At 34.7% G+C, this 57,671-nt stretch carries 54 protein-coding genes and 2 tRNA genes (1 of these 56 running past the window's edge); 22 read left to right on the top strand and 34 right to left on the bottom strand.

Going from position 1 to position 57,671, the window contains the following annotated elements; all coding sequences use genetic code 11:
* The 7 genes from BMZ76_RS02180 to BMZ76_RS02210 form a co-directional block, all read right to left on the bottom strand.
* Positions 1-504, bottom strand: a 504-nt coding sequence (locus BMZ76_RS02180) for a transposase (RefSeq protein ID WP_143071040.1), incomplete at its 3' end; no start/stop codon positions are given.
* Between the two features lie 231 nt (positions 505-735).
* Positions 736-1,143 carry a hypothetical protein gene (locus tag BMZ76_RS02185; RefSeq protein ID WP_091203097.1) on the bottom strand — a complete coding sequence of 136 codons (408 nt, stop codon included), beginning with the start codon at positions 1,141-1,143 and terminating at the stop codon, positions 736-738.
* 242 nt (positions 1,144-1,385) lie between these two features.
* Positions 1,386-2,651, bottom strand: coding sequence for a hypothetical protein (locus BMZ76_RS02190; protein ID WP_208857627.1), 1,266 nt, complete (start codon positions 2,649-2,651; stop codon positions 1,386-1,388).
* 451 nt (positions 2,652-3,102) lie between these two features.
* Positions 3,103-4,029, bottom strand: a complete 927-nt coding sequence (locus BMZ76_RS02195; RefSeq protein WP_091203098.1) for a hypothetical protein — start codon at positions 4,027-4,029, stop codon at positions 3,103-3,105.
* Complete coding sequence (locus BMZ76_RS02200) at positions 4,029-4,322, bottom strand: helix-turn-helix domain-containing protein (protein ID WP_091203099.1); 294 nt, start codon at positions 4,320-4,322, stop codon at positions 4,029-4,031. The genes BMZ76_RS02195 and BMZ76_RS02200 overlap by 1 nt, the downstream gene beginning before the upstream one ends.
* Positions 4,323-4,505: 183 nt before the next feature.
* A complete protein-coding gene (locus BMZ76_RS02205) occupies positions 4,506-5,273 on the bottom strand; it encodes a hypothetical protein (protein ID WP_143071041.1) in 768 nt (255 codons plus the stop codon).
* A 558-nt stretch (positions 5,274-5,831) separates the two neighbouring features.
* Positions 5,832-5,913: transfer RNA gene (locus BMZ76_RS02210), tRNA-Leu, on the bottom strand.
* 157 nt (positions 5,914-6,070) lie between these two features.
* On the opposite strand from BMZ76_RS02210, the gene BMZ76_RS02215 reads away from it, so the two are divergent.
* The 4 genes from BMZ76_RS02215 to BMZ76_RS02230 all read left to right on the top strand — a co-directional run bounded on the left by BMZ76_RS02215 (position 6,071) and on the right by BMZ76_RS02230 (position 9,968).
* Complete coding sequence (locus BMZ76_RS02215) at positions 6,071-7,459, top strand: dipeptidase (RefSeq protein WP_091203101.1); 1,389 nt, start codon at positions 6,071-6,073, stop codon at positions 7,457-7,459.
* 329 nt (positions 7,460-7,788) lie between these two features.
* Positions 7,789-8,127 carry a hypothetical protein gene (locus tag BMZ76_RS02220; protein ID WP_167547402.1) on the top strand — a complete coding sequence of 113 codons (339 nt, stop codon included), beginning with the start codon at positions 7,789-7,791 and terminating at the stop codon, positions 8,125-8,127.
* Positions 8,128-8,136: 9 nt separating this feature from the next.
* Positions 8,137-8,511 carry a BlaI/MecI/CopY family transcriptional regulator gene (locus BMZ76_RS02225; protein WP_091203103.1) on the top strand — a complete coding sequence of 125 codons (375 nt, stop codon included), beginning with the start codon at positions 8,137-8,139 and terminating at the stop codon, positions 8,509-8,511.
* The gene (locus tag BMZ76_RS02230) at positions 8,508-9,968 is read left to right on the top strand and encodes an energy transducer TonB (RefSeq protein ID WP_091203104.1); all 1,461 of its coding nucleotides are present in this window, start codon (positions 8,508-8,510) and stop codon (positions 9,966-9,968) included. Before BMZ76_RS02225 ends, BMZ76_RS02230 begins: the two co-directional genes overlap by 4 nt.
* Before the next feature lie 207 nt (positions 9,969-10,175).
* Here the strand turns inward: BMZ76_RS02230 and BMZ76_RS02235 are convergent, their stop codons facing one another.
* The 4 genes from BMZ76_RS02235 to BMZ76_RS02250 all read right to left on the bottom strand — a co-directional run bounded on the left by BMZ76_RS02235 (position 10,176) and on the right by BMZ76_RS02250 (position 15,548).
* Positions 10,176-11,360: a hypothetical protein gene (locus BMZ76_RS02235; RefSeq protein WP_091203105.1), complete on the bottom strand. Its 1,185-nt coding sequence runs from the start codon at positions 11,358-11,360 to the stop codon at positions 10,176-10,178.
* 156 nt (positions 11,361-11,516) lie between these two features.
* Entirely contained in the window at positions 11,517-12,191 is a 675-nt protein-coding gene (locus BMZ76_RS02240; protein ID WP_091203106.1) for a hypothetical protein, read from the bottom strand.
* 453 nt (positions 12,192-12,644) lie between these two features.
* Positions 12,645-13,766: a hypothetical protein gene (locus BMZ76_RS02245; protein WP_091203107.1), complete on the bottom strand. Its 1,122-nt coding sequence runs from the start codon at positions 13,764-13,766 to the stop codon at positions 12,645-12,647.
* 411 nt (positions 13,767-14,177) lie between these two features.
* Complete coding sequence (locus BMZ76_RS02250; protein ID WP_091203108.1) at positions 14,178-15,548, bottom strand: saccharopine dehydrogenase family protein; 1,371 nt, start codon at positions 15,546-15,548, stop codon at positions 14,178-14,180.
* 178 nt (positions 15,549-15,726) lie between these two features.
* On the opposite strand from BMZ76_RS02250, the gene BMZ76_RS02255 reads away from it, so the two are divergent.
* From BMZ76_RS02255 to BMZ76_RS02265, 3 genes are all read left to right on the top strand, one after another.
* Positions 15,727-16,119: a DUF423 domain-containing protein gene (locus tag BMZ76_RS02255; protein WP_091203109.1), complete on the top strand. Its 393-nt coding sequence runs from the start codon at positions 15,727-15,729 to the stop codon at positions 16,117-16,119.
* A gap of 73 nt (positions 16,120-16,192) precedes the next feature.
* Positions 16,193-17,794 (top strand): phosphoenolpyruvate carboxykinase (ATP), encoded by a 1,602-nt coding sequence (pckA, locus tag BMZ76_RS02260; RefSeq protein ID WP_091203110.1) that lies wholly within the window; start codon positions 16,193-16,195, stop codon positions 17,792-17,794.
* A gap of 184 nt (positions 17,795-17,978) precedes the next feature.
* Entirely contained in the window at positions 17,979-19,079 is a 1,101-nt protein-coding gene (locus tag BMZ76_RS02265; protein ID WP_091203111.1) for a DUF4407 domain-containing protein, read from the top strand.
* Positions 19,080-19,132: 53 nt separating this feature from the next.
* Here the strand turns inward: BMZ76_RS02265 and BMZ76_RS02270 are convergent, their stop codons facing one another.
* The 6 genes from BMZ76_RS02270 to ruvC form a co-directional block, all read right to left on the bottom strand.
* On the bottom strand, positions 19,133-19,843 hold the full coding sequence (locus BMZ76_RS02270) for a PH domain-containing protein (protein ID WP_091203112.1): 711 nt from the start codon (positions 19,841-19,843) through the stop codon (positions 19,133-19,135).
* A 68-nt stretch (positions 19,844-19,911) separates the two neighbouring features.
* On the bottom strand, positions 19,912-20,283 hold the full coding sequence (locus BMZ76_RS02275; RefSeq protein ID WP_091203113.1) for an MmcQ/YjbR family DNA-binding protein: 372 nt from the start codon (positions 20,281-20,283) through the stop codon (positions 19,912-19,914).
* Positions 20,284-20,308: 25 nt separating this feature from the next.
* Complete coding sequence (locus BMZ76_RS02280; protein ID WP_091203114.1) at positions 20,309-21,103, bottom strand: cyclase family protein; 795 nt, start codon at positions 21,101-21,103, stop codon at positions 20,309-20,311.
* A 39-nt stretch (positions 21,104-21,142) separates the two neighbouring features.
* A complete protein-coding gene (locus BMZ76_RS02285) occupies positions 21,143-21,427 on the bottom strand; it encodes a GIY-YIG nuclease family protein (RefSeq protein WP_091203115.1) in 285 nt (94 codons plus the stop codon).
* Between the two features lie 33 nt (positions 21,428-21,460).
* Positions 21,461-22,588 (bottom strand): radical SAM family heme chaperone HemW, encoded by a 1,128-nt coding sequence (hemW, locus tag BMZ76_RS02290; protein WP_091203116.1) that lies wholly within the window; start codon positions 22,586-22,588, stop codon positions 21,461-21,463.
* A gap of 60 nt (positions 22,589-22,648) precedes the next feature.
* Positions 22,649-23,203: a crossover junction endodeoxyribonuclease RuvC gene (gene ruvC, locus BMZ76_RS02295; RefSeq protein ID WP_091203117.1), complete on the bottom strand. Its 555-nt coding sequence runs from the start codon at positions 23,201-23,203 to the stop codon at positions 22,649-22,651.
* Positions 23,204-23,258: 55 nt separating this feature from the next.
* Here ruvC and BMZ76_RS02300 point away from each other — a divergent pair, with 55 nt between their 5' ends.
* Positions 23,259-24,233, top strand: coding sequence for a lysylphosphatidylglycerol synthase domain-containing protein (locus tag BMZ76_RS02300; protein ID WP_091203118.1), 975 nt, complete (start codon positions 23,259-23,261; stop codon positions 24,231-24,233).
* A gap of 7 nt (positions 24,234-24,240) precedes the next feature.
* Positions 24,241-25,341, top strand: a complete 1,101-nt coding sequence (locus tag BMZ76_RS02305) for a glycosyltransferase family 2 protein (protein WP_091203119.1) — start codon at positions 24,241-24,243, stop codon at positions 25,339-25,341.
* Positions 25,342-25,442: 101 nt separating this feature from the next.
* Here the strand turns inward: BMZ76_RS02305 and BMZ76_RS02310 are convergent, their stop codons facing one another.
* Together BMZ76_RS02310 and BMZ76_RS02315 are read right to left on the bottom strand one after the other, a co-directional pair.
* Entirely contained in the window at positions 25,443-25,919 is a 477-nt protein-coding gene (locus BMZ76_RS02310; protein ID WP_091203120.1) for a hypothetical protein, read from the bottom strand.
* Complete coding sequence (locus tag BMZ76_RS02315) at positions 25,916-26,242, bottom strand: hypothetical protein (protein ID WP_143071043.1); 327 nt, start codon at positions 26,240-26,242, stop codon at positions 25,916-25,918. The genes BMZ76_RS02310 and BMZ76_RS02315 overlap by 4 nt, the downstream gene beginning before the upstream one ends.
* 159 nt (positions 26,243-26,401) lie before the next feature.
* Here BMZ76_RS02315 and BMZ76_RS02320 point away from each other — a divergent pair, with 159 nt between their 5' ends.
* The gene (locus BMZ76_RS02320) at positions 26,402-26,902 is read left to right on the top strand and encodes a DUF456 domain-containing protein (protein WP_091203122.1); all 501 of its coding nucleotides are present in this window, start codon (positions 26,402-26,404) and stop codon (positions 26,900-26,902) included.
* A 72-nt stretch (positions 26,903-26,974) separates the two neighbouring features.
* On the opposite strand, the gene BMZ76_RS02325 is transcribed toward BMZ76_RS02320, so the two are convergent.
* From BMZ76_RS02325 to dnaE, 5 genes are all read right to left on the bottom strand, one after another.
* A tRNA-Asp gene (locus BMZ76_RS02325) sits at positions 26,975-27,048 on the bottom strand.
* 86 nt (positions 27,049-27,134) lie between these two features.
* Complete coding sequence (locus BMZ76_RS02330; RefSeq protein WP_091203123.1) at positions 27,135-28,085, bottom strand: DUF58 domain-containing protein; 951 nt, start codon at positions 28,083-28,085, stop codon at positions 27,135-27,137.
* 167 nt (positions 28,086-28,252) lie between these two features.
* Positions 28,253-28,570: a thioredoxin gene (trxA, locus tag BMZ76_RS02335; RefSeq protein ID WP_091203124.1), complete on the bottom strand. Its 318-nt coding sequence runs from the start codon at positions 28,568-28,570 to the stop codon at positions 28,253-28,255.
* 327 nt (positions 28,571-28,897) lie between these two features.
* Positions 28,898-29,809, bottom strand: coding sequence for an outer membrane beta-barrel protein (locus BMZ76_RS02340; RefSeq protein ID WP_091203125.1), 912 nt, complete (start codon positions 29,807-29,809; stop codon positions 28,898-28,900).
* Positions 29,810-30,000: 191 nt separating this feature from the next.
* A complete protein-coding gene (gene dnaE / locus BMZ76_RS02345) occupies positions 30,001-34,545 on the bottom strand; it encodes a DNA polymerase III subunit alpha (protein WP_091203126.1) in 4,545 nt (1,514 codons plus the stop codon).
* 641 nt (positions 34,546-35,186) lie between these two features.
* Here dnaE and leuC point away from each other — a divergent pair.
* The 4 genes from leuC (at position 35,187) to leuB (ending at position 40,052) form a co-directional block, all read left to right on the top strand.
* Positions 35,187-36,581 (top strand): 3-isopropylmalate dehydratase large subunit, encoded by a 1,395-nt coding sequence (leuC, locus tag BMZ76_RS02350; RefSeq protein ID WP_091203497.1) that lies wholly within the window; start codon positions 35,187-35,189, stop codon positions 36,579-36,581.
* A 122-nt stretch (positions 36,582-36,703) separates the two neighbouring features.
* A complete protein-coding gene (leuD, locus tag BMZ76_RS02355) occupies positions 36,704-37,300 on the top strand; it encodes a 3-isopropylmalate dehydratase small subunit (protein ID WP_091203498.1) in 597 nt (198 codons plus the stop codon).
* Positions 37,301-37,430: 130 nt separating this feature from the next.
* The gene (locus BMZ76_RS02360; protein ID WP_091203127.1) at positions 37,431-38,957 is read left to right on the top strand and encodes an alpha-isopropylmalate synthase regulatory domain-containing protein; all 1,527 of its coding nucleotides are present in this window, start codon (positions 37,431-37,433) and stop codon (positions 38,955-38,957) included.
* A gap of 33 nt (positions 38,958-38,990) precedes the next feature.
* A complete protein-coding gene (gene leuB / locus BMZ76_RS02365) occupies positions 38,991-40,052 on the top strand; it encodes a 3-isopropylmalate dehydrogenase (RefSeq protein ID WP_091203128.1) in 1,062 nt (353 codons plus the stop codon).
* Between the two features lie 104 nt (positions 40,053-40,156).
* Here leuB and BMZ76_RS02370 read toward each other — a convergent pair whose 3' ends face one another.
* Positions 40,157-40,519 (bottom strand): RNA recognition motif domain-containing protein, encoded by a 363-nt coding sequence (locus tag BMZ76_RS02370; RefSeq protein WP_066079550.1) that lies wholly within the window; start codon positions 40,517-40,519, stop codon positions 40,157-40,159.
* 153 nt (positions 40,520-40,672) lie between these two features.
* Positions 40,673-41,152, bottom strand: coding sequence for a DUF6252 domain-containing protein (locus tag BMZ76_RS02375; protein WP_091203129.1), 480 nt, complete (start codon positions 41,150-41,152; stop codon positions 40,673-40,675).
* Positions 41,153-41,352: 200 nt separating this feature from the next.
* Here BMZ76_RS02375 and BMZ76_RS02380 point away from each other — a divergent pair, with 200 nt between their 5' ends.
* The 6 genes from BMZ76_RS02380 to BMZ76_RS02405 all read left to right on the top strand — a co-directional run bounded on the left by BMZ76_RS02380 (position 41,353) and on the right by BMZ76_RS02405 (position 46,619).
* The gene (locus tag BMZ76_RS02380) at positions 41,353-41,913 is read left to right on the top strand and encodes a 30S ribosomal protein S16 (protein WP_091203130.1); all 561 of its coding nucleotides are present in this window, start codon (positions 41,353-41,355) and stop codon (positions 41,911-41,913) included.
* Positions 41,914-41,928: 15 nt separating this feature from the next.
* Complete coding sequence (gene rimM, locus BMZ76_RS02385; RefSeq protein WP_091203131.1) at positions 41,929-42,453, top strand: ribosome maturation factor RimM; 525 nt, start codon at positions 41,929-41,931, stop codon at positions 42,451-42,453.
* Between the two features lie 118 nt (positions 42,454-42,571).
* Complete coding sequence (locus BMZ76_RS02390; protein WP_091203132.1) at positions 42,572-43,285, top strand: tRNA1(Val) (adenine(37)-N6)-methyltransferase; 714 nt, start codon at positions 42,572-42,574, stop codon at positions 43,283-43,285.
* A 236-nt stretch (positions 43,286-43,521) separates the two neighbouring features.
* A complete protein-coding gene (locus tag BMZ76_RS02395) occupies positions 43,522-44,700 on the top strand; it encodes an acyl-CoA dehydrogenase family protein (protein WP_091203133.1) in 1,179 nt (392 codons plus the stop codon).
* A 92-nt stretch (positions 44,701-44,792) separates the two neighbouring features.
* Positions 44,793-45,575 carry a DUF3050 domain-containing protein gene (locus tag BMZ76_RS02400; protein ID WP_091203134.1) on the top strand — a complete coding sequence of 261 codons (783 nt, stop codon included), beginning with the start codon at positions 44,793-44,795 and terminating at the stop codon, positions 45,573-45,575.
* A 147-nt stretch (positions 45,576-45,722) separates the two neighbouring features.
* Positions 45,723-46,619 (top strand): serine/threonine protein phosphatase, encoded by an 897-nt coding sequence (locus BMZ76_RS02405; protein ID WP_091203135.1) that lies wholly within the window; start codon positions 45,723-45,725, stop codon positions 46,617-46,619.
* Between the two features lie 32 nt (positions 46,620-46,651).
* Here the strand turns inward: BMZ76_RS02405 and BMZ76_RS02410 are convergent, their stop codons facing one another.
* From BMZ76_RS02410 to trmB, 6 genes are all read right to left on the bottom strand, one after another.
* Positions 46,652-46,969 carry a 2Fe-2S iron-sulfur cluster-binding family protein gene (locus BMZ76_RS02410; RefSeq protein WP_073205174.1) on the bottom strand — a complete coding sequence of 106 codons (318 nt, stop codon included), beginning with the start codon at positions 46,967-46,969 and terminating at the stop codon, positions 46,652-46,654.
* A gap of 158 nt (positions 46,970-47,127) precedes the next feature.
* Positions 47,128-47,367: a NifU family protein gene (locus BMZ76_RS02415; protein ID WP_091203136.1), complete on the bottom strand. Its 240-nt coding sequence runs from the start codon at positions 47,365-47,367 to the stop codon at positions 47,128-47,130.
* A gap of 82 nt (positions 47,368-47,449) precedes the next feature.
* Positions 47,450-48,604 (bottom strand): Mrp/NBP35 family ATP-binding protein, encoded by a 1,155-nt coding sequence (locus tag BMZ76_RS02420; RefSeq protein WP_091203499.1) that lies wholly within the window; start codon positions 48,602-48,604, stop codon positions 47,450-47,452.
* 206 nt (positions 48,605-48,810) lie between these two features.
* On the bottom strand, positions 48,811-49,140 hold the full coding sequence (locus BMZ76_RS02425) for an MGMT family protein (RefSeq protein ID WP_091203137.1): 330 nt from the start codon (positions 49,138-49,140) through the stop codon (positions 48,811-48,813).
* A 51-nt stretch (positions 49,141-49,191) separates the two neighbouring features.
* Positions 49,192-49,827: a LysE family transporter gene (locus BMZ76_RS02430; RefSeq protein ID WP_091203138.1), complete on the bottom strand. Its 636-nt coding sequence runs from the start codon at positions 49,825-49,827 to the stop codon at positions 49,192-49,194.
* 30 nt (positions 49,828-49,857) lie between these two features.
* Positions 49,858-50,535: a tRNA (guanosine(46)-N7)-methyltransferase TrmB gene (gene trmB / locus BMZ76_RS02435; RefSeq protein WP_091203139.1), complete on the bottom strand. Its 678-nt coding sequence runs from the start codon at positions 50,533-50,535 to the stop codon at positions 49,858-49,860.
* A 232-nt stretch (positions 50,536-50,767) separates the two neighbouring features.
* On the opposite strand from trmB, the gene BMZ76_RS02440 reads away from it, so the two are divergent.
* Complete coding sequence (locus BMZ76_RS02440; RefSeq protein WP_091203140.1) at positions 50,768-52,372, top strand: L,D-transpeptidase family protein; 1,605 nt, start codon at positions 50,768-50,770, stop codon at positions 52,370-52,372.
* Positions 52,373-52,585: 213 nt separating this feature from the next.
* Positions 52,586-54,631: a M13 family metallopeptidase gene (locus tag BMZ76_RS02445; protein ID WP_167547403.1), complete on the top strand. Its 2,046-nt coding sequence runs from the start codon at positions 52,586-52,588 to the stop codon at positions 54,629-54,631.
* 94 nt (positions 54,632-54,725) lie between these two features.
* Here the strand turns inward: BMZ76_RS02445 and BMZ76_RS02450 are convergent, their stop codons facing one another.
* Positions 54,726-55,235, bottom strand: a complete 510-nt coding sequence (locus tag BMZ76_RS02450; RefSeq protein WP_091203501.1) for a nuclear transport factor 2 family protein — start codon at positions 55,233-55,235, stop codon at positions 54,726-54,728.
* Positions 55,236-55,248: 13 nt separating this feature from the next.
* Positions 55,249-57,671, bottom strand: partial view of an AsmA family protein gene (locus BMZ76_RS02455; protein WP_091203141.1) — the 3' portion only. The gene runs 34 nt beyond the window's last position; the window shows 2,423 of its 2,457 coding nt (coding positions 35-2,457); its start codon lies off the right edge, out of view; the stop codon is at positions 55,249-55,251.

The following is a 57,671-nucleotide window of genomic DNA, read 5'->3' on the forward strand; positions in this document are numbered from 1 at the left end:
ATCGATATAGGCAATGTGACGTTCTATTTTATTAGAATTAAAATTGTTTTTCTTAGAGTTTTGCGCCCGAAGTTTGGTACTGTCACCAGCGACAAGGCTTCCGCCAATGAGTTCAAAGTGAGCGGCGAGTTTTACCGTTGCACGAAAAACGCGAGCAATAGCTTTGGGATTGTTTTTGCGAAAATTAGCAATGGTATTATGATCAGGAACGAGTCCCTTCAAAAGCCACATGAGCTCAATGTTCCGACTGCATTCTTTCTCCAGAGTTCTGGAGGAACGCATGCGATTGAGATACCCGTAAATAAAGAGTTTGAGCAAATCCGAAGGATGATAAGCAGGTCTTCCGTTTTCGACAAAATCGAAAGTAAAGCCAAAATCAGGAAGTTTTAAACTCTCTACAAAAAGGTCAATAAGCCTGATTTGGTTGTCTTGCGCAATGGCATCATCTATCGATGAAGCAAAAAGCGGGAGTTGGTTTCTGTTAGTTCCGTTGATGAATTTCATCCTTAAATATAATAAAAACCAACGAGTTGCGCAAGTTATTTGAAAGATTTTTAATACAAATAAATTTATGGGGAAGAAGAGAGGTTATTAGACAGTTTGACGTCCCGCTATTACAGCGGGTTTGGGACTAAATTAAGTTTATTGTTCGAGTTTGCCAAATCTTCCAAATACAAAACCAATTTCAAATTAAGCCAAATACCCAAATTGCTTGTAGCGTGTGTTGGCGGTGGTTTATTTTATGCGTATTAATTTTCCTCTGTTCACCGTAACATCCAGCTTATTTTCGATTGTTGTTCTAAAATACAATGTGTCTGAATTGTCAATTTCGATTTCAATAATCCTTTTTTCAATATATTTTCTATTTAGTTTATCCGTAATTATTTTCGGTTTCACAAAAGACGAATCTGTTAAATAAATTTTAGAGGGATATGTTTCTTCCGATTTTTCTATTCTTCCAATTATTGTAACTCCATTTTTGTATGTTTTTTTGAACGAGTTTAGTTCAATTTTTAAAAGCGCAAATTTTTCAGAATCAATAAAATATTCTTTTTCAAAAATGGGTTTATAAGTTCCGCATATTTCAGAATTGTTTTGAAATCCTAAAGATAAAAATATGAGGAAAAATAATAGATTTTTCATTTCTTCGTTTATGTTTGTAAATCACCGCCAACGTCTTGCTAGTAGGCGATGGTCGGGCTAATTAAAGTAATTATTTTCGGATTATCACTAATTTGCCAAACACAAAACCATTTTTCCATTAAGCCTAATTCCCGACTATTGCATACTAGCTGTTACCTGCCGTTATTCTTTCTCATCTTGTTTCGGTATGAGGTTTTGTGTGAATGAATTGTAAGGAAAATACATTGGCATTTTACTATGTATTATTTTATCTCTAAAAAAGCATTGTGCAACTCGGTCATCAAAAAAACTGGGTTCAATGGAATTTTTGCGTTTGGATTATGGTAAACAATTACTCCTTCAGACCAAGTTTCTTCGCTATTCTTGTCAACTTTATAAGTCACTACATTTGGTTTATCAGCATTTGGGGCGTGATTGTAAAAAGTTGCTGTTCTTAATAAAGTCGGAATATCACTACCAAGTTCGGCTTGTTTTCCCATTCTGTTGAATTTAGATAAAGTTCCACAAGAAGAAAATATTATGGCACTCACATTTTCAGAATTTGGTTGAAAGAAGAATCCACTAGATATTTTAGTTCCATTAGGTTTTGTGTAGTGCTCAATTTTTATTGGCTTAATAACTAACTCACCTTTTTCATCAAATGAATGTTCGTGTCTGTAACCATATAAATAATCAGATAATGAATTAAATGTCCAAGTCATTGACATAGTGTCGTGAAAATCAGCTATTGCAATTACAAAGGGTTTGCCTTTTACGTGGTCTTTTTCCCAATATTTCTTTTTCATTTTGTCAAATAGAGCATTTCCGTAAAGCAGAGGAACTTCATTTGTTAATTTATCTTGGATTTCTTTATCAGTTTTCGTACCACTTTCTAATTCCGTTTTTCTGCTAATAATTACTGCTTCAACTGCAATTTCATCATTAAATTTTTCAACCATATAATCAGGTGCGTTGAAGTTTCTTTTAAATGAAAAAAATTGCTCTCTAAAAAAACAGAATAAATATAACTCCCAGACTCTCGAATCAAATCCGTTTATTGATTGAAATTGGTCTATGAAATTGCCATCTATGTCTTTATAATGATACGAAACTTCTTTTACAGTTTCTTTAGCCATAGATAGCGCAATATTTGACTCTAATAATTTATAGTTTGGATGTTGGTTTTCTTTATTGTTTAGATTTTGGAAAATATCAAAATATTCGTGCTTATTGTCGTGAAAAACAATTGAATTACTACTCATTTTATCATCAATCCATTTTCTGACTTCTTCTATCGTTTCTATGCTTGCAGTTACTAGTTCAGCTCTATACTGCTTTGATTTGTCTCTAGATAAAATACATCCGTAATAGTCATTATCTGTAATGTCTAAACTTATTAAACCTAATAAACCACCATTTCCATTAGAATAGAATTCTAATTCTTCTGAAAAGTATTGAACAAATGGTTCTCTAGTAAACAGAAGGTAAATGTCAAAAAGTTTTTTGTTAATTGGAATTGCTGTTTTCATATAATGGCAGGTAACTTGTATATAGGTCTGACCAAATCAAACTTATTACACCAAAATTAGGTGGCTTTGTCTTACAGACTTCAGACTTTATTTATTCTCAAATATAGGATTTTTTGGTTATTAATTATAAAAAGAACTTTTTATTTATTGAATACTTTTCTTACTTACGTCTGTATGTAAAAAGTGTTGGTTTTATCGCTATTGTACCCCAGCATTGTATGCATCCTAAATCAATTCCGCTTTCTAGTAAAACAACTAATTGTCCTTAACTCTATACTATATTAATGACCCAACAAAAATAAAACCCGCCTACAAATTGTATAGACGGGCTTATTTCGTAAGCTATGAGGGCTTAAAATTTAACTATAAATTAATTGAATTCCTCTAAACTTTTGGGTACAACCTATATAAGGATGGGTTTGTTAATTGTCTTATAGCTGACATTTTATCCCTATCCTACTTCTCTATATTCTGAATCACTACAATCAGAGTTTAGTAATTCTATAAATTTAGATTCTAGCTTCTCCCTCAATTCATTCTTGGTTTTTAGTAAATCGTACTTATTCAATAAGATATTAAAATCCTTTTTTAACCTATAAATTACTTTAGGAGACTTACCCTTAATACTAATCCAATAATTGGGATTGGTGTACTTAATAAGTTTATTATAGTCTTTTTCAGGGATTAAATCAGCATCAAACTCATCTACTATCATCAATCCTTCAAACTTGTCTATAAAGTCTTCAAACAGCTTGACATAAGTCCAGTTATACATTAAATCCTCCAGAGAATAAATGTCCAACTTCTGGAGAAATCTTTTTCTTGTAATTTTAAGTTCTATCCTTAAAACGTGTGTACCCAGTTTAAACTGTTTTGACTTGTTATAAAACTTAATATTGTAATCCGTTAGCTGAAATTCTTTATAATCTCCCCTCCCTAAGAATTTTAAGTTCTTGTTGGGGGATTTATAGTTATTCATCAAAAGATTACTATCAATTATTAATTTTGGGTCTTTTTCTACCACAAGATTAAAGCCAAATTCTAAATTAGTGATACTTGTATCTTTTTCATTTTTGATTTGGTATTTCTCCTCCAACTCTCGAATTACCTCCACAATCTGGCAAAAAGAAAAATCATTATAATTCTGATTTCCTCTGTCTTCCTTGATGTTATTATACTTATGAATACTCCCCAGAATCGTAGCTTGATTCTGAGTTATATTCACATTAAGATTCAGGTCATTTCCTCTTTTAGGGTATTCATTCACTTCGCCCGTATAGTGATTAACAGTACTACTTAGCTCCATCAAACCATTGTTAATAATATGATTTTCAAACCTGTGTTTGTCATTCACAAACAGCTTTACATTGTCTATCATTATGCTACATTGTTTAATTTGTTCATAATAATAGTCCTCTGATAGTAGACTCTTTTTCCGATTTTTTGAGCAGAAAGTTCACCACTGTTGTTCCAGTGAAAAAGGGTTGTGTAAGATACCTTTAAAATCTTAGCCACTTCTTCCCGAGTTAGGAGTTCTGGAATCTCTTTTTGTGGTTGTAATTGAATTACTTTAGTAATCTTTGTAATTTCTTCTTTAACAGCTTCGGAGATTAGCTGTTGTAAATCTCCAACACTTAGTTGAACTGATAAATTTTCTTTATTTTTCACCATTTTTAATTATTTTCCAAATGACTTAATTGTCATTTTTCTTCAGCAATATTAAATGGATTTATTGGGGTAAAATTAAAAGTGGACTTAGCTGGACATTTAGATTGACATCTAGATACCTACCATATCAGAGGTATTTAAAGGATTATTTTTTTAATATTTTTTTGGAGGTGGACTAAAAATGGACTAAAAATCAAGAAAATTATAGTCATGCTTTGTAGATTTGATTAACTGTTTTTTTCGTTTACTGGGAACATCAATTGCTTTACCCTCATGAAAATCATATAGACACCTAAAATATTGTACCCCTCTGGAATTCTTCTCATAAACCCCCTTCCTAAGTATATTCTTTTCACAGTACATGTAGAACCTAATAAATGCCGAAGCCCCATTTATCCATTTCGACTTATCAGGATTGAGATATTGGCGACTGACTAATTTATCTTCACATTTTATAAATTTGTCACAGGTATTTGTGTCGCTTTTAAATAATATTTTTAAAATCTCATTTCTACTTGACACTAGCTCCTTTGCAGTTGTCTCTTTTTTTGTTTCTAATTGCGTACCCAACAAATTGTTGTATCCAGAATATTTTTTTTGGAAATTATTTAAACTTCTTATGTCTTCAATCACAAATATTATAGGGTAAAATGTCTCGTAGGTTGATTCAATTTCCCCATAAAGAGCATTGTAAGAATTTAATAATGTTTTTTTTAAATAAAAATCCTTTACGTTAGAATCCACAAATTTTTTAGCAACTAATATTTTTCTTATTGCATCAAGCAATTTGTTTTCTTTAACTAAATCGTCTGTACTTCTATTCAAAATAGTTGTTAATCCATTTAAAAATATCCCTTTTAAACTTTCGAGTTGATTATACGGTAATTGATTGTTAAGTTCTACATCCTTTTCTAAATCCGATAAGCTCTTACTATTATCAATAAAATAATCCATACTGAGCAGTTTAAAATTTAAATTAACTTGTTGTTTCTGTTGTAGCAAACATAAATAATATATAGCAAAAGGACTTCATTAGCGAAAATTATTTTTTACCTCCACCCATTAAATGTCCATAAAGAATGTAGCTTATCAAAAAAAATAATTTTTGGTGTACCCCCTCTAATTTTAATCAATTTCGATTTCAAATCTAGAGACAAAATGGTTATTGAAATAATTGATAAGGATATTCTTGATATATAAAGCGAATAATGACAATTAAGAGTAAGAAACTACACCACACTAAAAGCATAGCAAAAAATAAGATTCAGTAATAAACATAATCTGGTAGAATGTCAAAAATGAAATAGAAACTAATATATAGTATAATGAAGATTTAATGATGCAATCCAGTAGGGTTGAGATTAATTTGATATGGTTATTATTGGAAAGTGTATTAGGCTAAAATAGGTTCATTTACATACACTGTTAAGAAACAGGGTTGTTTTTAGGGGAATACACAAAATAAAAAAGACTTAAAAAGCTAATTAACAGCAATTTAAGTCTTAATGTTTGTGCGGATAATAGGACTCGAACCTACACGCCTTGCGGCACCAGATCCTAAGTCTGGCATGTCTACCAATTTCACCATATCCGCTCAATTAATTCACTTTGCTCTTGTTTAAAAAGCGGTGTTCATTGAACTAGTGTTTGTGGGTGCAAAGATACACTTAACTTCCAATTTTCAAAGCAATTTTCACAAAAATTATTCATACTCTTTTTTGTACTTTTGAAATATAAACAAAATTCAAATAATGGAAAATATTAAAGCATACGTTCAAGAACACAAAGATCGCTTTATCAACGAGTTAATCGAATTATTAAAAATCCCATCCGTAAGTGCTGACACCGCTTATTCACATGATGTTTTTGAAACAGCTGATGCCGTAAAAGCCAGTTTAGAAAAAGCAGGCTGCGATTTTGTTGAAATTTGCGATACACCGGGATACCCTATAGTTTACGGTGAAAAAATCATAGATAAATCCCTGCCAACAATTTTGGTTTATGGTCATTATGACGTTCAACCACCAGATCCTATGGAGTTATGGACTTCGCCTCCATTTGAGCCCGTAATCAAGAAAACCGAAATCCATCCTGAAGGAGCCATTTTTGCCCGTGGCGCTTGCGATGACAAAGGCCAAATGTACATGCACGTGAAAGCGTTGGAATATATGGTTCAATCGAATACTTTGCCTTGTAATGTAAAATTCATGATTGAAGGCGAAGAGGAAATTGGCTCCAAAAGCTTGAGCTGGTTTGTAGAACGCAATCAGGAAAAACTAAAAAATGACGTGATTTTAATTTCGGACACCGGAATGATTTCTAATCAACAACCGTCAATTACAACAGGTTTACGTGGATTGAGTTATGTAGAAGTGGAAGTTACAGGACCAAACCGTGATTTACATTCCGGATTATACGGTGGTGCTGTTGCCAACCCAATCAATATTTTAGCCAAGATGATTGCTTCACTTCATGATGAAAATAATCATATTACCATTCCTGGTTTTTACGATAATGTAGCAGAATTATCGCTGGAAGAAAGAGCTGAAATGGCCAAAGCGCCTTTCAATTTAGAAAATTACAAAAAAGCATTAGACTTAAATGACGTTTACGGTGAAAGCGGCTATGTAACTAACGAAAGAAATTCCATTCGCCCTACATTGGACGTCAACGGAATCTGGGGCGGCTACACCGGAGAAGGTGCCAAAACAGTGATTGCAAGCAAAGCTTTTGCAAAAATCTCGATGCGTTTGGTTCCAAATCAGGATTGGGAACAAATCACGGAATTATTCACTAAACATTTCAGAAGTCTAGCCCCTGCCGGAGTTACCGTAAAAGTAAAACCACATCATGGCGGACAAGGTTATGTAACCCCAACAGACAGCATTGGTTACAAAGCCGCAAATATGGCGTATACGGAAACATTTGGCGTTCCTGCAATTCCCGTTCGTTCCGGGGGCAGTATTCCTATCGTGGCGTTGTTCGAAAAAGAACTCAAAAGCAAAACCATTCTGATGGGATTTGGTCTGGACAGTGATGCCATTCACTCTCCAAACGAACATTTCGGAGTCTTCAATTACCTGAAAGGGATTGAAACCATTCCGTTGTTTTACAAATATTTTGTCGAGTTATCTAAATAAATTTCCTTCATTAAACACTACATCCGCTCTAAACAGGGCGGATTTTTTTTGGGCGTTCCCCGCTGAAAATAGCGGGTCAGGCTGTCCGTTCTCAATCTTTTTATTTTTTGAAATAAAAAATAAAAAGGATTTCCACTTCCATCCTTAACGCAAACCGCTGACTACCAATATATTTTTCATGAAAATTTGTTTATTTGATTTTATATTCTACATTTGTAGAGCAATGTTTTAATCTGTAGAATATGAATATCCAAAATCCTTATAAAATTGTCCTTCTTCTTTTATGTATATGCCTCAGTAGCTGTAAAATCAATCAAACCAAAAACGGATTGAAAACAGGCAAATGGAATCAAAGTGAAAAATTCATGAACATCGAATCCAATGCAACAGGAAGATACAAAAAAGGAGATAAAACCGGAACTTGGAGAGAATTCATGAGTGATAAATTACTTTCAAATGAAAAGTATAAAAAAAACAGTTGCCACATCATCAAATACCACAACACTGGAAAAATCCAACAAATAGGTGTTTCAAATAAAGCCATTATAAATTCAAAAACCGAATGGCTACCCACAGGACAATGGAAATTTTACGACTCCGAAGGGGTTTTACTTGGAACGAAAATTTATGAAAAAGGGATACCAATTCAAGAAATTTACACAAAATAAAAAATAAACATGCAACAACTAACGAACGCCGAAGAACAACTAATGGAACATCTTTGGAAGCTAGAGAAAGCCTTTATGAAAGACTTGCTGGAAGCCTATCAAAAACCAAAACCGGCAACCACAACTGTGGCTACTTTATTGAAAAGAATGATTGACAAACAATTTGTAGCGTATAATGAATTTGGAAACTCTCGGGAATATTACCCTTTGGTCAACAAAACCGATTATTTCTCGAAACACGTCAACGGATTAATAAGTAATTTTTTCAACAATTCGGCTTCGCAATTCGCTTCTTTCTTTACCACCGAAACTAATTTATCGCAATCGGAACTTGAAGAACTTAAGAAAATAATAGACAGTGAAATTCAAAAAAAGAAAAAATGAGCGACTTTCTAATCAAATCAACAATTACTCTATTCGTATTACTGGCAGTGTATTATTTGTTTTTGGAAAAAGAAAAAATGCATGTATTCAATAGGTTTTACTTATTATTCAGCCTTGTTTTTTCGATGGTGATTCCATTTATAACCATCGAAGTTATTCAGGAAATAGCACAACCTGTAATCAATCCAGGAAACATCCAGATACTGCAAGGAAACGCTGTAGTACTTGAGAAAACAAACTATCTGGCAATAGGATTATGGAGCCTATATGCTATAATAACACTCGTTTTGGCACTACGTTTTATCAGCAATATCATTAAGATTTCATCTAAAATAAAGTTGAATTCGCCAATTGATTATAAGAATGCCAAATTAATTTTGCTACACGAAAAAACGTTACCGCATACCTTCCTGAATTCTATTTTTATCAACGAAACCGAATACAACAACCGTGAAATTGAAGCTGAGCTGTACACGCACGAACTTACGCATGTAACGCAAAAACACACTTTGGATATTTTATTCATCGAAATATTGAAAACCATTTTTTGGTTCAACCCAATTTTTATTTTTTACAAAAAAGCAATACAACTCAATCACGAATTTCTCGCCGACGAGAAGGTGGTGAAATCTTATAATAACGTTCCGTTTTATCAATCTTTATTACTATCGAAAGCAGACGAGAACCAAACTTTTTACTTGGCCAGTAATTTGAATTATTTAATAACTAAAAAACGATTACTCATGATGACAAAAACCACATCAAAAACGAAAGCTTTATTAAAAAAAGCAATGCTCATGCCGATAGTAGCTACATTATTATTTTTACTGTGTACGAAAGTCGTTGCACAAGAAACCAATGTAAAAAAAGAAACTACTCCTAAAAAACCCGGAAATTTATTTAAAACGTATTACGACAAAACTACCTTTAAAATTAAAGATGAAAAAGGAAAGATTGCCAGCGAAAAAAAATACGATGAGCTAACTCCTATCGAAAAGAAGGCGATACCTTCCATCTTATCCAAACAAAAAAAATTACCTACAAATGAGGAACTTATGGCGACTTTAAGCAAAGGAGCTGCTGAAGTAATTGAAATAGACACGTTTCGTCCTGAAAATCAGTTAGTCAAAAAAGGCGAAAATGACGTTTACAATACTGCTGGAATAACCGAAAAACCAGATTTTCCTGGAGGAATAGAAAAATTCTATCAATTTGTGGGTGAGAATTATAAAACACCATCACAACCTAACTTAAAAGGAAAAGTATACGTCACCTTTACAATAGAAAAAGACGGCAGTTTAAGTGACATAAAAAGCATACGAGATATTGGTTTTGGAACCGGTGAAGAAGCCATACGCGTTTTAAAAATATGCCCGAAATGGATTCCCGGAAAACTAAACGGTGTCCCTGTGAGAGTAATGTATAGCTTACCAATAACTTTACACTCAAAATCATAATAGTAAAAATAGATCCGCTTCAAAAGAAGCGGATTTATCAAACTAAGGTTTTATGGATTTTAGATTGTTTGTGTATAAATTAAGCCTTATTTTTGGATTTGCTACCCGAACGATAGCGAACAGGCGAAGCAAATTATCTCAAATACTAAACAAATTTCCCATTAAGCCAATTGCCCACATCCATTGTAGCAGCTGTTACCTGCGGTTTCATCCTTCTAATAATTTTCCTCCACTTTGAGATTTGAAACTTCCATTTTTTATAAGTTCAGTTATAGCTTTTGAAACAATCGCATTTGAAAGTCCTAACTCTTTTGCAGTTCGCTTATGTTGATTTTTTTGCCAAGGTTGCTCAGGAAGTTTTAGCCTTATCTTTTCAATTAAATGTTTATCTAAAGTAATTGACTTATGCGAATTTGCCTTAGATATTTTTGATACAATTGTTGCTTTAATTTTGCATCTTTTAACTTCAGCTTCAACTATTGCGTTATACGCCAAAATTTCAATTGCACTTCCTGAAAGATAAAACGTTGGTATTTGGGGACTATGAAAAACTTTTCTATCAAAAAGATTATTAAACATACATAATGAATCGCCTGCCCAAAATTCATAATTAGATTCAAATATAGGCGTTGTTTTTTTAGAAAACTCTACTTCAATTTGACATTTTGCCTCTGGTTTTTTATTAGCTTTTTGAATTGAAAAATTTTCTTTAGACCTATTTTTGACTTGTTCTAGAAGTTCTTCAGAAAACTTTTTAAAATCTTCAAAACAGCTTTCAAGATAAAAGTTTTCAACCGTTATGTTGTGTTCTTGATAATTATACTTGTTTCTATAAAATTGATCCGTTTTTCCTAGACGATGAACTAAAAGATGTCTTCGTTGATGATATTCCTCCATGACTTTGAATCCAGGATAAATTTTTGCAACATCTATTTTTAAACTCTTGTTATAATATTTTACAATTTCATTAAAACCTCCACTAGATAGCCTTCTTAGTTCTTTAGAAATAACGAGATTATAAATATCGGCTGTAGATTTAATTGAAAGCAAATCAGACTGTCTAAATTCTAAAATAATATTTTCCTTTTTGAATGGTTCTTTATGAGAAATAAATATTTCTCGTATTTGATCGATTAGAAAAACCTCTAAAGCAGAAACAAAACGCACAAATACTATTTCCGCAAGATTTTTTTGATTTTCGCTTAAAACGCCTTTAGATTTACTTTTGTAAAAACTAGGAGGATTTGCTTCAATATCAATTTCGAGTAAGCTGTCTTTCTTTTTTCTCCATTGATACAGAAAATAGTCAGTTTGATCGTAAGCATATAAACTCGACCTATAGAAATTAATAAGTTTCTTCAATTCGGTAATAAATTGTTGATGTGTTCTCATTTTTTTAAAAATGGTAGGTAAGGTTTGGCCGCTTCACGAAGTTACTGACGCAAGCGGACTGGATTTTCTCTGCCAAGATAAAACTTTATTCGTGAAAATGGAAGTTCAATCTACCGAAAACCAGTGTAATTCGCTTACCGGCTGGCGGCTGCAGTATTAATATTTAGCAACTACAACTTTTATTTTTGAAGCCCAATCATCTTCTAAAAATTGGTTCGCGCAAATTCGATTATTAATTTTATCAAAACTATCTCTCAATTTTGAATCATAAAATGATATTAGTTTCTGTTTAAAAAGATTTTTCATTTCTGGAGATAATGTCGACGAACTTATCCGTTCATCAATAAGATTGATTGTATCTATCAAATAAATGATTTGACCAGATGGATAAAATGCTTTAAAGGACGAAAACTTTTCTTTAAAATGATCCATATTCCAAGCTATGCCAAATCTCTTTGCAAATTCATCTAACGCTTCTAAGCCATTAAATTTCACATCAACACTATTGTTTTTAAACTTGAAGTATAAACTATTTAACTCCAAATCTAATTGATTAAATAGAGATAAAATTAGGTCAGATTCATTCTTTAATTTTTGATCAATATTTGATTCTGTTTGTTTTGTCAAAGCTAGATAAAGCAAAATTGAAGAAATGATTCCGATGACAGGAGCAGTTATTCCGCCAATAGAATCTCCAATGCTGCTTGAGTTTGACAAATCATAACTTTTAAAAATAACCGGAAGATTAAAAATAAAAACAGACAAAAAACATAGGCCAACCATTACGATTGAAATTATTATTGTCAATTGAATGCTTCTTGTTCTGTACATAATTTGTGATATTGCAGCCAATTAGTATCTAAGCGAAAAAACCTTTATGTGCACAGCTAAATCCGGAAAGATTAGAGAAAGTCTGTTTCTCTTTGTGCTCTCCAAATATATTAAAATTTTCTTACAATTTAGTAAAATAAACGTCGTATCATTGGAATGCGTTGCGTGAGGGATGGCAGCGAAAATCCTTTATGTTTTTTCTTTAAAAACATAAAGATTACAGCGAACAGCCCGACCCGAAGTTACAAGGAGGAACGACGAAGCAATTTGCAGGGTCACGCAAAAAAAATACTTCTCAAAAAAAGAGGACATTAAATCCTCTTATAATTCTCTCTGACAATTTTACGAAAACTCCATAGTGTTAACGGCAGGTACTTGGTTCCGTTCAACACGGGTTTCATTGTTGGTGCTGCGCACGCAACGAAACCCTGACTGTTAGGCGTTCGATTTTTATTAAAGATTTTCTTTCTTCAATTCCATTTGAATAGTATCTTTATTGAAAATCATTTCCCATTGCATTGATTTATCTTTAAATTTGGAAATCTGAACAAGAATAGTATCTGGGTTTTCAGGATTTATTTCGTACGAAATTACCTTTAAACGGTTTTTATTATCATCATAATTATACTTCATAAATATTGATGCACTATCAACGTACATATTGGGGTTAGGACAGAATAACAATTTTCCACGTTCTTCAAAATATATTAATTTCCATGCTAAAGCATCTTTTTCCCATGCTTTTTCAGAAACTATTTCACCATTCCGTGTCATTTTTTCAACTTCCCATTTACCGAAATATTTCTGAGATTTCCGTACATCATAGCTATAATAGAATACAAACAGAAATGGAATTAATATGCATAAAAATCGTATTGAATTACGCAATTTTTTATTTCCGACAGTAGGTAATGTATTTTTATAATGCCTAAAAAAATTAATTATTTCTTCTTTTCTTTCTAATAATAAATATGATAGACCTAATACCATAATTATTGATATGAAAGTAGTAAGTGGACCAATTCCATAAAATAGATTAATCAATAGAATATTCAATTGAACAGGCAAAAGTGTTATTACACCTAATAATGTGGTGCGTCTAAATAATAAAAGAATACTGCCTATTATTTGAAATAAACCAATAATGACGGTCAGATAATATGAATGTCCATAATATTTCCAGGTCAGTTCTTGTCCAGTTAATGTATTAACTAATGAATCTTCAATATGATATGAATATGCAAAATTAACATCAAATAGTTTTTCAAAACCAAATGTAGAAATATAAAAAGCAAGCCAATAACGCAAAATAGTAATAAGCCAGATGTAATATTTTTGAGAATCAATAAAATTATTTTTTTCTTTATAGTGCCAATAAAATGGTAATCCAATTGAAAAAACAATTCCAATAATCAAAGAAGACATTCCAATTGGGAGTATATATTGATTCAGTTTATAAGGGAAAAGTGGTAAAATAATATGAAGAACTGAGTCGACTGCACCCACGATAGCTAAAAAACTTAAAGTAAATTTTGAAATCCATTTTGTTTTATTCGGCGTCTGATTTGAACTCATAAGTTTTAATTATTGTTTTTCTGTTTCTGATTGGGCAAAATGACGCCTAACTAGCATATAGCCGATACAAACCTTCATACATACACCTAAATCCGGGTAGATTAGCGAAGATCTATTTCTCTTTGCGATTTCCAAATATAATTAAATTTTCTTACAATTAATTAAAAAAATTGTAATCATTGGAATGGGTTGCGTGAGGGATGGCAGCAAAAATCTTTATGTTTTTTCTTTAAAAACATAAAGATTGCAGCGAACAGCCCGACCCGAAGTTGCAAGGAGGAACGACGAAGCAATCTGCAGGGTCACGCCTAAAAAATACGTATTCAATAAATGAGTCCATAAAAAAACCCGCAACTCTAGACTTTTGTCAAAAGGAGCGGATTTATCAAACTACAAATCTAAAAAAAACTACTAACTAAACTCTTTATCCGGATTGTATCCTAAATACGGCATGGATTGTTCCTTGAAAACAACACCGTATTCCTCTAATTCTTTCAAAATAGGCAAATACACTTCTTTACTGATGGGCAATTGAACTCCAGGAGTTGTAATTTTACCATTGAGTATTAATAATGTCGCCATTGCAACGGGTAAACCCACTGTTTTCGCCATAGCCGTATACGTTTGATCATCGCCAATACAAACCATTTTGGAATCTATTTGTTCTTTTTTGCCATTTAATTCGTATCCAAATTTGTGATACATGACAATCATATCTTTATCGTCTTGCTGAAGCGTCCAACTATCAGTCAATATTTTTTCCAGAATTTGTGCCGGCGTGGCATTTTTCAAACTTACTTTTTTATTTGGGTTGAATAAATCGAGTTCCAACAATTTGTCCCACATGATATCATCCTGATCAATCTTTAGAATCAAACGAGTCTTGATTTCCACTGAATCCGTTGGATGATACGGCAAGAAAGAATTCACAAATTCCCTGTAACTCATGTTTTCAGAATCCTCCATGACGTAACTGTCATCCGTCATTCCTAATTGCACAAACATATTCCAAGCTTTAGAAAAACCAACTCTTCGTATCGTTCCTCTGTACAAAGTAAGTACATTATCTAAACCATACACACTGCGATATTTCAAGGAATCCCGATTCGAATACGCTTCAAATCGCCCATATCCTTCCACTTGCAAAAACTCGGTTCTTCGGAACAAATTGCAGTACGGAATGTATTTATACGTTCCTTCCTGAATAAATTTGGCAGCGCCTCCTTGTCCTGCCAGAACCACATTGCGCGGTGCCCAGGTAAATTTATAATTCCAAATATTCGTATCGGATTCTGGAGCTACTAGTCCACCACAAAATGATTCAAAAAGAAGTATTTTGCCCCCTTTGTCTTTTATTTCATCAATCACTTTCATCGCACTCATGTGATCTATTCCGGGATCAAGTCCAATTTCATTCATGAAAATGAGATTGTTTTCTTTGGCGGCAGCATCTAATTCCTGCATGGCATCACTTACGTATGAAGCTGTAACCAGATGTTTTTTATAAATAATACAATCTTTGGCCACTTGAATATGCAAATGTGCCGGCAACATAGAAATGACAATATCAGCAATTTGAATCGCCTCTTTTCTTTGATTTTCATCAAAAATATCCAACGCGATTGCCGTTGCATTGGCGTGGTTGTTTGTCTTTTTTTGGGCCAATGCCAATGACAAATCACCTATAACAAGATGCAAATTCTCTTTTTCAGATTTATTTAAAAGGTACTGAATTAGAGACGAAGCTGATCTTCCTGCCCCAATGATTAAAATTGTTCTCATCTTTTTTATTTATAACACAAACATACAAAAATGTTGTATTTATAACAAATTGAAGTGAAATATTTTGCGGTAAATAAAAAGGCATCACTACTATTTAGTCTTAAAAAAGTAAAACAATAATTGTAAATCCTTTTAAATTCATTTGATATGAAATACTTTTGCAGTAAAGACCAGCACAATGAAAAGAAAATTAATTATCACAGCAGCCATTCTAGGAATGATCGCTATAATTTTAGGTGCTTTTGGAGCACACGCCTTAAAAAAAGCACTCTCTATCGAGCAAATAGTTACTTTTGAAACTGGAGTGCGCTACCAAATGTACCATGCGTTGTTTTTATTATTCATAGGGCTACTGGACAACGTCACTGAAAAAACAAAAAAAACAATCTTCTTCTTAGTCGTTTTTGGCATAATTTTATTCTCCGGCTCTATTTATTTATTGGCTACAAACGACCTTACTGCTTTTGATTTTAAATCAATTGGATTTCTGACACCCATCGGCGGACTACTGTTAATAATGGCTTGGGGTGTTTTATTGGCATCTTCTTTAAATAAAAAAGCACAAAGTTAAAAGAATCAAAGGCTAACTGAAATATAATTTCTATTTTTGCTGCCTATAAAAAAGTAACTACAACAATAAATTTATGGACAATAACACACTTTTCTCGCAATCGATTTCGTTAAAAGAATTAGGAATTGAAAATGCAAAAATTCATTACCAGTTATCCCCTGAAGAATTACACGACATAACAATAAAATCAGGTCAAGGAATTGAAAGCTCAACCGGCGCATTAGCAGTGAATACAGGCGAATATACTGGCCGCTCGCCGCAAGACCGATATATAGTAAAAGATAGCATCAGTGAAAATAAAGTTTGGTGGGGAAAAGTAAATATCCCTTTTGAACCAACTGCTTTTGAAGCGCTTTACAACAAAGTAACTTCCTACTTATCTAACAGAGAAGTTTATGTAAGAGATTCATACGTATGCGCTGATCCAAATTACAGATTAAATGTTAGAGTAGTCACAGAAACGCCTTGGGCAAATTTATTTTGTTACAATATGTTTTTAAGACCTGAAACGGAAGAATTAGCAAACTTCGACCCTGAATGGACTTTACTTTGCGTGCCTAGCTTTATGGCAGATCCAATTGTAGACGGAACACGTCAGAGCAATTTTGCAATTCTTGATTTTACACGAAAAGTAGTTTTAATAGGCGGAACTGGATATACAGGTGAAATAAAAAAGGGAATTTTCTCTGCCTTGAATTTCATTTTACCAGTTTTCAAAAATACTTTACCAATGCACTGTAGTGCCAACGTTGGGAAAGATGGTGATACAGCTATCTTCTTTGGATTATCAGGAACCGGAAAAACAACTTTATCAGCTGATCCTAACAGAAAATTAATTGGTGACGATGAACATGGCTGGACGAATGAAAATACCGTTTTCAACTTTGAAGGAGGCTGTTACGCGAAAGTGATAAACCTTTCTGAAGAAAACGAACCAGATATTTTCCGCGCTATAAAAAAAGGAGCAATTCTAGAAAATATAGTATTTAAAAAAGATACTAATGAAGTTGATTTTGAGGATATTTCCATCACACAAAACACGAGAGTAAGTTATCCTATTTTTCATATTGATAATATTCAACCAGGATCTATCGGCGAAAATCCAAAAAATATATTTTTCTTGACTGCCGATTCATTCGGAATATTACCTCCAATTTCTAAACTAACTCCAGGACAGGCAGCATACCATTTTATATCAGGATATACTGCGAAAGTTGCGGGTACAGAAGCTGGAATTACAGAACCTCAGCCTAATTTTTCTGCTTGTTTCGGCGCACCATTTATGCCATTACACCCAACTAAATATGCGGAAATGTTGAGTAAAAAAATGAAAGATGCCAATGTAAAAGTTTGGTTAATCAATACCGGCTGGACAGGCGGACCTTACGGAGTAGGAAGCCGAATGAAATTAAAATACACGCGAGCCATGATTACCGCTGCCTTAAACGGAGAACTGGACGATGTGGCTTACGAAAATCACGAAGTATTTGGAATTGCAAAACCGCAAACCTGTCCAAATGTTCCTAGTGAAATATTGAATCCTAGAAACACATGGGAAGACCCAGAACAATACGATAAAAAAGCAGTAGAGTTAGCCCAAAAATTTAAAGATAATTTTGCCAAATTTGAAGAATTTGCTAATGCAGAAATTATGGCAGGAGCTCCTTTAGCTTAAGTTAATTATAATTCAAAAAGCTATAGAGCCGTTCGTAAAGAGCGGCTCTATTTGTATATACAAAAGGCTAATTAAAAACATCTCAGCCACATATACCAATATTCATTTTTTGGCGTTAAATTTGTAATTCCACACGAGCTCGAAAGGCGAACTGGCGAAGCAATCAATCAAAAAATCATAAATCATGTTAAAACAATTTTTCATTCTTTGCTCCGGAGCCGATAAGGATCTTCTTGAGGGCTGTTCCGAAGGCGAACAAACCAAATATGTAGGTATTGGCGCCACCGTTTTTTTTACTGCAGTAATGGCTTTTCTTGCCAGCTCGTATGCGCTGTTTACCGTTTTTGACAGCATTTATCCCGCAATAGCATTTGGTATCGTTTGGAGTTTGCTTATTTTCAACCTCGATCGTTTTATTGTTTCCACTATTCGAAAAAGAGACAAAGTAGGTAGCGAATTTCTGCAGGCAACTCCACGAATTATTTTAGCGGTAATTATCGCAATAGTGATTTCAAAACCACTGGAAATTAAAATTTTCGAAAAAGAAATCAACACCGTTTTATTGAAAGAAAAAAATGTGATGGCTTTGAATAATAAAAAAGAAGTGGCCAATTATTTCAAATCAGATTTGGATAAAAACAAAGCTGAAATAACTAATTTGAAATCGGAAATTACCAAGAAAGAAAAAGAAGTTAATACCCTTTATGAAACTTATATCACCGAAGCAGAAGGAACTGCAGGAACGAAAAAATTAGGCAAAGGTCCTGTTTTTAAAGAAAAAATTGCCAAACATGATCTGGCCAAAAAAGAACTGGATACTTTACAAAAAACCAACTTAGCTAAAATTGCTACAATGGAGAAAAATACCAAAACTCTCCAAACCGATTTAGACAAGAAAGTTACCGAAACCCAACCTATTATTGATGGATTTGATGGTTTAATGGCTCGCATCAGCGCCTTGGACAAATTACCCTGGCTTCCTTCGTTTTTTATTATGCTACTATTTTTAGCCATAGAAACATCTCCTATTATAGCCAAATTACTTTCTCCAAAAGGCGAATACGACTATAAATTAGAAGATCTGGAAACAGCGTTGAAAGCAACAATCGAACAAGACAAATACCAACGTACTTTGCTCGTAAAAACTAGTGCTACGATGCATGATAAAGTCTACGGAGATATTGCTGACGACACCAAATTGTATGATTTACAACGAAAAAATGCTACTGATTTACTAGAATTACAATCCAATAATTTTGTAGAAAAGCAGAAAAGAACGTTTTAAGTCGAAAGTCCTAAAGTCAAAAGGAAGTAAATATCTTTTGACTTTAAGACTAATTACATGTAACTCAAAATTTCTTTTTTAAAAGCGTCGTATTCGCCTTGTAAAATCAATCCGTTATCTAGCAATTTTTTATAATTCTGTAATTTTTCAAAAAGTTCGTCTTGCGAAAAATCACTTAATGATTTGTCTTTTGACGTTACTGCAATCTCCTCAAATTCCTGATTTTCAGCAATAAAATTAGGTTGTGAAACCGGCATTATTTCAGCAAAACTTGTCACTTCTTCTGTTTCCATTTCTTCGATAATCTCCACTTCTTTAATTGGAACAACCGGAACTTCATCCATTATTGTTGCGTTTGATACAGAACCAACTTTTAGTATATCCAATTGTTCTTTAGCATACGTAAAAATCTTGCGCGCTTGGATTTTAGGAATATAATCAATGGAAACCTCCATATTTGTTTTGGTTGTAAATGAAAACTCAGAACCCAAAATATTTTCTTTCACAAAAGTTCCTTCAACCTCATCCCAAGTGTAATCAATAAAATTCATGGATAGTCCCAGATTTTTGGGCTGACAAATGATAATTCTTTTATTGGTCATCACAATACTATCCGGCAAAACAGTAATCGCTGGTTTTTTTTGAACAGCAATGTATCCTATTTCTTCATTCTTCATCAATAAATCACTCAGTTTTGAAGCGATTTTTTCAATGGCTTTTGGGTCTTGTTCTTCGTTTAAAAACTTTTTAAATTGTTCTTTCATGTGATATGCTGAATTTATTTCAGTACGTATTTATAATTTTAATCCAAATTTATTCGCAAAAGTAATGCCTAATTGTCAAATTCTTGAATTTCGTTTTGCAATTTCTTTGTTAAACTTTTGAAAACCAATTCATAGGAATAATCAATTAACGCTTTGACTAATGCATCCGCAACTGATTCATTTACAGCAATTGTATTCCAATGGGTTTTACTCATGTGAAAACCCGGTTGAATGTCAACGTATTCAGCGCGCAATTCCTCAGCACGTTCTGGATCACATTTTAAATTAACTGATGGCTGTCCTTTCTCCCACTGACATAAAGAAGACAATGCAAACATTTTCCCACCCACTTTAAACACCAATGTATCTTCATCAAAAGGAAAATGTTCCGTCACTCCTTTTTTGGAACCACAATATTCGTAGTACGTTTCTAAGTTCATTTTATGAAATTATTTTCATTCAAATTTATAATTCATCATTTAAAATAGCGTACAAAACAGGTTTACTGGGACTGGCATCATTTTCAAAAGATGCGATTTGTAAATTCAGCAAATAACTGCCATCTTTCACTTCATCAGCCACAAAAATCATCTCCGTAATCGTACAATTCAATCTGGCATCTGCATTCAGATTGTCGACATCGGTTACATTCCAAAAGGCTTTGTGCGCCAATAATTTTCCATCATCTTTTTCTTTATCAACACTTGGCAAATCAATTAATAAATGCTGAATTCCGCTTTCGCGAATGAATAACGCAGCATCTTCATTTAGATAAGGCGGATTCGTATTCGAATATTTTAAAGATTTTTTTATTTTAAAATTAGGTAGAGTTCTAATAATTAGGGCTTCTTTTGGAACACCCAATTTCAGTGTCACATCGAGCGAAGTCGAGATGCTATCAAGTGTAATCACCAAATCTTTTCCTTGTATTTGCGGCACAACCGAAATCAATTCGGCCAAAAAGAAAAATTGTTTCAACGATTGATTAATGCTGTAAAATTCTCTTGTTATATGACCCAGGCATTCGGTGTGGGTTCCGTGTCCATGAGGATTGAAGAAAATATTATTGAAATTAGTAGACGATTTTCCTTCCGAAACTTTCCCAATCCAATCCCCAAAAACTACGGGTTCAATGACTGGTTTCTCGATATACCAAGCAATTGGATTTTCATCGGTATTTGTTAATGGAATCGAAATATCAATGGGTTTTGATAAATCGACCTCAATGGTTTGGTTGTTATGTTGGATTGTTGCTAACATTTATGCTGAATTTATTTCAGCATCTCATCTGGAGATACTTTATAAGTTCAAATATAAATCTTTTAATTCAGGATTTAAAAGTTTTGCAACATTCCATTTCCAGTCTTTATGCCAATTTTTAAGTTGTTTTTCTCTTTTAAAGGCATCACTTAAATCCTCAAACTCTTCAAAATAGATTAAAATTGTAGCATTATATTTTTTTGTGAAAACTGCCCCTGTACCATTTCTATGACAATCAATTCTATTTTTTAAATTTTTTGTGGCACCCACGTACAAAACAGTACTGTTTTTATTCGTCAAAATATATGTAAATCCTTTTTCCATACAAAATCAATTAAAATTAAACAGATCCTGAAACTAGTTCAGGATAAATAAGTCTGATGCAATTCCATCCGTCAAAAATTTTCCTTTTTTGGTAGGCTTCAAGATATTGTTTTCGATAAAAACTAAATCATCATCAAGGAATTTCTGAGCCTGTTTGTTCAGATATTCCAAATATTCATCCCCAAATTCGGTTTTGATTCTATCCAAAGAAACGCCCCAAATCGTACGTAAACCCGTCATAATGTATTCGTTGTAGCGGTCCGTAATTGAAAGGATTTCTATTTCGTTGGGCAATTTATCTTCTTGAATGGATTTTAAATAAAGGGAATTATTCGACACATTCCAACTTCTCGAAATGCCATCATAACTGTGCGCCGAAGGACCAATTCCAATGTATTTTTTCCCCAACCAATACGCGGAATTATTCTTGGAAAAATAAGTTGACTTTCCAAAATTCGATAATTCATAATGAATAAATTCATTTGCTTCGAGCATTTCGACCAAAATAGCAAAATGTTCTTGAGCGACTTCATCTTTAGGAGCTACAATTTTTCCCGTTTGAATCAGTTTATTCAAAGCAGTTTTTGGTTCTACCGTCAATGCATAACTTGAAATATGCGGAATCCCAAAAGACAACGCTGTTTCAATATTTTGCTTCCATTTCTCGTTGCTCATTCCCGGAATTCCATAAATCAAATCAAGGGAAATATTGTGGAAATATTGAGTTGCTACTTCAAGACATTTTCTAGCTTCCGCCGAATTGTGAGCACGGTTCATCATTTGTAAATCATCTTCAAAAAAAGATTGGATTCCAATGCTTAACCGGTTAATTTTGCTTTCAGCCAATTCAATTATTCGTTCACTTGACAAATCATCTGGGTTTGCTTCAAGAGTGATTTCAGGATTTTCTGAAACAGAATAGTTTTTATACACTTCCGCAATCAGGAAATTAATTTCTTCGGAAGTTAAAACACTAGGCGTTCCTCCTCCAAAATAAATGGTCTCAACAATTTCGTTTTTAAATTCATTTTTACGCATCTGAATTTCTTTGGCAATAGCCAAAACCATCTCTTCTTTCTTCTTCATCGAAGTCGAAAAATGGAAGTCGCAGTAATGACACGCCTGCTTGCAAAAAGGGATATGAATGTAGATTCCGCTCATTTAGTAATGTAGTCGCAGTCGCAGTTTCCAGTTACTGAGACTGAAAAACGCGACTGAAAACTATTTTTTTATTCGTTCTTCGTTTTGTTTCACAAAAGCATCCCAACCGGTATAACTTTTCTCTCCAACCACTTTTCCAGAGTTGAAAAAATGACAAACCGCAGCTGCTAGTCCGTCCGTGCTATCGAGGTTTTTAGGTAGCTCTTTCAAGCCTAAAAGTTGCTGTAACATTTTGGCAACTTGTTCTTTGCTTGCATTTCCATTTCCGGTAATCGCCATTTTTATTTTCTTCGGTTCGTATTCAGTAATGGGAATGTCTCTCGAAAGTCCCGCTGCCATGGCCACGCCTTGCGCGCGTCCCAACTTTAACATCGATTGTACGTTTTTACCAAAGAAAGGTGCTTCAATCGCAATTTCGTCCGGATTATGGGTATCAATCAACTCAATGGTACGCTCAAAAATGATTTTCAGCTTTTGATAATGGTTGTCGTATTTAGACAATTGCAATTCGTTCAGCTGCAAAAATTCCATTTTTTTATTGACAATTTTTATCAATCCAAAACCCATAATCGTAGTTCCCGGGTCAATTCCTAATATGATGCGTTCGTTTGCCAATGATTTAGTTTAAAGTTTAAAGTCTAAAAGTTTAAAGTTTTGTTACTTTGCGCTAATGATTTCAATTCCACACAAAACTAAGCAATTCCTTGTAGTTCTAATCAAACTTTTGATTGTGGGCGGTGCGTTTTATTTTATTTACAATCAATTGGCCAACAACGACAAATTGGATTGGCAAAAATTCATCATTTTATTCCAAAAAAATCAGTCTATCGGCGGAATAGCCTTTATTTTGTTATTGAGTGTTTTGAATCGGTTTTTTGAAATCTTAAAATGGCAAAACTTAGTCAAATTTATCCATAAAATCTCTTTGGGACAAGCAACCAAACAAGTTCTTGGTGCATTAACTGCTGGACTTTTTACGCCAAACGGAATTGGAGAATATGCCGGAAAAGCATTGTTTTTTGATAAATCAAACACAAAAAAGGTGATTTTCTTGAACTTGATTTGCAACGGAATCCAAATGATATTAACCGTCATTTTTGGAATTTTCGGGTTGTTGTATTTCAATGCGCAATACAATGTGATTACCACAAAAACCGCAGCGCTACTTTTTGGATTTCTAATTCTTCTTTTCATAATTTTATTTTCGGTCAAAAAAATTACTATCAAAGGTTATTCGATAGAAAAACTGATTCAAAAAATTAATGAAATCCCAAAACCCATCCATCAAAAAAACATCTTTTTAGGCATTTGCCGGTATCTGGTTTTTTCACACCAATACTACTTTTTGTTTTTGGCTTTTGATGTTGACTTGCCTTATTTTACATTGATTGCAACCATTTCGTCTGTTTATTTTTTAGCTTCCTCCTTACCTACTTTTCAGTTTTTGGACTTTGCCGTAAAAGGAAGCGTTGCAGTTTATTTCTTTGCGATTTTAGGTGTTAATGAATGGATTGTGATTTTCATTTCGACTTTAATGTGGTTTTTGAATGTGGTTTTACCGGTAATAATTGGTAGTTACTATGTGTTGAATTATAAAACCCTCTCCCCAACCCTCTCCAAAGGAGAGGGAGACGAAACTTTATAAAATAATTATGATTACAATTATTTTACACATCATAATTTTCTCTTATTGCTTCGTTATAATTGCACTGATTTATGGTTTCACCAAAGTAACTACAGTTGAACTTACCGGCTTAACGCCAAAAACAAAATTCTCCATTATTATTCCTTTCAGGAATGAAGCCGAAAATTTACCTGTTTTATTAGAAAGTTTGTCGAAGTTGAATTATTCTGTGGAATTGTTTGAAGTGATTTTAGTTGACGATGAATCTGAGAAGAAGTTTTTAGTTCCAAGTTTAAAGTTTAAAGTTTCGATTGTAGATAATATCAGGTTTTCGAATTCACCAAAGAAAGATGCGATTGGAACTGCGATGCAAATTGTAAATACGGATTGGATTATCACCACGGATGCGGATTGCACCGTCAATACAAACTGGTTATTATCCTTGGACAATTACATTCAGCTTCATGATGTTGCGATGATTGCCGGAGCGGTAACGTATGATTGCAATAATTCATTTTTGCATCATTTCCAGCAGTTGGATTTAGCGAGTTTACAAGGCGCAACCATTGGTAGTTTTGGAATTGACAGGGCATTTTTGTGTAATGGCGCCAACTTTGCATACACCAAATCGTTTTTTAAAAAGCTGAATGGTTTTGAAGGAAACGATAAGATTGCCAGTGGCGATGATGTATTTCTGTTGCAAAAAGCAGTTACTAAATCACCCGAAAAAGTGCATTATCTAAAATCGAAAAACAATATTATCCTCACAAAACCATTGAATGACTGGGAATCATTATTCTACCAACGAGTTCGATGGGCTTCAAAAACAAGCTCGTATCAAAGTATGTTCGGGAAAAGATTGGCATTAGTGGTATTTGCGGGAAATTTAAGCTTAGTATTAGCTTTAATGCTTTCGGTTTTGGGGTTATTATCATTTATTAATTTCCTCTTGTTATTCGCATTAAAATTTGCCGTTGACACTGTTTTGATTTACAAATCCCATTCTTTTTTAACTAAAACTAAAATCCGCTATTTGATTCTGAGCAGCGTGCTGTATCCTTTTTTTAGTATTAGTGTGGCTTTGTATTCATTGTTTGGGAAATACGAATGGAAAGGCAGAAAATTCTAATTTACACTAAAGCTTAGCCCAGATAGCAGTGAAAATCCTTTATGTTTTTTCTTTAAAAACATAAAGATTGCAACGAATAGCTGGAAATAGCTCCTAAAAAACTACTCCACCTTTAGAATTACTGGAAGAATAAATTGCGTTTTTACGGGAATTCCGCGTTTTATGGCAGGATTAATTTTTGGAAAATCAACCAAACGTGCTTTAAGAATACTATCAATTTTTATAGTGTCATAGGCCACCGAATCTTTGGGGAATTGCGGCTCAAATTGCAGCGTTGCATTTGGGAAAACAGTAACTTTTACTTCAATCGTATCGAGTTCAGGATAGAGAATCGACAAAGTGTCAACGCTCAGTTTCTGCTGAATCAACTGCGTTAGAACTTCAAAAAAACACTGTTGCCGTTGTTTTTTATCTTCTATTTTTTCACAATCTACTACTGATGGGTATTCATCTACTTCTTTCCAGTTGATGGATTTCAGCTCTTTCTGCAACAATTCCTTTTCCGAAGGAATTTGTTTGTCAAAGTATTGACAGGAATTAAAAAATATAAATACTAAAAAGAGGTAATACTGCTTCAAGGTTTTGTTTTTGAATTGGAGTAATAATCTATAAAAATACAATTATTTTTTCTGAGATGCTTCGTAAACCAAATAATCTTCGTAGTTGTCAGCAAACCATTTCTTTTGTTTTCGGTAGCAATTTCTTTTTGACCTGAATCCAGAACCGCCAATCGATCTGAAAAAGTTGCAATCTGAATCGTATCCTTATAATATCCCTCCTTTGTCAATATTAAACTAAGGCTGGATTTTTTATCAAAATATTCAAAAGATAGTTCATCAAACTCTTTCAAGGAAAAATTCAATACTTTTACTCTATTTTCGTTGTAAATGGCCTTTTTCAAAAGAAGGTCATTGCCACTTTCATTTCTCTACTGAGCGTTTACCGAATAAAAAGAAAGAGTAAAGAAGAGTGTTACTGAAAATAATTGTATCAATTTATTTCTGTTCATTAGCTAAATACGTGTTGCTTTTGTGTTTTCAAAATTAATAAAAATAAATTTATGGATATCTTACTTTTAATTCTTGGTTTCTCTTGCATTATTACAGGTTTATTTGGCAGTTTTTTACCAGTTTTACCTGGACCAAGTGTGAGTTGGGTTGGGCTTGCATTACTCTATTTCACAAAAGCAGTTCCGGCTAACTATTGGATTTTAGGGATTGCTCTATTGATTACAGTCGTTATTTCAGTTTTGGATTATGTGATTCCAGCCAAGGGAACCAAGAGATTTGGCGGAAGCTCGTATGGCATTTGGGGAACAAATATTGGTTTAGTTATAGGAATTCTAGCGCCAATCCCTTTTGGGTTCTTAATAGGACCTTTTGTTGGTGCGCTGATAGGTGAACTTATTTATGATTTTAAAGACCATAACCGTGCTTTGAAAGCAGCCGCAGGTTCCTTTGTGGGGTTTCTGGCTTCCAGTTTCATGAAATTTGTGGTTTGCGTAATGTATTTGGGATTGTTTTTATGGATTGTATGGCAATATAAATCTGAGTTATTTTAATGCAATATCCGTTTTATAACAATATTTAAAAGAAAAAGCCTTTCAGTTACGAAAGGCTTTCCGCTATATTAGCGGTCTGGACGGGACTCGAACCCGCGACCCCATGCGTGACAGGCATGTATTCTAACCAACTGAACTACCAAACCTCTGCGTTATTGCGGTGGCAAAGATACAATAGATTTCCGTTTATGCAAGCGTTTTTTGAAAAAATAATTGATAAAATTTTGCCTAATTATCCAAAACTTTGTTTTTCAACCAAGTATGTCATTAAAACTTTTTTAAAACTTTCATTCACACTTACCGGAATATACTTTATTTGGTTTTGAGAACAGGTTAAAGCCAACTTATTGAAGTAAATTTTAACTTGTTTTTCGTATTCTTCTTTCACATTATCAGCAAAAATCGCTACTTCTTCTCCCGTTTCTACATCAATAAACTTTCTTGGAGCGTTATCAAAGTCAAAATTTAACTCTGTTTTATTATCGACAACATGAAATAAGACCACTTTATGCTTATTGTGTTTCAAATGTTGCAGCGCATTAAACAGCGCTTCTTCTCCCTTATCGAGACTTCGGGATTCGGGACCGGATTGAAACATATCCGTAAATAAAATAATCATCGAACGACGGTGAATTTTTTCCGCTATTTGATGCAAAAAAGTAATTGTATCCGTGTTTTTCTTTGTCACAGGTTTTTCTAAAAGACCTTCGAGTGTATTTAAAATCATCCGATGATGGCGATCACTGCCTTTTTCAGGCGCATAGTACTCATAAGTATCAGAAAACACACTTAATCCAACAGCATCCCGCTGTTTCTTCAACAGATTCATTAAAACCGCCGAAGCCAACACCGAAAACCCAATCTTGTTCTCAAAAAAGTTCTGACTCTCTTTTAATTTAGGATAATGCATTGAAGAGGAATTATCGATAATAATATGACACCGCAAATTAGTCTCTTCCTCAAATCGCTTGGCATACAAACGATCGGTTTTGGCAAACAACTTCCAGTCAATATGTTTGGTGCTTTCGCCAACATTATAGACTTTATGCTCGGCAAATTCAGCCGAAAATCCATGAAAGGGACTTTTATGCATCCCTGAAATAAAACCTTCAACCACTTGATTGGCCAGCAACTCCAAATGCTGAAAACTGGAAATTTTCTCTATTTGCGATTCGATCTTCATATTCCAAATATATTAAAAGATTGAACGATTTAAAAATTAAACCATTACAGAAACAAAACTAAATTTAGGAACCGAAATAAATTCAGGTTAAACAAAAAAAAGGCTTGACTTTCGCCAAACCTTCTCTCTGAATCCTTTAGGATTCTATATAAATCATAATCTACCGATTACAACAAAGCGTCTAAACTATCAGCGTAAGTTTGTTTTGGAGCAACTCCCACTTGTTTTCCTACTACTTCTCCTTTATGAAAAACCAATACTGTTGGGATGTTTCTCACTCCGTATTTGGCTGCAAATTCTTGGTTTGCATCAACATCAACTTTCCCTACAACAACTTTTCCTTCGTATTCGTTGCTCAATTCATCAATGATTGGACCTACCATTCTACAAGGTCCACACCATGCTGCCCAAAAATCCACCATTACCGGTTTGTCTGATTTCAAAACTACTTCTTCAAAAGTAGCATCTGTTATTGCTAATGCCATAATATTTTATTTAAAGTTTAGCGTTTGAATATTTTAAAGTTTCAAACTAAGTTACAAATTTAGAAATTAAAAACTAATCAAACACTATTCCCAAATTAGTTTTGACTATTAATCTATTATCAATTCCTATCCCTATCTATTATAAAATACTTTTTAATTTTTTTTGGAGCTATTTCCCGCTGTACGCTATATCTTTTCCGGCTTAAAAAAGCCGGAAAAGGATGCCGCTCCCATCAGGGCTAAGGATCCGTGATTCCAAAACCAATTTTTTTAAAACAAAAAAAGGGACGCTTTTTCAAACATCCCTTAACCTTTAAAAAAGCTGTATTACAAGCTATATTTCAATCCAAGTGTCAAACCAAGACCACTGATTCCAACATAAGAACTTAATTCATCCATAGGTTTAGTAGAATTCAATCCATTAGGATTTGTCGCAGCATTATTTGAATTAACATCCAAACGGTTAACATAATTCGTGTGAATTTGAGCTTGAGTTCTGCCAGCTAAAGCATTTTGACCATTCATAGTAAATTCAGTAGTTTCTTTCGATTTACCATGAACTGTAAAATTACGGTATTCTAATTCTGCAAATGCCGCAATATTTTTCCCTAATTTATAAGAAGTTCCTAATACCGCCATAAAACCAACAGTAGGATTCGGCTTCACCTTATCCACACTATGAACGGCTACAGTAGCTGGACTAGCAACACCAGTTGGTGCAATTGCATCAGTAGTAATTTCTAAATCCCCATACACTGGCACAAGAACTCCAACTTTAGTATAAGGTTCAAAACCATTTTGTTCTCCTAAAAACAAAACTAAAGCAGGTGCTAAATCAAAAGCACTGATTTGTCCCACTGATTTAAAATTGTAAACAGGACGACCACCAGAAATAAAAATTTTATCTGTAGTAGTTTGAGCCATCGTTTTATCAGCACTAGAATAATAATTAATTCCCATTTCTACACCCAAACGCGTATTGAATCTGTAACCAACTGTTGCTCCACTTCTAAAACCTTCACCAAATGAACCCGTAACACTCTCTTCAGAAACTAATTTTCCACCTACGTATACTTTATCCAAAGCTGCATTGCCTCCTACAGTAGGAAATTCAGTGGCAGCCGTTTGAGTAAAATAAGATCCGCCTACTTTAAAATACCAACTTTCTTTTTTTTCTGTTTGCCCCACCATTGTGATCGAACAAATCGCAAATCCCAATAAAAATAATTGCTTTTTCATAATTTCGTTTATTATCATTTATGCAAAAATAAACCATTTTTGATAAAAAATTAATAACAAAGACGATGAATAATATGTTAAATAAAATTAAAGCATAACAATCAAAGGGTTACATAAAAATTTAAATGACACTATTTACACAACAGACTTACAATGAGATTCTATAGATTTCCTTTTTAATCTGTGGATTTTTAATTCAACTTAAAGTTAACCTGCATTTTTTCCAGTTCCACTAACAATTCATTCGAAATTTTGATTTTCAATTTTCTGCTCGGCATCGTCAGTTTGGTTACAACCTTAATCTCTTCAACTTCTTCCACTTTTGCCAAAGTTTCTGTCTCCGGAATTTCTAGCGCTTCCATTTCAGAATCTTCATTATCATCAATAAAAGCTACCTCATCATTTTCAATCCCAACAGGAGCAACAGCAACAAGCCGTTTCGTTTTTTCCAATTCCATGATTTCAAAAGACACGGTATTATCGCCTTTATTTTCCTGAAAAAGGTGACTTAATTTATGGATAAAATCAGTTTCTAGATCCTTAATATTCAATAATACAATTAATTTCCTAGCAAAGGTTTCCAATACATCCTGTAATTGTTTCACCTCCACAAATTGCAGTCTTGGCTCTCCTTTTTTCCCGGTCTCGCGGTCAGTCCAACCTTCTTTCACCAATACTTTCATAAATGTAAAATTATTCTGGATAAAGAAATGTCGAAACTTTAAATACTCTTCCCCAAAAATCCGAAACTCATAACTTTCATCATATCCTTCTAATGTAAACATGCCCCAACCCTTTCCGTTTTTAGCCACACGATGTTGTACATTATTTATAATCCCCCCAAATGCAAGGTTTTTATTCAAATGAAGCTCCATTTGTCTCAGCGCTTCCAGTTTGGCATTACAAAAATGTTTCATTTCAAATTTGTAATCGTCCAACGGATGTCCTGAAATATAAATTCCCACAACTTCTTTCTCTTTGGCGAGTTTTTCCATCGTACTCCAATCCTCGCAAGGCGGTACAACAGGCTCAGCGATTTGCACATCGCTAGAATCACCAAACAAACTTACTTGCGATGAATTCTCATTTTCCTGATACTTCGAACCATATCGGATTGCTTTTTCATAAAAGGTAATACCATCGCCATCATCATGAAAATATTGCGCTCTCGTGGTTCCTAAAAACGAATCAAATCCTCCTGCCAAAACCAGATTCTCCAACGCTTTTTTATTCGCCGCGCGTAAATCAATGCGTTTAGTCAAATCAAAAATAGACTTGTATCTTCCGTCCTTTCTGTTCTCCACAATTGTTGCCACAGCTCCAGAACCCACGCCTTTTACGGCTCCCATTCCAAAACGCACCGCATAATCATCATTTACCGTAAACTTGTAAAATGACTCGTTGACATCAGGTCCTAAAACTTGTAATCCCATTCGCTTGCATTCCTCCATAAAGAACGAAACCTGCTTAATATCACTCATGTTATTGGACAATACTGCAGCCATATATTCGGCTGGATAATTGGCTTTTAAATAAGCAGTTTGGTATGCAATCCAAGCATAACAAGTCGAGTGTGATTTATTAAAGGCATATTCCGCAAAAGCTTCCCAGTCTTTCCAGATTTTCTCTAACTTATCTTCAGCATGGCCTTTGGCGGCAGCCTGACTGATAAATTTAGGTTTCATTTTATCCAAAACGTCCTTTTGTTTTTTCCCCATCGCTTTACGCAAAACGTCGGCATCACCTTTGGAGAAATCCGCCAGTTTTTGAGACAAAAGCATTACTTGTTCTTGGTAAACGGTAATTCCGTAGGTATCTTTTAGTAATTCTTCGCAGGCATCAAGGTCATAAATAATTTCCTCTTCACCATTTTTTCGCTTGACGAAACTCGGTATATAAGCAATCGGTCCTGGACGATACAACGCATTCATCGCAATCAAATCAGGAAAAACCGTAGGCTTCAATTCCTTCATGTATTTCTGCATTCCCGGACTCTCATACTGGAAAATCCCCACCGTCTCTCCTCGTTGAAAAAGCTCATAAGTCTTTAAATCATCAATCGGAAATTCATCTGGATTAAGATCAATTCCACTTCTATATTTAACCAATTTGACCGTGTCTTTTATCAGAGTCAGAGTTTTTAAACCCAAGAAGTCCATCTTTAATAAACCGGCACTTTCTACCACCGAGTTATCAAATTGCGTCACATACAAATCCGAATCTTTGGCGGTAGCCACAGGAACAAAATCTGTAATATCACTTGGAGTAATAATCACTCCGCAGGCGTGAATTCCTGTATTTCTTAAGTTACCTTCTAAAACTTTAGCTTGCTGAATGGTTTCTCCACCCAGATCATCTTCATTCGCGAGGCCTATTAATTCTTTTATTTTATCGTATTCCTCCGGACGAACCGCTTTTTTAATTACATCTTCTTTTTCATTTAAAAAACGTGCCAAATTCCACTTCGACGGCATCATTCCCGGAATCAATTTGGCAATCCTATCGGCTTCAAACAAAGGCAAATCCAATACACGAGCGGTATCCCGAATTGCTGATTTCGTTGCCATTTTACCGTAAGTGATAATTTGCGCCACTTGTTTCGAACCGTATTTACGGATCACATAGTCCATTACGCTGCTCCGTCCTTCGTCATCAAAATCGATATCAATATCGGGAAGTGACACACGATCCGGATTCAGGAAACGCTCAAAAAGCAGGTTATACATCAATGGATCGATATTGGTAATCTTCAAACAATAGGCCACCACCGATCCAGCCGCAGAACCCCTTCCCGGCCCTACCGAAACGCCCATACTTCTCGCCTCCGCAATTAAATCCTGTACAATCAGGAAATATCCCGGATACCCAGAATTAGAAATTGTCAATAATTCAAAGTCTAGTCGTTCCTGAATTTCTTCAGTGATTACCGGATATCTTCGATTGGCACCTTCAAAAGTCAAATGTCTTAAATAGGCATTTTCCCCCCGTACTCCGCCATCAACTGCATCTTCGGGATTATTGAATTCAACAGGGATTTCAAATTTTGGTAGTAAAACTTCCCGTGCCAAATCGAAAATTTCAATTTTATCCACAATCTCTGAAATGTTCGAAATCGCTTCGGGCAAATTTGCAAAAAGCTGCTTCATTTCGTCTCCCGACTTGAAATAATATTCCTGATTCGGCAATCCGTAACGATAGCCGCGACCGCGACCAATAGGTGTAGTTTGTTTTTCGCCATCACGCACACAAAGTAAAATATCGTGCGCATTTGAATTTTCCTTGTCTATATAAAAGGTGTTATTTGTCGCAACAATTTTGACATCGTGCTTTCTTGCCAATGAAATTAAAGATGCATTCACCCGATTTTCATCTTCCTGATTGTGACGCATCACTTCAATATAGAAATCTTCCTTGAATTCATTTTTCCACCAAATCAAGGCTTCTTCGGCTTGGTTTTCACCAATATTTAAAATCTTATTTGGGATTTCACCATAAAGATTCCCAGATAAAACAATAATATCTTCTTTAAATTCCTGAATGACTTTCCTGTCGATTCTAGGCACATAATAAAAACCTTCAGTATAAGCAATGGAAGACATTTTAGCCAAATTGTGATAGCCTTTTTTGGTCTTCGCCAAAAGTACTATTTGGTATCCATTGTCTTTTACTTTTTTGTTTTTATGGTCTTCACACACAAAAAATTCACAACCTACAATTGGTTTCATCGGAACTTCGGTAGGCTCTTCACCATTTTCGATTGCTGCTTTATTCTTGGCTTCAGCCGCTTTATTGTGGTATAAAATATCACGAACAAAATGAAAAGCACCCATCAAATTCGCATGATCGGTCATGGCCACCGCAGGCATTTTTTGCTGTGCCGCCGCTTTTACCAATGCCGCAATACTAATGGTAGATTGCAACACCGAGAACTGCGTATGATTGTGCAAATGCACGAAGGGCGCATCTACAAGTACTTTTTTATTCTCAGAAAGCGCTGCTCTTGAAACGGCCGGCGCTTGTTTTTCGCCAAACTGCTGACGGATTTTATCCGAAGCTTCCTTAAGATTAATATGTTTTAAACCAATGAGTTTAATCTCGCTTGGGTTCTTATTTTGAAAATCTTGAAAATAACTGACTGGAACATCGAGTTCCTCTTTTGTAAAAACATCACGACGAATTAACTCCAAGAAACAACGCGTAGTTGCCTCGACATCGGCAGTCGCGTTGTGCGCTTCGCCAAAAGGTTTATTAAAAAGATAACTATGTAATTCCGTTAAGGTTGGCAATTTAAATTTTCCACCTCGCCCACCTGGCAATTTTAATAAGGAAGCGGTAACTTCAGTACAGGTATCCAAAATTGGCATGGAACTCATTTGGCTTTCAATGCCCATTCTATAAAACTCACAACCCATAATATTGATGTCAAAACCTAAATTCTGACCAACAATGAATTTGGCTTTGCCTAATGCGATATTGAATTTTTCTAAAACTTCGGTTAACGAAATCCCATCAGCTTCTGCCAATTCAGTAGAAATACCGTGAATTCGTTCCGCGTCATACGGAATATTGAAACCTTCGGGCTTGACCAAATAGTCTTGATGCTCGATGAGTTTTCCCATATCGTCATGCAACTGCCAAGCGATTTGAATACAGCGTGGCCAGTTGTCCGTATCAGAAATAGGTGCGCCCCAACGTTTTGGTAATCCTGTAGTTTCGGTATCGAATATTAAGTACATATCTGGAAATGAAGTGTTTGTAATTTTAAAAAATCGCAAAAAATGAATTTCAAATTTAGTTTTTTTTAGACAAGAATAGTAGCTAAGTTATCAACAAAACCAAATTTATTTCCGTGGACTATTCTCTTATTAAAACTACAATCACTTTCAATAAATCATCTTGGTAGTATCTTGTTAAAAAGATAAAAAGAGTCCTTATTGATTTTTTGGACGTCGTAGTATTTCATCAAAAAAAAACAATGAAATACGGCTAAAAAATATGCCTTTTAGTAATAAAATCATGTTTAAAAACAACTTCAACTAAAGTCAAATATTAAATTTAAAATTAAAAAAAAGTCAATTTTAATTCTATTTAATTAAATATTCATAAATCTAATAGCTTTTTATAAGCATATTGTAACAATTCGATAAATATAAAAAACCGCCGAAAATTGATTTTTTATTATTTCTAAATAAAAAACTTCGCTACTAAAAAAGAAGTTTGAAATCCAAAAATCAGTAAAGAAATATCCTAATACGGTTTTGGGTATCGTATATAATGAAATATTAAAAAATAAAGACTTGATTCTTTTTTTAGTTTTGCTTTCATTGTTATCATCTTAGTCAACTTGGCTACAAAAAATACATTAAAACATATTAAAATGAGTACTACATTATTTGACAAAGTATGGGATTCGCATGTTGTGCGTAAAATTGAAGATGGACCAGACGTGTTTTTTATTGACCGTCATTTCATCCATGAAGTTACTAGTCCTGTAGCTTTTTTAGGTTTAAAAGAAAGAGGAATTTCAGTGTTATATCCAGAGCGTACTTTTGCTACTGCCGATCACAATACCCCAACTATAAATCAACATTTACCAGTTCAAGATGCATTATCTGCTAATCAATTAAAAGCATTGGAAGACAACGCAGCAGAATATGGTATTTCTCACTGGGGATTAGGTCACCAAAAAAATGGTATCGTTCACGTGGTAGGTCCTGAAAACGGAATTACATTACCTGGCGCCACTATTGTTTGTGGAGATTCTCATACTTCTACTCATGGGGCTTTTGGTGCTATTGCTTTTGGTATCGGAACTTCGGAGGTAGAAATGGTGATGGCTACACAATGTATCATGCAGCCAAAACCAAAGAAAATGCGCATCAACGTAAATGGTGAATTAAGCAAAGGAGTGGGTCCAAAAGATGTTGCACTTTATATTATTTCTCAATTAACTACTTCTGGAGGCACAGGATATTTTGCGGAATATGCAGGAGATGTTTTTGAAAACATGTCTATGGAAGGTCGTATGACCGTTTGTAACTTGAGTATCGAAATGGGTGCTCGTGGCGGTATGATTGCTCCGGACCAAAAAACATTTGATTTCTTAGAAGGGCGATTATACGCTCCAAAAGGCGAAGCTTGGGACAAAGCGGTAGCGTATTGGAAAACATTAAAAACAGATGCTGATGCTGTTTTTGATACCGAATTAAATATCAATGCATCAGACATTGAACCAATGATTACGTATGGTACGAATCCTGGAATGGGAATTGGCATCTCAAAAAATATCCCTAATGCCAACCAAGTAGAAGGTGGCGCCGAAACATATAAAAAATCTTTAGCCTACATGGGCTTTGAAGAAAATGATGTAATGATTGGCAAACCAATTGATTTTGTTTTCCTAGGAAGTTGTACCAATGGTAGAATAGAAGATTTCAGAGCTTTTACAGAAATTGTAAAAGGCAGAAAAAAAGCCGACAATGTTACCGCTTGGTTAGTTCCAGGTTCGCATGTTGTAGAGGCGCAGATTATAGAAGAAGGTCTTTTAGACATACTTACCGAAGCTGGTTTCGTATTGCGTCAGCCCGGTTGTTCAGCTTGTTTGGCCATGAACGATGACAAAGTGCCAGCTGGGAAATATGCGGTCAGTACTTCAAACAGGAATTTCGAAGGTCGTCAAGGTCCCGGTTCAAGAACATTATTGGCGAGTCCAATTATGGCCGCTGCCGCTGCAGTTACTGGAGTACTGACAGATCCTAGAAATTTATTCTAGTTGAACGTCGATTGCAATAGCAATAACAATATCAAAAATTAATAAAATCTTTTAGTTTTTACGATTCTGTTTTCTAAACAAGAAACCTGAAATCTAAAACCTAAAACTTGAAACCTAAAAAAATGGCATACGATAAATTTAACATTCTTACGAGTAGCGCAGTGCCGTTACCGATAGAAAATGTAGATACTGATCAAATCATTCCTGCGCGTTTCTTAAAAGCAACTGAACGTGTTGGTTTTGGCGATAACCTTTTCCGTGACTGGAGATACAATGGAGATGACACACCAAAAGCAGATTTCGTGTTGAATGACTCAACTCATAGCGGAAAAATATTAGTAGGCGGAAAAAACTTTGGTTCAGGTTCTTCCAGAGAACACGCAGCTTGGGCAGTTTACGATTACGGATTTCGTGCAGTTGTTTCCAGTTTTTTTGCAGATATTTTTAAAGGAAATTGCTTGAATATTGGTGTTTTACCGGTACAAGTTACTCCAGAATTTGCAGAAACCATCTTTAATGCTATTGGAGCTGATCCAAAAACAGAACTGGAAATAAATCTTCCGGAACAGACCATTACGCTAAAAGCAACGGGTCAAAAAGAATCTTTTGAAATCTCTGGATACAAAAAAGACAATATGATTAATGGTTTTGATGATATTGACTATTTACAAAACATCAAAGAAGAAATTGTTGGATTTGCCAATAAACTTCCTTATTAAAACTATTCTTAAAAAATACGCAGATATTGAACATTCTTTTTTAAGGTTTACTTCAATAACTGTTTTTAATATTTTATAAAAGCAGAATTCCGATTCATAAAATCGAAACCGTTTTAGCATCAAATTTAAAATGAAAAAAAGAAAGATTGAAATAATGGATACAACGCTTCGTGATGGTGAACAAACCTCAGGAGTATCATTTTCTGCTGCAGAAAAACTAACCATTGCGCAATTGTTGTTGGAAGAATTAAATATTGATAGAATCGAAATTGCTTCGGCAAGAGTGAGTGAAGGAGAATTTCAAGGCGTAAAAGGGATCATGTCATGGGCTTCAGAAAAAGGATATAGTAACCGAATTGAAGTCTTAACTTTTGTCGACGGCGGACTTTCTATTGAATGGATGAAAAATACTGGTGCAAAGGTGCAGAATTTATTGACTAAAGGATCTTTGAATCATTTAACACATCAGTTAAAAAAAACACCCGAACAACATTTTACAGAGATTGCTCAATCCATTGCTTTGGCTCAGGAAAATAATATTGAAACAAATGTTTATCTTGAAGATTGGAGCAACGGAATGCGTAATTCACCAGAATATGTATTCCAATATCTGGACTTTTTAACCAAACAACCTATCAAAAGAGTATTACTACCGGACACACTGGGCGTTTTAATACCTTCTGAAACTTTTGACTTTATTTCGAAAATTGTAACGAGATACCCTGATACTCATTTTGATTTTCATGCGCATAATGATTATGATTTAAGCATTGCCAATGTCATGGAAGCAGTAAAAGCCGGAATTCAAGGACTTCACGTAACCGTAAACGGAATGGGAGAACGCGCCGGAAATGCACCACTCGAAAGTACTGTTGCTGTAATTAATGACTTTTTTCAACAAATAGAAATCGGTGTAAAAGAATCTTCATTATATTCTGTGAGTAAATTAGTAGAAACTTTTACCGGTTATAGAATTCCTGCTAACAAACCTATTGTAGGTGACAACGTGTTTACGCAAACTGCAGGTATTCATGCCGACGGAGATAATAAAAACAACTTATATTTTAATGATTTACTTCCGGAACGTTTTGGCAGAACGAGAAAATATGCATTAGGAAAAACATCTGGAAAAGCTAATATTGAAAAAAACCTTCAGGAATTAGGTTTAAAATTAAATCCTCACGACTTAAAATTAGTCACCCAACGCATCATTGAATTGGGCGACAAAAAAGAAACTGTTACCAAAGAAGATTTGCCTTACATTATCTCTGATGTTTTGGACAGCCAAACCTATCAGGAAAAAGTTGTTGTCGAGTCCTATATATTATCTCATGCAAAAGGAATGCGTCCATCAACTACTTTATCTTTAAAAATAGATGGTGAAATCATTGAAGAGCATGCGCAAGGTGATGGTCAATTTGATGCTTTTATGAATGCATTGGCAAAAATATACAAAAGCAAAAATTTAGAATTGCCTAAATTGATCGATTACGCTGTACGAATTCCGCCGGGAAGTAGTTCTGATGCATTATGCGAAACCATAATCACCTGGACAAATAATGAAAAAGAATTTAAAACCAGAGGATTAGATTCAGACCAAACGGTTGCCGCAATTATAGCAACCCAGAAAATGTTGAATGTGGTTGCAGCCCAATAATAAATAGAAATACATTAATATAAAATAGATCTAATGAAATTAACCATAGCCCTTTTAGCCGGAGACGGAATTGGACCCGAAGTAATCAGTGAAGCTGTAAAAGTTTCGGATGCTATTGCACAAAAATTTAACCATGAAATCACTTGGACTCCTGCACTTACTGGAGCTTGTGCCATTGATGCCGTTGGAGTTCCTTATCCTGACGAAACACATGAAATTTGCATGAAAGCAGATGCTGTTTTGTTTGGAGCCATTGGGCATCCAAAATATGATAACGACCCAACGGCACCCGTTCGCCCAGAGCAAGGATTATTATTGATGCGTAAAAAATTAGGTTTGTTTGCCAATATTCGTCCAACGTTTACTTTTCCTTCATTGATCGACAATTCTCCATTAAAAAGAGAGCGTATCGAAGGAACTGATTTGGTTTTTTTAAGAGAATTAACCGGAGGAATTTATTTTGGAGAAAAAGGAAGAAAAGACGATGGCGAAACTGCATTTGACACCTGTACTTATACCAGACCTGAAGTACAACGTTTAGCCAAGAAAGGTTTTGAATTGGCGATGACTCGAACTAAAAAACTATGCTGTGTGGACAAGGCCAATGTAATGGAAACTTCCCGATTGTGGAGAGAAACTGTACAAGCTATGGAAAAAGACTATCCTGAGGTAACAGTAAGTTATGAATTTGTTGATGCGGTTGCAATGCGTTTGGTACAATGGCCTAATTCCTATGACGTCTTAATTACTGAAAACTTATTTGGAGATATTTTAACGGATGAAGCTTCAGTAATATCAGGTTCTATGGGCTTGATGCCATCAGCATCTGTCGGAGAACACACTTCATTGTACGAACCTATTCACGGATCTTATCCACAAGCGACAGGTTTAAATATCGCTAATCCATTAGCGACGGTATTATCAGCAGCGATGATGTTTGAAGATGCTTTTGGATTAAAAGAAGAAGCAGAAGATATTAGAGCAGTAGTTAACAAATCATTAGAGCAAGGAATTGTAACTGAAGATTTAGTGGTAAAGGGAGGTAAAGCGTATAAAACGAGTGAAGTTGGTGACTGGTTGGTTGCTAATCTATAAAAAAATGTAGGTAGTAGAGACGCACTGCAGTGTGTCTCTACCGTATCCAAACAAAAAAGGTGTCAATTTTCATTGACACCTTTTTTTATAACTAGAAAAAAATATTAATATCCTCCTCTGTTTCCACCACCACGGTTTTCTCCACCACGGCTGTTTCCACCACCATAACCACCGCGTGAATCTCCACCACGACTGTTATTGTTAAAACTTCTTCTTTCACCTTCTGGCTTAGGCTCAGATTTGTTTACTACTATCGCACGTCCTTGAACGGTTGCTCCGTTCAATTCGTCAATTGCTTTTTGAGCTTCGTCATCATTTGGCATCTCAACAAAACCAAATCCTTTACTTCTTCCAGTAAATTTATCAGTAATAATTTTAACTGAATCAACTGCTCCGTAAGCCTCGAAAGACTCTCTTAAATCTGCTTCCTCAATACTGAATGGAAGGCTTCCAACAAAAATATTCATATGTACTTATTTAAATAATACAACAAATGTACTGCATTTTTTTTCTAATCTACTATATATTAGCTTATTTATGTTTTTATTTTAAATTCAAAAACAAAATCAATCTAATAAAATATCTAACTTATGTGATTTAAGAATGCAAATTGCAATCATTTATGGGACTTGCAAACTTACCGGTACCTTATAAAAAACACCTTGCTGAAAATTCAAAATATCACCTCCTGAAGGATTACCATCTACGTTCTCTGCTTTAAATTTGAATGTCCCTGATATGGTATTATCCACATTATCATATTCATTTATTACAATTTCACCGTTACCAATGCCAATCCCAGTTGCAAATGAAATTTCAACATTACCATTTGTCAGTACATAAACAGCTGTTTTGGAACTGCTGGTGCCCAAAGGATATTTTTGAGCTTTTGTAGAAGTTGTTCTTAAAGTCAAAATCTCACCTCCGGTATATCCTTCGATTATTAAAGATCCATCAGCGGCCAAAAAAGCTTTAGAGTCCACTGCTCTCCAAAACATATTATCTTTCATTCCTTGAAAAGAAGGGTTGTTGAAACTAATGTCTTCCTCGCAAGAAATTAGAGAAAAAACTACCATCAGAAATATTAAATATTTTTTCATAAAAAAGTGCTTTTGAACAAACAAAAATAATGTATTAATGCTTAAAAAAATAGAACCCCAACCAAAAAACCAACCAAAATTATACTTAATCCACTCTAGTTCATTAAATTATTATTCGAATTAGCAATTATCAATAAAAGATGTATCTTTGCACCCTTAATTAATCGAGGTCGAGTACCTCAAAATTTAATCATAAGATTATGTCAGTAAAAATTAGATTACAAAGACACGGTAAAAAAGGAAAACCTTTTTACTGGGTTGTAGCGGCAGATGCGCGCTCAAAAAGAGATGGTAAATACCTAGAGAAAATTGGTACTTACAATCCAAACACAAACCCAGCAACTATCGACTTAAACCTTGATAGCGCAGTAAAATGGTTGCACAATGGTGCTCAACCAACTGATACTGCAAAAGCAATTCTTTCTTACAAAGGAGCTTTATTGAAACATCACCTTGATGGTGGTATCCGTAAAGGAGCTTTAACTCAAGAACAAGCTGATGCAAAACTAGCGGATTGGTTAGATGCAAAATCTGGAAAAGTTGATGCTAAAAAAGAAGGTTTAACTAAAGCACAAGCTGATGTTAAAGTTAAAGCTTTCAAAGCAGAACAAGATGTTAACGCTAAACGTTTAGCTGCAGCTGCTCAAGCAGAAGCGGATGCTATCGCTGCTGCAACTCCAGCTGTTGAAGAAGAAGTTGCTGAAGTCGAAGCTGAAGAAGCTCCTGCTGAAGAAGAAAATAACAAAACAACTGAAGCATAATTTTAGAAGGCGAACATGCGTAAAGAAGATTGTTTCTATTTAGGTAAAATCGCTAAAAAATTTAGTTTCAAAGGAGAAGTTCTTGCCTATTTAGACACGGACGAACCTGAGTTATACGAAAACTTGGAATCAGTGTTTGTTGAATGCAGCAAACACTTGGTTCCATTTTTTATTGAAAGCAGTTCATTGCATAAAAACGATTTTCTCCGAATTCGTTTTGAAGACATGAACACCGAAGAAGATGCCGATGCCATTATAGGAAACGCTATATATCTTCCTTTAAATATGTTGCCAAAACTAACCGGTAACAAATTCTATTTCCATGAAGTAATTGGTTTTGAAGTTGAAGACAAACGCCTTGGTGTTGTCGGGAAAATTCAATCCGTGAATGATACTACTTCCCAACCTCTTTTTGAAGTTTTAAACGGCGAAGTAGAAATTCTTATTCCAATGATTGACCATTTCCTTGTAAAAATTGACCGGGAAAACAAGAAAGTAATCATGGATCTACCAGAAGGACTTATTGAAATGTACCTATAGAAAAAGTGTTCAGTATTCAGTCGCAGTGTTCAGTTGCTAAAAAATCTGACTCGAGCGAAAGCGAACAGGCAAAGCAAATTAGCATTCGTTAATCTTCAATCTGAAATCAAAATTTTCTATGTCCAAATTTCAATTCAAACAATTCTCCCTTGAACAAGATCGTTGCGCCATGAAAATTGGAACCGACGGGGTTTTACTTGGTGCATGGACTCCAATTAAAAACAATCCTTTTAGTATTTTAGATATTGGAGCGGGAACAGGCGTAATCGCTTTGATGCTGGCACAAAGAAGCAATGCGGAACAAATTGACGCTTTAGAAATTGACGAAGAAGCCTACGAGCAATCCGTAGATAATTTTGAAAACTCCCCTTGGAGTGATCGCTTATTTTGTTTTCATGCCGGTTTAGATGAATTTGTAGAAGAACCTGAAGACGAGTACGATTTGATTGTTTCCAATCCTCCATTTTACACTGATGATTACAAATCTGATAACGAACAACGCGATTTAGCCCGTTTTGCTGACGCAATGCCTTTTGAAGATTTAATCGAGGCCGCAGATTTATTGCTTTCAGAGAACGGAATATTCGCAGTAATCATTCCTTTTAAAGAAGAAGAAAATTTCTTGGCTTTAGCCAAAGAATATGAACTTTACCCTTTAAAAATCACTCACGTGAAAGGAACTCCAACTACTGAAATTAAGCGAAGTTTATTGGCTTTTAGCCGAAACGAAAGTGTGAATTTTCCAATTGATGAATTAATTATTGAAACTTCAAGGCATCAATATACTCCCGAATACATTGAATTGACAAAAGATTTTTATTTAAAGATGTAATTCCGCAATTTATTCAAATACATATATTGCTTTATTTAAACTAAATTTCGCTTAGCATTTAGCAAATTTATTGTAATTTAGTTTTAATAGATTTTTTTTCAGCAAAATCATTCTTTGAAAAACTTCTTATTTGATTGAAAATTCATTGTTTTCAATCAAAATAAAAAATATAACATTTGTTAATGCTTTTGTTATATTTCTTTATGTAGATTTGCATCACTTAAAATTACCAAACCATGAAACCAGACTTATTTCAATCTCCAGATTATTATAACTTAGACGATTTACTAACAGAAGAACACAAACTAGTACGTGATTCTGCCCGTGCATGGGTAAAACGTGAGGTATCTCCTATTATAGAAGAATATGCTCAAAAAGCGGAATTTCCAAAACAAATTATAAAAGGCTTGGGTGAAATTGGCGGTTTTGGTCCTTATATACCAACAGAATATGGCGGCGCAGGTTTAGACCAAATATCTTATGGCTTAATTATGCAGGAAATAGAACGTGGTGATTCTGGTGTTCGCTCTACTTCTTCTGTACAATCCTCTTTGGTGATGTATCCAATTTGGAAATACGGAAACGAAGAGCAACGCGTAAAATATTTACCAAAGTTAGCCACCGGAGAATACATGGGATGTTTTGGATTAACGGAACCTAACTACGGTTCAGATCCAGGAAGCATGATTACAAATTTCAAAGATATGGGCGACCATTATTTATTGAATGGTGCCAAAATGTGGATTTCAAATGCTCCGTTTGCTGATATCGCCATTGTTTGGGCAAAAAATGAAGAAGGCAGAATTCACGGTTTAATTGTTGAACGCGGAATGGAAGGTTTTACAACTCCGGAAACCCATAATAAATGGTCGCTTCGTGCTTCTTCAACAGGAGAATTGATTTTTGATAATGTCAAAGTTCCAAAAGAAAACTTATTACCAAATAAATCTGGATTAGGAGCGCCGCTTGGCTGTCTTGATTCAGCACGTTACGGAATTGCCTGGGGCGCTATCGGTGCTGCCATGGACTGTTACGATACGGCTTTGCGTTACGCGAAAGAAAGAATTCAGTTTGACAAACCTATCGCCGGAACACAATTGCAACAAAAGAAATTGGCTGAAATGATTACTGAAATCACCAAAGCACAATTATTAACTTGGAGACTAGGCGTTTTAAGAAATGAAGGAAAAGCTACTACGGCTCAAATCTCAATGGCCAAAAGAAATAATGTAGATATGGCAATTCATATTGCTCGCGAAGCCAGACAAATGTTGGGTGGAATGGGAATTACCGGAGAATATTCTATCATGCGACACATGATGAATTTAGAATCTGTTATTACTTATGAAGGTACACATGACATCCATTTGCTAATTACCGGCATGGATATAACCGGAATTCCTGCTTTTAAATAGTTGTAAACGATTATCAAAGTATTTATAAAATTGATCGTAAAAGCTTCTTGGAAACAGGAAGCTTTTTTATATTTACATAAAAAATAATACCTATGAATATTGAAACAATCAACAATAGAATTCAGCCCCAAAAAGAACTATTGTTACAACATTCTTTATACAAAAAAGTAAAAACCGTTGAGGATTTACATTCTTTTCTTGAAAATCATGTTTACGCAGTTTGGGATTTTATGTCATTATTGAAAGCATTACAATCTAAACTGACTTGTACGACAACTCCATGGTTTGCCACACAAAATCCTGAGACCAGATATTTGATTAATGAAATTGTACTTGCGGAAGAATCTGATTTAACAAAAGACGGGAAGCGTTCAAGTCATTACGAAATGTACATTGAAGCAATGGAAGCGTGCAACGCTAACACCGATGGAATCAAGCAATTCCTTCTTGAAGTGGATTCGCTTAAAAATATATTTGTTGCGATTAAAACCAGCCATTTACACCCAAATATTAAAGCTTTTTTAGACTTTACTTTCAGAGTTATTGAAGAAGGGAAAACACATGAAATAGCGGCCGCTTTTACTTTTGGAAGAGAAGATTTAATTCCAAGTATGTTCACTGAAATCTTGAAAAATTTTCAAGCAAATTTCCCGGATACTGATTTGAGTAAACTCATTTATTATTTTGAAAGACACATAGAACTGGACGCTGACGAACACGGTCCAATGGCAATGAAAATGATAACAGAACTTTGTGGAACGGATGCACAAAAATGGTCCGACGTAGAAGAAATTTCAAAATTAGCCTTAGAAAAACGCATCGGACTTTGGGATGCCATTGAGGAAACAATTATGATGAAAGTGGAATTAGCATAAAATTTATTCTTCCTTTTAAAAATAACTTATTGTTTGAAATTAATTGTCGTATTTGAAAATAATGACAAACAACTATTTAAGAAAAGTACCGATGAAAAAATAGCTATTTTAGCTATTTTTTTTATCTTTATTTTTTAAATTAAATAAATGTCTTCCCAAGAACGATTAACCAGAGCTTATAAAGAAGCACAAAGAATTCCTTTTGACAATCAATCAAAATTCATCCTTTTTAGCGACTGCCACAGAAGCGATAATAGTTTTGCCGATGATTTTGCAAGTAATCGAAATGTGTATTTTCATGCAATGACCCAATATTATAATGATGGCTTTACGTATTGCGAATTAGGAGATGGAGATGAATTATGGGAAAATATCTTCTTTAAAACTATTTTTGAAGCACACAAAAACGTCTATCTTCTGCTTAAAAAATTTCACGATTCAGACAGATACCTAAAAATTTGGGGGAATCATGAAATGACTTTTCGAGATAAAAATCATGTAGAAAAAACGCTTACGACATATACAAACACACAAAATGACCAGCTTGAACCTTTATTCACCGGCATCAAATGCCATGAAGCCCTCGTTTTAATTCATCGGGAAACCAAACAGGAATTATTTTTGACTCATGGTCATCAAGCTGATTTTATGAATTACGTAGGCTGGAAAATCAATAGATTTATGGTGCGTATTTTATGGAAACCACTCCAAATTTGGGGAATATCCGATCCTACGAGTCCTGCGAAAAATTATGTGGAACGGATAAAAATCGAACTCCGAATAAAAAAATGGATTGAGAACAACAATCGCAAAATTACAATTGTTGGCCATACGCATCGCCCAAGTTTTTCTTATCCAAATGAAAAATCAACACCTTACTTCAATGACGGAAGCTGCGTACATCCCAGAAGCATTACCGGAATTGAAATAGTAAATGGAACCATAACACTTATAAAATGGTTTATCGACACTAAGGAAAATGGTATTCTGCAAGTTGTTAGAGAAGTACTTGAAGGCCCAACAAATCTAAAAGATTATAAATAAAAAAAGCGTTTGCCAAGGCAAACGCTTTCTCATTAATTTTCCGGAGCCAACTCCAGTTCTAATCCTTCGAGGCTTTCCGTGATTGGGATTTGACAGCCCAAACGACTGTTGGATTTTACGTAAAATGCTTCTGAAAGCATCGCTTCTTCATCATCGCCCATTTCTGGTAAAGGCACATCATTGAGCACATAACACTGACACGAAGCACACATGGCCATTCCACCACAAGTCCCTTCTACGGGAAGCTCATAGGCTTTACATAATTCCATGATATTCATGGCCATATCTGTTGGAGCTTGTAATTCATGCACTACTCCTTCTCTATCTTTAATTTTTATTAGTACATCCATAAATCAGCTATGAGTTATAAGTTATGAGTTTTGTGTTTGCGTGAGGGATAAAAGCTAGCTACCAAAGTAGCGCGGATAGCCCGACCGTTTTAAGAAAAAAGGCAAATACTCGTTGTATTGAGTAGCCTTTTTTCTTAAAAGGGGCACGCCCAAAAGATTTATAGAATATTTACAACAGTTTCTATTTGAGGAGCAAACTTTTTGATGGTGGTTTCCACGCCGGCTCTCAGTGTCATTTGGTTTACGCTGCAACTGGTGCATGCTCCTTCAAGACGTACTTTTACGTGTTTACCTTCTTCGATGGAAATTAAAGTGATGTCACCGCCGTCAGAATTCAAAAAGGGTCTGATTTCTTCAAGTGCTTTTTGAACTTCTACAAATAATTCTTCTGTTGTCATAATTTAGACTTATTAGATTTTCTGACCTTTTTAGGTTTTTAGATCTCTTAGTTTGTCTAAGTAGTCTAAAAATCTAAGTAGTCTATTTTTTTACTGCGGAGCAACCGGCCATAGTTGTAATTTTAACAGCCTCTGTTGCAGGTAAATTTTCGTTTCTGCTTACTACTTCCCGCACCACGTTTCGGGTGATTTCCTCGAAAACTGTTTCGATAATAGAACCTGTTTGCATCGCTGCCGGACGACCGTAATCTCCTGCTTCACGGATGGATTGTACGATTGGCACTTCACCAAGGAACGGAACACTTAAATCCTCTGCAAGATTTCTGGCTCCTTCTTTTCCAAAGATGTAGTATTTATTTTCAGGTAATTGCTTCGCCTGTTCGCTTTCGCTCGAGTCTTCTGGTGTGAAATACGCCATGTTTTCAATAATTCCTAAAACAGGAACATTTATAGCTTCTGACATAAACATAGAAACTCCTTTTTTAGCATCGGCCAAAGCTACAGCTTGTGGTGTGCTTACGATTACAACACCTGTGATAGGTAATGATTGCACGATAGAAAGGTGAATATCTCCTGTTCCCGGAGGCAAATCGACTAACATGAAATCCAATACTCCCCAGTCTGCATCAAAAATCATTTGGTTCAATGCTTTGGAAGCCATAGGTCCTCTCCAAATTACCGCTTGACTCGGTGCAGTAAAAAATCCTATCGAAAGAATTTTGACTTCGTAGCTTTCCACCGGTTTCATTTTTGATTTCCCATCCACCATTACAGAGATTGGTTTTTCATTTTCTACGTCAAACATGATTGGCATCGATGGTCCGTAAATATCAGCATCCAAAATTCCTACTGAAAACCCCATTTTTGCTAGTGACACCGCTAGATTTGCGGTTACTGTAGATTTTCCTACTCCACCTTTACCAGAGGCAACACCAATAATGTTTTTTATTCCTGGTATCGATTTCCCTTTGATTTCTGGTTTGTCCGGAACTTCAACTTTACTATTGATTTTGATTTTAGCATCTGGAGATACTAATTCAAGAATTGTTTTTTTGATATCGTCTTCAGCACGTTTTTTAATGTGCATCGCCGGTGTGTGCAATACTAAATCTACCACAACCTCATCTCCAAAAGTAATCACATTTGCTATTGCGCCACTTTCAACCATATTTTTTCCTTCTCCTGCTATAGTAATTGTTTCTAAAGCTTTAAGAATGTCTTTTCTGTCTAATTTCATTTTTAGTTTACTGTTTTCTATTGGCATTTTAGCGCCAGAATATTATCTTTATTTAAACTGATTTCAGATTACAAAGATACTATGAAAAGTTCTTATTGTAAAGGATTTGTATCGGATTTATTGATGCTAAAATTGATGTTGGTTATTATCTAAATTAAGGATTACTCACCGAAAAATAGTATTAGCAAGACTAAAAATGCAATCAATTAGTCCGATCGAACTTCCGGTTGCCAGAAATGCTTCTCGAAATCCACAACTTGGTTGTCAACCACAACAATTCCCTCGTTTTCCAATAATTGTTGCATCAGATTGGTTCCGTCAAAATGCAATTTCCCGGTGAGTAATCCTTTTCGGTTCACTACGCGATGTGCCGGAACATCTTCAAGACTATGCGAAGCATTTAGTGCCCAGCCTACCATTCGAGCTGAACGAGCGGTTCCCAAGGACTTTGCTATAGCGCCATACGAAGTGACTTTCCCATAAGGAATTTGTCTGGCAACTTTATACACTCTTTCGAAAAAATTTTCATTTGACATGGTTTTACATCTAATAAAAAAAGAAATTCTGATACGTTTTGGTTAAAAAATCTACTTCAAATAATACCGAATAATATTGATTAAAGTGATTAAAGAGATTAATCCTGTAATGCTTCCTATGATGGTATTCATGTTTCGCATAAAATAATCTGTCTTGTCTTGTATTTTCTGAAAGAAGGTGATATAACAATAAAACACTAAAAAAGAGCCTAATACGACTCCTGCGACAAAAATAAAAACATGAGACATTTCAAAATAAAACAAATTGTAAGACGCTAACGTAACACTTACAAAAACATAATAGGGAATGGGAAAAAAGTTAAGTGCTGAGAGCAGCATTCCAAGAAAAAAACGAGTGGAAGTACTCTTTTTTTTAATTTTTTCTTTTTTCTTTTTTGGTTTTTTAGCAATCAACAAGAAATAGATTGTCAATGATGCAAATATTCCGAAACCCACTTCACGCAGCAAAACAATTACATCCGGGCGCTCTTTAATAAATTGTGCAAACAATATTGCGAGCGCTGCCTGAAAGAAAATTACAATTATTGCACCCAGAACAAACCAGTAAGCACTTCTTTTTCCTTCCTTGAGATTCACTTTAGCTGCTGTCATATTGATTAATCCCGGAGGCGTAATCCCTACGAAGGCAGTTACAAAACCCAAAAGTAAAGAAGTGAATAAATTCATAGGTAAAATGCAAAAATCGAAAAAGTAAAACTATTCTTTAATTTTAAATCGAATATACGTAATTGCTTTGTTAACTTCCAAATATTGTTTTTCATAAAAAGTTTGAAAGGCGGTCACTTCCTCCGGACTTCCTTCGTTTACGTAAACATTATGATTTGCGTACAAAACTTCATGTCCTTCGCCGTGCAACAATCCAAGGGTATATCCGTGCATGAACTCGCTATCGGTTTTCAAGTTTACGACACCGTCTTTTTTGAGGATTTTTTTATACAATTGCAAAAACTCCGAATTTGTCATTCTGTGTTTCGTGCGTTTGTATTTGATTTGTGGATCCGGAAACGTAATCCAGATTTCATCTACTTCGTTTTCAGCAAAAATATGGTTGATTAATTCGATTTGGGTTCTAATAAAAGCGACATTATGCAATCCGGTATCAACGGCAGTTTTGGCACCACGCCAGAAACGGGCTCCCTTGATATCGATTCCAACAAAATTTTTATTTGGATACCTTTCAGCAAGACCAACAGAATATTCCCCTTTTCCACAGCCTAATTCCAGCACTAGTGGATTTTCATTTTTAAAGAATTCCGAATTCCATTTACCTTTAAGCGGAAATAAATCTGCTACTACCTCTTCTCTTGTTGGTTGAAAAACGTTTGTAAATGTCTCGTTTTCCTTGAACCTCTTTAATTTATTTTTGCTTCCCACTTTTTAAAAATATTTCGGCAAAATTAAGGAAATATAATAGACCGAATGGTGAACAAGTGAAAAAATGAAAAAACGTTTTAAAAATCGCTATTGTCTAAACCGTTTTTTATGCAATCTCTCGCAAAAATGTTTCCAAAAGAAATGACAATTGTACTATTTCGATTCTTAACTTCATTGTTAATTCACTTTTTACCAAGAAAAATTTCTTTATCTTTATACAAATAATCATGCTATGAAAAACGTTGTTTTATCTATTGCACTACTATTATTCAGCTTTTCACTTGCTTATTCATACCGTATCAATGCCAAAACGGTTACCAATACCTATTGTACTCAAACATTCCCTAAATACAAACCAGAAAGATATTTCGTTAAGATTGACAGTTTGGTTATTTCCAGATTTTTTAAAACGTATCCGAATTTAAAAAAATACAAATCCGATATTCAGATCTTATATACAAAGAGAGATTACAATTCCATTTGGCTTGATGACAAAGGAGTTATTGAGTTTGCTAATTTATTATATTCCAAAGTAAATCAACTTGAAGAGGAAGGGTTGCTATCCCGATTTGCCTATAAAGAAAGAACTGACCTGATTTTCAATAAAAACGCACCAAACAATCTCACCACCACCGAAACGGAACTTTTACTATCAGCAATGTATATTTTCTATGCAAAAAAAGTTTATAAAGGCATCGACATCGAAAAAATCAAAGAAATGGGATGGTTTTTACCAACAAAAAATCTCTCCTACGCGACCCTTCTAAATTCTTTGTTAGCGGATCCAGAATTATTGGATAAAAATGAGAAACAGCTCTTTAGTCAGTATTACAAACTGCGTACTGTTTTAAAAAAATACCGCCAAATAGAACAGAATGGAGATTGGAATTTAATAGTTAGAGATTCTTCAATACTGGAATACAAACCTGGTGATAACTCACAAACCATTGGTCAAATCAGACAACGACTCGCTGTAACCGGAGATTTAGAACAAGATTCCAAAAGTAATTTATACGATGAGGAGTTAATGTCCGGCATACTGAATTTCAAGAGAAGAAATGGGTATAAACCAGATCACATCATTACATCAAGCCTCATTCAAAGGATGAATATTCCCATTGAAAATTACATCAAAGCCATAATGGTCAATATGGAACGTTGCAGATGGATTACGCCAGAGTTGACAAAAGCTGAAGAATACATCATTATAAACATTCCCTCTTTTAAACTGATTTACAAAAGAAATGGCACAACGGAATTGGAATCGAATGTGTTTGTGGGTGGAACCATGAATGAAACCGTCATTTTTAGCAGTAACATCAGCCATCTGATATTTAGTCCGTACTGGAACATCCCGACAAGTATCGTTCAAAGCGAAATAAAAACGGCTATGGACCGCGACAAAAACTATTTGGCAGATAATGACATGGAATATAATAAGGGCAGAGTAAGGCAGAAACCCGGTCCGAAAAATCTTTTAGGGAAAGTCAAATTTATGTTTCCAAGTGCCTCCGATATTTACTTACACGATTCGCCCGCCAAAAGTTTATTTGATTCTGAATACCGAGCGTATAGTCACGGATGTATCAATGTAAATAAAGCACAGGAATTGGCTTATTTAATTTTAAAAAATGATGGGGACTGGCCAGCGGATCGCATTAAGAAAGCCATGGACGGCGGCAAAGAAACCACATGTATCCTAAAAAAGAAAATTCCGGTTCACATTGGATATTTCACTACTTGGGTCAATGATGCCGATGAAGTTAGTTTTTTTAATGATATCTATCAACGTGACGACCGTTTAGCTGAACTTCTTTTTTCTGATGACACCAAATAAAATGACTGTACTCACGGTTTCATTGTGAACTTAACTTATTTATTCCGCGGAATAAAACACGAAAAAAATAGAAGCATCTCGTAAGAAAGAAATGAATTCAGTGATTTTAGATAATCTGTTAAACTATTTTTAGCATCAATACACTAATTATCAGTTAAATAAGATTATGCGAGATTTTTTATGTTACATTTGATATTCTAAAAAATCCAACTTATGAAATTAAAACCGTACACATTTAAAACCCAATTAGTGTTGGCATCGTCCATTTTATTGTTGGCTGCTTTTTCTACTTTTGAAAAGTCAGACAAAACAATTTCCGGAATTAACAAAGAAAACATGGACACATCCGTTCAGCCAGGTGATAATTTTGATGCCTATGTCAACGGCGCTTGGATGAAAAAAACTAAAATACCAGATGACAAAGCCTCTTACGGTGTTGGGTATATGGTACATGAAAAAGCACAAGAAGACGTTAAAGCCATTATTGAAGCTTCCTCCAAGGGTGATTTTGCAACAGGTTCTGATGAACAAAAAATTGGGGACTTTTACGAAGCCTTCATGGATATTAAAATAAGGGATCAAAAAGGAATTGCACCGTTACTTCCTGAATACAAAAAAATTGACGCTATCAACAACTACAATGATTTGGCTACTTATTTTGGGTATGCCAATAAATCCGGAGTCAACATTCCTTTTTCCGTTTCGGTAATGGAGGATTTAAAAGATCCGACCCAGTACATGCTTATTTCCTGGCAGGGTGGTTTAGGATTACCCGATAGAGAATATTACTCTCTTGCAGATGCCAAATCTAAAGAAATCCAAAAAAAATATGTAATCCATATCGAGAAAACGTTACAGCTTGGAGGGATTGCCAATGCTACCGATTTAGCCAAAAAAATCATGGTGTTAGAAACAACTTTGGCTGCCCAACACATGAAAAAAGAACAAACCCGCGACATAGTAAAACTATACAACAAATATGCTATTTCTGATTTGCACCAACTTATGCCTGATTTTAATTGGGACAACATGCTAAAAAACGCCGGAATCCGTAATCAACAAAACATTGTCGTTGCACAAATTGATTATCTCAAATCGCTCAATAACATCATCAAAACAACACCTTTAACCACTTGGAAAGGATATCTGAAATGGAATGCTATTCATGGAGCAGCAAGATCATTGAACACCGCTTTAGACAATGAAAATTTTGACTTCTATGGCAAAACCTTGAACGGAATTCGAACACAACAACCGCTATGGAGAAGAGGTGTTGACAGGGTCAATAATAACCTTGGTGAAATAGTGGGAAAGGTCTATGTAAAAAAACATTTCTCTCCTGAAGCCAAAGAACAAGTAACCCTGTTAGTTAAAAATTTACTTAAAGCCTACGGAGAAAGCATAAAAAACTTGGATTGGATGAGTCCGGTAACAAAAAAACAAGCCTTGGACAAACTCTCTAAATTCACTCCAAAAATTGGTTATCCTGACAAGTGGAGAGATTATTCTACTTTAAAAGTTGTTAAAGGCGATTTATACGGAAACCAGCAAAAAGCCACTGATTTTGAATACAACAGGCAAATCAATAAATTAGGAAAGCCTGTTGACAGAACTGAATGGGGAATGACTCCACAAACCGTAAACGCATATTACAATCCGCCACTTAATGAGATCGTATTTCCTGCCGCTATATTACAACCACCTTACTTTAATTTAAAAGTTGAAAACGCAGCAAATTATGGTGGAATTGGTGCAATAATCGGACATGAAATAGGCCATGGTTTTGACGACCAAGGAAGCAGTTTTGATGGTGACGGAGTGCTGCGCAATTGGTGGACACCTGAAGATTTAACCGCTTTCAAGCAAAAAACAGGTGCATTAGTCGCACAGTACAATACCTTCAAAGTATTTCCTGACCTCAATGTAAATGGGGAATTTACCCAAGGGGAAAACATAGGCGATTTAGGCGGATTATCCATTGCCATAAAAGCATATAAAATGAGTTTGGAAGGAAAAGAATCGCCCGTTTTAGATGGCTTTACGGGTGATCAACGAGTATTGTTAAGTTGGGGACAATGTTGGTTGAATAAAAGTCGGGAGGAAGCTTTGCGAAATCAAATTGCTACCGATCCGCATTCACCCGCAAAATTTAGAGTCAATGGTGTAGTGCGTAATATTCCTGAGTTCTATACCGCTTTCAAAATAAAACCAACAGACTCATTGTACCTAGCACCCGAGAAAAGAGTCAAAATCTGGTAATTATCAGATTTATAGATTACTGAAAACCTCTGCTTTTTTTGCAGAGGTTTTTTTGTACAAAAAAGAGAATAACTGAATAGCTAATAAAATAAATTTATTGTTTCGATGTTAATTTTTGTATCATCGCATCTTCCAGCGTTGATTTTACTTTTATGACTTCAGTCGAATTTTCATTTGGAATCGTCATCGATAAAACATATTGTTTTATTTTCCACTCGGTGCCTATTTTTACCAAAACACCCGAACCTCTGCAAATTTTCATTTGCGTATTCAACAATTCGTCAAACCAAGCTGTTTTACCCGTTTTATCAAAATAAATATGACGTTCCAAAACGGTAAAATTCCACGCTTTTCCTTTATCAAAATGTGGCTTTGAATAGGCTTGAAAAGCTTTTTTATCCCAATTCTCTGTCGCATCAGTACCAATAAAAACAGCATCATCAGCCATTAACGCAAAATAATCGTTATAATTAGCATCTGCCGCAGCTTTATGCCAGGAATCTAATGTGCCTTTGATATTTTTTTCTGAAATTGTTTGATTCTCCATCATGCTTTTGCAACCCGATAAAGTGATAACAACAAGAACAGCCAGTACTATTTTCATGCGCTTCAAGTATTTATTCATGGTTTTTGTTCCATCTTATGTTTATTTTTCCATCAACGTCAACGGCTAGTAAATGCAGTACAATTCCTTTATTTCGATTTTCAGCTCTTTCGTTTTTATCCATGATACCCTCATCCTTTTTTGGATTTCTCAACGGAATAGTCATCGCTAGATTTGTCCCTCTGTTAAACGAATAAACGCCGTTTACATCTAAGTTTAAAACGCTGGAACTCACTTTCAGATCATTGACATCTACTAAATCGCCATTAATTTTAAAGTTTCCTGACAAATCCCTAAACACGATGTTGTTGACATTTCTAAAAGGAAAAGCGAATTTTCCAATATTTGTAATTGGTTTAAAATCGTTTAACGTCCCGTGAATCACATCGAATTTAGCAGCGCCGGAAAGCGAATTTTTTTTTAATTGTCCGCCGGAAAGCAGCGTTCCTTTCAGCGATGCCGAAGCCGTCAAAAATCCCTTTATGTTTTTGGGTTTAAAGGATTCAATCCCAAAATTATTCAACGAAGTCAGGAAACGGGAAATATCCACCCGAATGATTTTCGCATTGGATTCCAAAAGAAAATTATCCCTGTAAGGCGCTAACTGACCGTCAAAAGAAATAATCCCGCCGGAACTTTGCACCCGGCCATTTTTCACAATTAATTTATTGTTAACTAATAATATGGTGGCTTTGGCATTAGTCGCCTCGAGTTTACTATACACCATTTTATCCGCTTTAACATTTAACGCCATTTGGCTTTTTTCAATCACGGAATACAATTCATCTGAAAAATCATCTTTTTTATTCTTGGTTTTTGGAGCTTTTTTACCGGAACTGGTAAAAACACCTACAAACTGTTTCACATCCAGAAAAGGCGCATAAATATCCCAATTAACAAGCATTTTTTCAGGATTTTCATAATATAACGTCAGGAAATTATCAATTTTACCTTCCATAAAAACCGTGTTTCGACGGTCTTTAAAATTAATTTTTTTTATCAACAAAGCTTGCTCCGTAAAATCAAGCTGAATTTCTGTTTTTACGAAAGTCAAATTCCTTGGGCCATAATTTACAGTTGCATTTTTAACGGCTACACTTCCCGTGAATAAGGGTTTTTGTATTTTTAAATCTTTAATATCAAATTTGAAATCCAAATTCACTTCAGCCTTACCATCAGAAAAATACATTAAATTCTTGTTGACTATCTCATTCAGTCTGGAAACGGGAAAATCCGATTTAAAACTTCCTGCTGCCGTGGTTTTTTCAAAATTGGAAATAATCCCGATTGGAATTGCAAATGGAATCGTTTTGTATTTCCCCGAAAATTCCGTTAAAGTAATTGTCGAGTTACTGTCGTTGCAGCCTGCTCCTTTTTTATATTGGTTGGTGAATGTGGCGCCAAAACTACAGTCGGTGAAGATTCCGTCAGGTATGGTGAGTTCATTATTTTTTATATTCGTAGTCACGACAATCTCCGGATCGCCTTCAGCATTCATGTCGCCTACAATCGTACAACCCACATTTATTGGCTTTTTTAAGTCAAATTGATTGATTCGGCTACTGATATTAGCGCTCAACAATTTGGAAGCATCTTTCCACAAAATACTTGTCTTAATGACTATATCAAAAGGAGACTTGTTTTTGTCCAAACTAAAATGTGCGTTAATATCGAAAAGCTCTACTCCTATTTCGAGGTTTTTGGTTGCTACACTGATTTGGTTTTTCTGGTTCGAAAAGTCAACAAACAAAACGCCTTCAACGATTTTATCCTTGATAAAGCTACCTCTTTTGGTATTGAAAGCCATGTCTTTGGCAAGCGTTTTCACGTACATTTTGGTATGCCAATTGTCATCTTCAAAATCTACTTTGCTTCGTAAAGCTAAAACATTAAAATCAAATAATTTATTTCCCATTTGATTTTCGGAAATGAAATGCACTTGGTCTAAAACAATTTCATTGATGCTGGAAGTAGTCGAACTTTTTGAATTTTTGCCTTTTGGCTTTGGTTTAAAAATACCGGTATTGACGATTCCGTTCTTTCCTTTAAATAAATACAAAGTTGCTTTTTGAATTTCGATTTTATCGATGTTAATCTCATTTGAAAGCAAATCCCAAAGATCAATCCTAATCTCAATTTGTTCCGCTTTAAGCAGCGTTCGCTTGTGAACAGCCCACAAACTATCTTTCAATTCCACTTGGCTTAACGCCAAAGTCATATTGGGAAAGCCCTTTAAAAACTTGTATCTAATATCGCCAATATCGATTTTTCCTGTAATATTTTCGTTGATTTTAGTATTGATTTGGGTAATAATTTCCGCTTTGTTATTGTTAAAATAAAGTGCTAAAAGCGCAGAAGAAAGCATAAAAAACACAACTACTCCCAAAAAGAAAAAACCAATTCTTTTGAAAATTTTCTTAAAACCCGCTGTTTTAA

Origin of the sequence: Flavobacterium xueshanense (assembly GCF_900112975.1) — a bacterium.
Lineage (GTDB): Bacteria > Bacteroidota > Bacteroidia > Flavobacteriales > Flavobacteriaceae > Flavobacterium > Flavobacterium xueshanense.

What these genes read in the sequence shown, in the direction of transcription:
- BMZ76_RS02185 (WP_091203097.1), bottom strand. Translation starts at nt 1,143, where the DNA reads ATGAAAAATCTATTATTTTTCCTCATATTTTTATCTTTAGGATTTCAA.
- BMZ76_RS02190 (WP_208857627.1), bottom strand. Translation starts at nt 2,651, where the DNA reads ATGAAAACAGCAATTCCAATTAACAAAAAACTTTTTGACATTTACCTT.
- BMZ76_RS02195 (WP_091203098.1), bottom strand. Translation starts at nt 4,029, where the DNA reads ATGATAGACAATGTAAAGCTGTTTGTGAATGACAAACACAGGTTTGAA.
- BMZ76_RS02200 (WP_091203099.1), bottom strand. Translation starts at nt 4,322, where the DNA reads ATGGTGAAAAATAAAGAAAATTTATCAGTTCAACTAAGTGTTGGAGAT.
- BMZ76_RS02205 (WP_143071041.1), bottom strand. Translation starts at nt 5,273, where the DNA reads ATGGATTATTTTATTGATAATAGTAAGAGCTTATCGGATTTAGAAAAG.
- BMZ76_RS02215 (WP_091203101.1), top strand. Translation starts at nt 6,071, where the DNA reads ATGGAAAATATTAAAGCATACGTTCAAGAACACAAAGATCGCTTTATC.
- BMZ76_RS02225 (WP_091203103.1), top strand. Translation starts at nt 8,137, where the DNA reads ATGCAACAACTAACGAACGCCGAAGAACAACTAATGGAACATCTTTGG.
- BMZ76_RS02230 (WP_091203104.1), top strand. Translation starts at nt 8,508, where the DNA reads ATGAGCGACTTTCTAATCAAATCAACAATTACTCTATTCGTATTACTG.
- BMZ76_RS02235 (WP_091203105.1), bottom strand. Translation starts at nt 11,360, where the DNA reads ATGAGAACACATCAACAATTTATTACCGAATTGAAGAAACTTATTAAT.
- BMZ76_RS02240 (WP_091203106.1), bottom strand. Translation starts at nt 12,191, where the DNA reads ATGTACAGAACAAGAAGCATTCAATTGACAATAATAATTTCAATCGTA.
- BMZ76_RS02245 (WP_091203107.1), bottom strand. Translation starts at nt 13,766, where the DNA reads ATGAGTTCAAATCAGACGCCGAATAAAACAAAATGGATTTCAAAATTT.
- BMZ76_RS02250 (WP_091203108.1), bottom strand. Translation starts at nt 15,548, where the DNA reads ATGAGAACAATTTTAATCATTGGGGCAGGAAGATCAGCTTCGTCTCTA.
- BMZ76_RS02255 (WP_091203109.1), top strand. Translation starts at nt 15,727, where the DNA reads ATGAAAAGAAAATTAATTATCACAGCAGCCATTCTAGGAATGATCGCT.
- pckA (WP_091203110.1), top strand. Translation starts at nt 16,193, where the DNA reads ATGGACAATAACACACTTTTCTCGCAATCGATTTCGTTAAAAGAATTA.
- BMZ76_RS02265 (WP_091203111.1), top strand. Translation starts at nt 17,979, where the DNA reads ATGTTAAAACAATTTTTCATTCTTTGCTCCGGAGCCGATAAGGATCTT.
- BMZ76_RS02270 (WP_091203112.1), bottom strand. Translation starts at nt 19,843, where the DNA reads ATGAAAGAACAATTTAAAAAGTTTTTAAACGAAGAACAAGACCCAAAA.
- BMZ76_RS02275 (WP_091203113.1), bottom strand. Translation starts at nt 20,283, where the DNA reads ATGAACTTAGAAACGTACTACGAATATTGTGGTTCCAAAAAAGGAGTG.
- BMZ76_RS02280 (WP_091203114.1), bottom strand. Translation starts at nt 21,103, where the DNA reads ATGTTAGCAACAATCCAACATAACAACCAAACCATTGAGGTCGATTTA.
- BMZ76_RS02285 (WP_091203115.1), bottom strand. Translation starts at nt 21,427, where the DNA reads ATGGAAAAAGGATTTACATATATTTTGACGAATAAAAACAGTACTGTT.
- hemW (WP_091203116.1), bottom strand. Translation starts at nt 22,588, where the DNA reads ATGAGCGGAATCTACATTCATATCCCTTTTTGCAAGCAGGCGTGTCAT.
- BMZ76_RS02300 (WP_091203118.1), top strand. Translation starts at nt 23,259, where the DNA reads ATGATTTCAATTCCACACAAAACTAAGCAATTCCTTGTAGTTCTAATC.
- BMZ76_RS02305 (WP_091203119.1), top strand. Translation starts at nt 24,241, where the DNA reads ATGATTACAATTATTTTACACATCATAATTTTCTCTTATTGCTTCGTT.
- BMZ76_RS02320 (WP_091203122.1), top strand. Translation starts at nt 26,402, where the DNA reads ATGGATATCTTACTTTTAATTCTTGGTTTCTCTTGCATTATTACAGGT.
- BMZ76_RS02330 (WP_091203123.1), bottom strand. Translation starts at nt 28,085, where the DNA reads ATGAAGATCGAATCGCAAATAGAGAAAATTTCCAGTTTTCAGCATTTG.
- trxA (WP_091203124.1), bottom strand. Translation starts at nt 28,570, where the DNA reads ATGGCATTAGCAATAACAGATGCTACTTTTGAAGAAGTAGTTTTGAAA.
- BMZ76_RS02340 (WP_091203125.1), bottom strand. Translation starts at nt 29,809, where the DNA reads ATGAAAAAGCAATTATTTTTATTGGGATTTGCGATTTGTTCGATCACA.
- dnaE (WP_091203126.1), bottom strand. Translation starts at nt 34,545, where the DNA reads ATGTACTTAATATTCGATACCGAAACTACAGGATTACCAAAACGTTGG.
- leuC (WP_091203497.1), top strand. Translation starts at nt 35,187, where the DNA reads ATGAGTACTACATTATTTGACAAAGTATGGGATTCGCATGTTGTGCGT.
- leuD (WP_091203498.1), top strand. Translation starts at nt 36,704, where the DNA reads ATGGCATACGATAAATTTAACATTCTTACGAGTAGCGCAGTGCCGTTA.
- BMZ76_RS02360 (WP_091203127.1), top strand. Translation starts at nt 37,431, where the DNA reads ATGAAAAAAAGAAAGATTGAAATAATGGATACAACGCTTCGTGATGGT.
- leuB (WP_091203128.1), top strand. Translation starts at nt 38,991, where the DNA reads ATGAAATTAACCATAGCCCTTTTAGCCGGAGACGGAATTGGACCCGAA.
- BMZ76_RS02370 (WP_066079550.1), bottom strand. Translation starts at nt 40,519, where the DNA reads ATGAATATTTTTGTTGGAAGCCTTCCATTCAGTATTGAGGAAGCAGAT.
- BMZ76_RS02375 (WP_091203129.1), bottom strand. Translation starts at nt 41,152, where the DNA reads ATGAAAAAATATTTAATATTTCTGATGGTAGTTTTTTCTCTAATTTCT.
- BMZ76_RS02380 (WP_091203130.1), top strand. Translation starts at nt 41,353, where the DNA reads ATGTCAGTAAAAATTAGATTACAAAGACACGGTAAAAAAGGAAAACCT.
- rimM (WP_091203131.1), top strand. Translation starts at nt 41,929, where the DNA reads ATGCGTAAAGAAGATTGTTTCTATTTAGGTAAAATCGCTAAAAAATTT.
- BMZ76_RS02390 (WP_091203132.1), top strand. Translation starts at nt 42,572, where the DNA reads ATGTCCAAATTTCAATTCAAACAATTCTCCCTTGAACAAGATCGTTGC.
- BMZ76_RS02395 (WP_091203133.1), top strand. Translation starts at nt 43,522, where the DNA reads ATGAAACCAGACTTATTTCAATCTCCAGATTATTATAACTTAGACGAT.
- BMZ76_RS02400 (WP_091203134.1), top strand. Translation starts at nt 44,793, where the DNA reads ATGAATATTGAAACAATCAACAATAGAATTCAGCCCCAAAAAGAACTA.
- BMZ76_RS02405 (WP_091203135.1), top strand. Translation starts at nt 45,723, where the DNA reads ATGTCTTCCCAAGAACGATTAACCAGAGCTTATAAAGAAGCACAAAGA.
- BMZ76_RS02410 (WP_073205174.1), bottom strand. Translation starts at nt 46,969, where the DNA reads ATGGATGTACTAATAAAAATTAAAGATAGAGAAGGAGTAGTGCATGAA.
- BMZ76_RS02415 (WP_091203136.1), bottom strand. Translation starts at nt 47,367, where the DNA reads ATGACAACAGAAGAATTATTTGTAGAAGTTCAAAAAGCACTTGAAGAA.
- BMZ76_RS02420 (WP_091203499.1), bottom strand. Translation starts at nt 48,604, where the DNA reads ATGAAATTAGACAGAAAAGACATTCTTAAAGCTTTAGAAACAATTACT.
- BMZ76_RS02425 (WP_091203137.1), bottom strand. Translation starts at nt 49,140, where the DNA reads ATGTCAAATGAAAATTTTTTCGAAAGAGTGTATAAAGTTGCCAGACAA.
- BMZ76_RS02430 (WP_091203138.1), bottom strand. Translation starts at nt 49,827, where the DNA reads ATGAATTTATTCACTTCTTTACTTTTGGGTTTTGTAACTGCCTTCGTA.
- BMZ76_RS02440 (WP_091203140.1), top strand. Translation starts at nt 50,768, where the DNA reads ATGAAAAACGTTGTTTTATCTATTGCACTACTATTATTCAGCTTTTCA.
- BMZ76_RS02445 (WP_167547403.1), top strand. Translation starts at nt 52,586, where the DNA reads ATGAAATTAAAACCGTACACATTTAAAACCCAATTAGTGTTGGCATCG.
- BMZ76_RS02450 (WP_091203501.1), bottom strand. Translation starts at nt 55,235, where the DNA reads ATGAAAATAGTACTGGCTGTTCTTGTTGTTATCACTTTATCGGGTTGC.